Genomic DNA, 57,671 nt, shown 5'->3' with positions numbered 1-57,671 from the left:
ATTGTTTTTTGCCTGTTTTTAGCAATTACCGGATTTTATTTATTATGCGTAAAGGAAGGCTTTGATATCTCACCGGGAGATGTTTTATGTCTTTTTTGCGCCATTGGTTTTTCTTTTCATATTCTCATAGTGGACCATTATTCCTTAAAAAGTCTGGACGGGGTTTTAATGAGCTGTGTGCAGTTTTTAATAGCAGGTATTATTTCAGCCATATTGACATTTATTTTTGAAAATCCTTCTATTTCATCTATATGGGATGCCAAACTTACAATCCTTTATGCAGCAATACTTTCCAGCTGCTTAGGTTACACTTTCCAGATTATTGGCCAGGGCTTTACCCCACCTGCCATCGCTACTTTAATTATGAGTCTGGAATCAGTTTTTGCAGCCTTATTTGGTGCAATTTTCCTTAAGGAAAGCCTAAGTCCTAAGGAACTGGCAGGATGTGTTTTAGTATTCGTAGCAGTTATTCTGGCTCAGCTTCCTTTACCAAAGGCAAAAAAGATATTTTCTATTTTTAATAAAAAGGGCTGTTTAAAGATAAAAAATCGCTAAAAAAACGGGTAAGAAGCTTTTATACTTCTTTACCCGTTTTATTCTTCTACTTCATAAAGCATTTTTTCCTTGGAATCAAATCTGTAAATCTTCCTGGAAAGTACTTCATCTAGTTCTTCTTCATATCTGTTTTCAATTACTTTTTTTATTTCATCCAGTTTTTTGGGACCATCTACAGGATAGATTCTAAATTCATATTCATCAGCAAATACAACATAAAAATCACCACCTGCAAATTCCATGAGTTTTTCCTGAATCCCCGGATAGAAGAAGCTTATTGCCCCGTATTCCTGATTAACCGTGGTAAAACGATAATTTTCCTCTTTATCAAAAGTTATTTCCGAACCTATTGACATATAAGCTCCCTGATCATATCTTCGTGGACTGTCATCTATGCACATAAGATGATATTCGCTGTCGGTATACATCCTTGGAAGAGCATTCATATAGGTATTTAACAATGCCGCATGAAAAATCTCATCCTTTGACAGCTTCCAGAATTTCATATATTCCTCTGAAAGAGAATACTTCATGTCCATTTCCAGTTCAGGAAGGTATTCACACATATAAAGCACTATCGCCATGTCACCTATTCTTTTATATATAACATTTGACAGTTTGTTTTTATTATCATCATAATTCACCATTGAAAGCTTTAAATAATCCTTAATCCTGTCATAATCATAAGATTCTCTGATTAATTTTGGAACCTTTGACTCTTCGGTTTTGGCAAATCTTTCATCAATTAATTCTCCTACAACCTTCCAAACCAAATCCCAGCCGTCAATTTCATAGGCTTCAAATAAAAGTTCCAAATCAAATTTCAGCATTATTTTAACACTTTCACTTACTTCTCCAAGATCTACAAAAAAAATATCCCCTATCATGGTGTCAGAATCTGATTTATTACAGACAGAATTATGATTTCGAATCATTTTTCTTTCCTGTTCGTTTTGACCTTTATATCCGTCTGTAAATATTTTATATTCATAATGTCTTTGCTCATATATTGGCGATTCCTCAAACCAAAATGAAAACATATCCAAAAATTCTTCGTAATCCATATTTACACCTCTCCAAATAATAAGAAGCTAAAGGGTTTCTTAATAATATCCTACACTGTATTATTCGGATGCTTTGATTGTTTTTTGTAGAATTTTGGAATTATTTATAAGTCTTTAATATTTATGGTGAAATTAAGATTATTACTAAAAAAAATCTGTTTAAAAAAAACTTCCTATTCCCTTATCCAATAGATTTTTATATTCCTCAAAGGAGATATATTCTCCCCCCATACTTTCAAGGTGTTTTGTGTAAAACTGGCAATCTATCATCTGATAATCCAGCTTTTCAAGTTTTTTTGCCAGAAGAATAAGAGCAAGCTTTGACCCGTTTTCCATATCCGAATACATGCTTTCTCCAAAAAAACATCTTCCAATGGCCACGCCGTAAAGACCTCCTGCCGGCTTATTATCTATAAAGCTTTCTACGCTGGTGGCATATCCTGCTTTAAAAAGCTTATAGTAAGCATCTTCCATGTCATCACCTATCCAGGTACCTTCATTAAATTCTCTTTTTAACCTGCAACGGTGCATTGTTTCCTTAAAATCCCTGTTTATAACTATTTTAGTCTCATGTTTTTTCATGAATTTTTTCATGGAATGGGATATGTGTATTTTAGAAGGTCTTATAATAAACCGCCTGCCGGGACACCACCACATTATTTCATCGCCGGGATTGTACCATGGAAATATTCCGTTACAATAAGCAAGCAAAAGCCTGTCCAGACTCAAATCTCCCCCTATTGCTAAAAGTCCGCTTTCTTCTGCCATTTCCGGTAGGGGAAAGGTGATTTCTTTTTTTGGCAAACGATACACTGGCATACTCTCTATCTCCCCTTTTTATAATCAGTCATTTATTTTTTTACCACAAAGCAATTTTCTTTTACATCAAGAGTCAGGCTTCCTCCCTTTTTAAGGCTTCCAAACAATATGTCATTTACTAAAAGAGTTTTTATCTCATTTTGTATTATTCTATCCATATCTCTGGCACCATACTCCTTACTGGTACCTTTTTTTGAAAGAAGCTCTATGGCCTTTGGGGTATATTTTAACTCCACATTTCTTTTATCAAGAAGGACTGCCAATTCCGAAAGCTTCTTTTTAGCTACCATTTTTCCCATTTTTTCAGTCATGGAAGAAAATACAACAATTTTATTAAGTCTATTTCTAAATTCCGGAGTAAATACTCTTTTAACTTCTTCGGATATTACACTCATGGTTTTATCCTTACTTCCAAAGCCTATAGAGTGACCTCCAAGTTTGCTGGCTCCCGCATTTGAAGTCATTATTATAATAACATTTCTAAAATCTGCCTTTCTTCCCTGATTATCAGTAAGTGTGGCATAGTCCATTACCTGTAAAAGAATATTAAAAATATCAGGATGAGCCTTTTCTATTTCATCAAGCAATAAAACACAAGAGGGATTTTTCCTGATGGACTCCGTTAACAATCCTCCATCTTCATAGCCTACATATCCTGCCGGAGAACCTATAAGTTTGGAAACTGCATGTTTTTCTTCATATTCACTCATATCAAAACGCACAAGTTTTACTCCCAGTTCTTCTGCCAAAGTCTTAGCAATCTCGGTTTTTCCCACACCGGTAGGACCTGCAAATAAAAAGCTTGATAAAGGTTTATTATCTTCTAAAAGTCCGGCCTTGGAAAATTTAATGGCATTTACCACCTGAGTTATTGCTTCATCCTGTCCGAATACTTTTGATAGCATTCTCTTTTCTAAAGTAACTAATCGGTTTTTGTTTGTCTGTTGTGAAGTAGCCTCAATTGGAACACGGCATATTTTTGTGAGGATTTCATTAATAATGTCCTTGCCCACACTTTGAACCTTTTGTTCTAAAGGATGTATTTTTCTGTAGGCTCCTGCCTCGTCTATTAAATCAATGGCCTTATCAGGTAAAAACCTTTCATTGATATATTTTTTGCTCATTTCTACGGCATATTCAAGAACACCTTTTTTATATTTTACTTTGTGATAAGCCTCATATTTTGACTTTAATCCCTGTAAAATTTCTACTGTTTCTTCTACTGAAGGCTCTGTTATTTCAACATTTTGAAAGCGTCTTACAAGACTTTTGTTTTTTTCAAAATATCTCTTATATTCTTCAAAAGTGGTAGCTCCTATAAACCTGATACTGCCCTTTGCAAGATAGGGTTTTAGCATATTTGAGGTATCAAAAGAGCCTTCACCTACTGCTCCGGCTCCTGCAAGATTATGAATCTCATCTATGTAAATAATAGGATTTTCTTCTTTACTTATTTCATCAAGCATTTTCTTTAAACGCTTTTCCAAGTCACCCCGATACTGGGTTCCTGCCAGTAAGCTTCCTAAATCCAAGGCGTAGATTTTTGCACCTTTAAGGGATGAGGGTATCTTGTTTTCATTAATTAATTTTGCCAGACCGTAAGTAATGGCAGTTTTTCCCACTCCGGGTTCTCCAATGTGAATAACATTATTCTTATCTTTTCTGCAAAGAATCTGAATGGTTCTTTCTAACTCATTTTCTCGTCCGATAAGTGGATTAACATTGTCTAAAAGGTCATTAATACAAGGAGCATATTTTTCAAAGCTTCTTTCATTTGATTCTTCTTTTGAAACCTCTGGTGCAATTCCGGAATCATTTCCAGTGAATTCTATAAGTTCTCTTAAAATATCAAGCTCCAAAACCCCCTGCTTTTCCATAAGATAAACTGCATCTGATTCTTCTAATTTCCATATACCGCTTACTAAATGGTCTAAATCCACATAGCCCCTTGAACTTCCCCTTGCCGACTGCTCAGCCATAACAATGGCCTGTCCTGTTTCCAGTGAAAACCGGGATTCTTTGAAATTGTCCGCTACCAGATATTCATCTGCATATTCCTTTAAATCCCTTTCCAATTCATCAACATCACCGCCACAGTTTAAAAAAGCCTCAATAAAAGGTTCTTTTTTACATAAAGCAAGCAAAATTACCTCAGGTGTTATATATTCATATTTATTCTCTCTTGCTATACTAAATGCCAGCTCCAGCACTTCAGAGATTATTCTTGATACATTCATTTTACGCTTCCTCCATTGTTAATTTAAAAGGAAATCCCTCTTGTTTTGCCAGATTTGTGGCGTCATTTATTTTTGTTCTTGCTATATCCAAAGGATAAACTCCCACTACAGCACTTCCTTGTCTATGGACACACATCATAAGATTTTCTGCCTCCAGCTGATTTTTATGGAAAATCTCTATCAGTATCTCAACAACAAAATCCATGGTTGTAAAATCATCATTATGCATTATTACCTTATATCTTTTTGGCTTATGAACCATATCATTAGTTTTTTCTTTTGTCGCACCCTTCGTAGCCATTTATATAAATCTCCTATCATTTAATTATCACTTACTTGTTATAGTTAGTATAATCTACTTACCTTTTAATGGCAATGAGCCAATTAAAGCGGACATCCCACATGCCCGCTTTAAATTTAATCTTTTTATTTTTCTTCAGAAGCTTTAATTATCTTTAAGACTTTCTTACTAAGGCTTTCATTTTCCCCGAAAATGGATACATAGCCTTCTAAGGATTCCGCCTTCGTCTTTAAATTTCTTGATTTTTCCCAAATCAGAATCTTTGCCCTTCCTTTTCCGTTTTTTGCCTCCTGAATTAGATTTGCCCCAGCAGAATTGCCATCAAAAGCAGCTACAATGGAAGGTCTTCTTTCAAATATTTCATAATTAAAGCTTTTATAGATTCCCATTCCCTCCTGTTCCGGGGATACTCTTATAAATACCCCTGCTGCTTCTAATTTTTTCTTTTCCGCCTCTGTAATATGGGAAGGAACCACTGCATATATTTCAAATCTTCCCTTATTATTATCTATAAGATATTTTTCATATCCTGATAATTTATTTCCTATTACAAAAAACACTTCTTCCGGAGGTAAATTATCCATTAATTCTTTTAACAAAGCCAAACCTTCCTCTTTTACTCTTGTAACTCTTTTTTCAGTATTAAAACTTCCTCCCATTAAGATAAGAGGTATTCTGTCCCAGGGAAGTTGTCTGACCTGACTTCTAAGTTCTTTATAACTGTCATATTTTCTGCTTTGATTTATGGATATATCTTCTATTTTTCCTGATTCCTTATCCATTTCTTCCAACAAGGTTTCTTCTATGCTTCTTCCTGCACATAATGTCTGAAAATCCCATTTTTTATCGGAATAGGCCTTTTTAGAAAATTGAATAATTTTTTCTTCAGCATTTCTCATTGCCAGCAAATCCTCATGGGATAATTCCAAAAGTTTTTCCAAAGAAAGCTCCTCATCAATAGAATTTGTTCCATATAAAGCAGCTCCATCAGAACCTTGAACACAGCTGATACCCTGATGTAAATACTGTTTTAGTGGGTGATTTTCCAGTGAATTCAGATTATTTAATCTTACATTTGAGGTAAGCTGAAATTCTAAAACTATATTGTTTTCCTTTAATTCCTTTAAAACCGCCTTACCTTTTTTTGAGCGAAGACTGTAAGTATATAATCCGTGTCCCAGCCTCATTTGTGGCATTTTCTGTCCCGGTTCCAAAGAATCTTTGACGCATTTTATACTATGGGCAATATTATCCTTCTGGCTGTCATTTTCCCCTGCATGAACTCTTATTACAAAGCTTGGATCCTTCTTACAAATCTTTACAATTTCCTTAAATACAGGCTTTAAGGTGATTATGTCATTTATTTCTTCACCTACAAAATCACAACCTGCCACATAAGGATCCATTGCCACTGCCCTAAGTACCTGAACATTCTGGCTTAGGTAGTCGGCTGGGGTTTTCTGGTCTTTAATAATGGTTAGTGGTATTCTTCTCATGGCTGCCAGAAAACGAATCATTACTCCGGTTTCATAAAAAATCTCCGGCATAATGGCATGAACCTCTTCAAGCATCTGTACAGATTCGTATTTTTTTACCAGGGTGGTATCTGCTATTTCCACATAATAAACCCCCTGCTTTTTATAACCTCTGGCTATCCACAAAAGCATGTCCTGATAAATGCTGTTATTACAATAGGCTTTGTTTTCCTTGTCCTTTTGCATCTGATAGAGAGCATTTCTTACATCAATATCAGGAATTACATCTATATATTCCAGAGGAATTTTTTCTTCACTTTCCACTCCTTTGGTAAATACATATCTGTAGATATATACCTTTTCCAAATTGGTAAATACAGCCTGTCCATCCTTTAAAATCACCAGGGAATTTCTGATTTTTGCTATATTTTCTCTGGCATTATTAAGATTATTTAAAATTAAATCCGCAAAATTAATAAAGGTATTATCATCAATTTTCCTGTCAAGATATTTTCCTTTAAGTCCTGAGGAAACAAACTGCTTTTCCACCCTGTGTCTTTGGGAAAAAAGAGGGGCCAACTGTTCATCTGTAAGCTTTAAATTAAGCTTTTTTATGTAATAAAGAGGATATCTTATCTGATGATAAATACCCAGGGCAATTAATATATCTGCTTTTATATTTCCACTCATATGGGTATGAAGATCACTGTGAAACTTCACATCTTTTTTTACATAGGTTCGAAATACTGTTTTTGACAAATCAAGCTTATAATCTCTTGTCTGACTCATTAAGGTTTTTGCAATGGCGGGAATGGAAGCTTTTATATCAACCCTTCCATCTGGAAAAATCTCTGCGGTTTTTATGTTTTTCAATCTGAAAATATAAACTTCTTCATTGTTTCCATCAATAAAACAGGGAATTTCTCCTTTTATACAAAAAAGACCTTCTTCATCCTTAGAAAGTTCCAATCCACATACTCTTGCCAGATTTCTGATGAGATTTCCGCTATGATGATTAGGGGTTTTAAGCCTGAAATACATCCTGTCTTTTTCTTTATAAAGTTCTACAACTATGTCTTTTTCATTATCAAGATAAAAATAATTAAAAAATGTCATCCTTAAAACCTCCGAGGCAATTTTTTACAATCATTTTCTTTCTTTTTCAAGGTTGATATCGACAATTTTGGTTTTTTATGTATGTTTATAAAAATTCATCCCCTAGGGGGACTTACTATGGCTTTTTGCAACTGTTAGAATAAATATCGATTTAATTATTTCTCTATCTAAAACGGCTCCTTTAATTGAGCATTTTCCCTTCTTTCTTTTGCAAGCTCAATTATTTGTAGTGATCATACCGGGTTTAAGTAGATTCAAGCATTTTTATAAAGGAGTCGTTTTAATCTGTTAAGGCAGATTTATACATTTTATTTTACATCATTATTTTTTTTAATTTACGGGATATAGAGCAAAATGCTATATTAAAATTAATATATTATTTACTTTAAAGAGAAGGAAGGATAGAAAAAATGACAGATTACTGGAAAAAATGTGTAGATTTTCACGGACATGAATGTGGAGGCCTGACCATTGGATACAAGGCCGCATTATATGTTATTGATCTTTGGGATGTTAAATTTTCAAAAGATGAAGAACTAGTATGTATCTCTGAAAATGATGCCTGTGGTGTAGATGCAATACAGTCAATCCTTGGCTGTAGCGTAGGAAAGGGAAATCTTCTTTTTCACATGACAGGAAAACAGGCTTTTACCTTCTACGACAGAAATAAAAACAAGGGAATTCGTCTTGTTTTAAAAGAAAAACCTGAAGGTATGACGAGAGAGGAATCTTTCGAGTATTATCAAAAACTTGATCCAAAGGATATGTTTGATGTAAAAGAGCCAAAAATCAAGCTTCCTCAATCCGCCAGAATCTTTGATTCCTTTATTTGCGAAGAATGTGGCGAAAAAGCCGGCAGCAAATGGATAAGGATAGAAAATGGCAAAAAACTTTGTATTGATTGTGCAACAAAGTATGACAGATTTAATATTTAAACAAAGCACCTCCTATTTAATTACATATTTAAAGTCCTTGACAAATATAACACTTTGTCAAGGACTATTAAAAGTAAATCAGAAAACGTCTTTTTATTCAACATCAGCTAAAGCTGCTGCTCCTTCTTCTCCTGTACGAATCTTAACTACATTATCAAGACTGTAAACAAAGATTTTTCCATCTCCAATGTGACCTGTGTAAAGAGCTTTTTTAGCTGCTTCAATAACATCATCAACCGGAATTTTACTTATTACCACTTCAAGTTTAATCTTAGGAAGAAGTGTTGCATCCACTTCAACTCCACGATACATCTCTCCTGAGCCTTTCTGGATACCACAACCCATAACCTGTGTAACTGTCATTCCCGTAACACCAAGGTCATTCATTGCCTTTCTTAATTTATCGTATCTTGATAATTTGGCAATTATTACTACTTTATGAATATTTGAATTTGTGTAAACCGGAGCACTTACCACAGGAACTGCTGCTTTTCTTTGTACCTCAGAAGCAGCCTCATAATCTCCGATTCCCAAATCGGTATTTTCGTTTACTGTCATATTCAAGGTGTTTGATACATCCATGATAGAAAATCCTGAATAAGCAGATGCAAGACCATGTTCAGTAGAATCAAGACCAAGTATTTCTTCTTCTTCACTTACTCTAAGTCCCATTATTTTCTTAATTAATAAAAATGTGGCAGAAATTGCAAGAGCTGTCCAAAGGGCTGTAGAAGCCACTCCTATAAACTGAATGCCTAATAATTTAAATCCGCCGCCATATAAAAGTCCAAGCATTTCATTTCCTGAAGAATCAGCAATTGAATATCCCGGAGCGGTATTTGTTGCAAAAATACCTACTGCCAAAGTTCCCCAGATACCATTTAAACAATGAACTGCAACAGCTCCAACAGGGTCATCTATATGAAGCTTGTAATCTAAGAGCCATACTCCAAAGCATACAAGAAATCCTGCTACAATACCTATAACTATTGAACCAAATACATCTGTAACATCACAAGGTGCTGTTATGGCAACCAATCCTGCTAAAGAAGCATTTAAACACATTGAAATATCCGGTTTTCCGTATTTTACCCAGGTATAAATCATACATGTTACAGTTGCTAAAGCCGGTGCAATGGTAGTTGTTACAAATACTGAACCAAGCTGTTCAACAGATGTGCAGGCTGCACCGTTAAATCCGTACCATCCAAGCCATAAAATAAATACACCTAAAGCTGCTGCTACAAGATTATGTCCTGGAAAAGCATTTACCTTTATTACTTTTCCGTTTTTATCTCTTTCAAATTTACCAATACGAGGACCTAGAATAGCTGCTCCGATTAATGCTGAGATACCTCCAACCATGTGAATACAGTTAGATCCGGCAAAATCATGGAAGCCAATCTGAGAAAGCCATCCACCACCCCATGTCCAGTGAGCTTCAATAGGATATATTAATGCAGATATTACTGCTGAGTATACACAATAGGATAAAAATTTTGTTCTTTCAGCCATTGAGCCTGAAACAATTGTTGCTGTAGTAGCACAAAAAACAAGGTTAAAAACAAAATTGGAATAATCAAAATTTGCATAATTTGAAAACATATCAAATCCAGGTTGTCCGATTATTCCCATCATGTCCTCACCTAACAAAAGGCTAAAACCGATTACAATAAATACCACTGTTCCTATACAAAAATCCATAAGATTTTTCATTATAATATTTCCGGTATTTTTTGCTCTGGTGAAACCTGCTTCACACATTGCAAAACCCGCCTGCATCCAGAATACCAATGCAGCACCTATTAAAAACCACACTCCAAATACTTTTCCATCTATTAGTGCTAATAATTCTTCACTCATACGCTTTTCCTCTCTTTTTTATTAATAAAAAAAGATGCAGGAGAATATCTATGATATACATAGAATCAATGCCCCATTGCATCTTTTATAATGTGAATATATCCTGGCCATTAGATATATAAAAGAAAAAGCGCCTTAGAGTTTTTCTCTAAGACGCCCTTGTCTTCATCTGTTAGTCATTGTATATATATAAATTTAATTTGTCAAGAGTTTTTTTTGAAAATTTTCATAATCCTTCATTCTTATTTTTGACCGGTTTATTTTTCCATTGTTTGTGTGGGGAAGGGCATCTAAAAATTCTATTTTCCGAGGATATTTATACAGGGCAATTCTCTCCTTTGTAAAATCCTGTAAGGTGTTTTTTAGGGCATTATCCCCTTTATAGCCTTCATTTAAGACAACGCTTGCCTTTACTATAAAGCCTCTTGATTTTGAAGGATAAGCAGTAATGGCACATTCAAATACCGCCGGATGGGTCATTAAAATGTCCTCTACTTCAGATGGGCCTATGCGATAGCCACTGGATTTTATAACATCATCATTTCGTCCCAGAAAATAAAAATATCCTTCTTCATCTTTTTTTGCCCGGTCTTTTGTATGATAAATACCGTTTTCCCAGACACTTTTATATTCTGTATCATCACCTAAATATCCTTTAAAAATACCAAGTTTATCACTTTCTTTTTGGGGAATGATTACTATTTCTCCTTCCTCATTATCTAACACTTCTTGCCCCTCTTCATCCACTAATTTTATGTTATAAAGAGGATTGATTTTTCCTATGGAACCTTCCTTTCCTTCTTCTCCCACAGGAGTGCAAATTTGAAGAGCCGTCTCTGTTTGTCCAAAGCCTTCTCTTATCTTTAAGCCGGTTATTTCCTCAAATTTAAGGGAAATTTCCTTTGGCATAGCCTCCCCTGCGGTAGTAACCTGTCTTAGATTGCTTAAATCATACTTTTTTATATCTTCCAAAAGGAGATATTTATAAATAGTAGGGGGGGCACAAAATGTATTTATTTTTTCTTCTTCCAATAATTTAAGCATGTCTGTGGCATAAAACTGCTCATAATCATATACCATTATACTGGCTCCCAAAAACCACTGACCGTAAAGCTTTCCCCAGGCAGACTTTGCCCAGCCGGAATCTGCCACCGTAAGATGCAAATCGCCATCTTTCATACCATGCCAGTTTTTTGCTGTATAAATATGGGCAAGAGGGTAGGAATAATCATGAATAACAGCCTTTGGGTCTCCATTTGTTCCAGAGGTAAAATAATAAAGCATATCATCTTTTACATTTGTTAAAACCCTTGTAAAATTCTCATCTGCCTGATTAAATAATTCCTCATAAGAAAGCATACCCTGGTATTTTTCTCCCACAACTATAGGTTTTATATCAATACCTTTGGTTGCTTCTTCAACTTTCTTACAAATATGCTCGCTGTTTACGCAAATTATTGCCTTGGCCTTAGAAACCTTAATTCTTTCCGATATATCCTTGGCAGATACCATATGGGATGTAGGAATGGCAACAGCTCCTAATTTGTGAAGTGCCAGAATACAAATCCAAAACTCCACTCTTCTTTTAAGTAAAAGCAAAACAGAATCTTTTTTTTCTATTCCCAGTTTTTTTAGGACATTTGCCTCCTTGTCACTGTAGATTTTCAGGTCTTTAAATGTAAATCTTTTTTCTTCATTATCAGCACTTTTATGAATAAGGGCTGTTTTATCCGGAGATTCTTTTGCAAAACGATCTACTACATCATAGGCAAAATTGAAATTTTCTCCAAAATCTGTTTCAATTTTTACAATCTGCCCCTTATTATCTTTGATTTCTTTATAGTATTCTTCATATATTAAAGACATTTTTTTCACCTTTTTTGTGTTATTTAATAACCCACTTTACGAAAACGCTCATATCGGGCTTTTATTAATTCTTTTGAAGATAAACTCATTAACTGCTTATATTCTTCTCTTAAAGCCGATAATAATTCCTTAAGTCTCTTTTTTTTGCAGATTTTATCGATTAATCCCATATCAGACAATTTATTTGCCGTAAGGCAAAGGGCACTTGCCGCCACATCTGCTTTTTTAGGATCCTTCCATAAAATATTGGCACAGCTTTCCGGAGATACCACGCTAAAATAAGCATCCTCCATCATCCAGATTCTGTCACTGTGACAAAGAGCCAAAGCACCTCCACTTCCCCCTTCTCCAATTACTATGGATATAATAGGAACTTTTAAATCTGACATTTCTGCCAGATTCACGGCAATAGCTCTACCCTGACCTCTTTCTTCTGCATCAACTCCGCAATAAGCTCCGGCGGTATCCACAAAACAAAGCACAGGGCGATTGAATTTTTCTGCCTGTTTCATTAACCGAAGTGCTTTTCTGTAACCTTCAGGATGAGCACTTCCAAAATTATGTAAAATTCTTTCCTCTATGGTTTTTCCTTTTTCGATTCCAATTACTGTTAGGGGCATATCTAAAAGATAGCCGATTCCTCCAATTATAGCCTTGTCATCTCCATAGTATCTGTCTCCATGAAATTCCATAAAATCAGTAATCAGGGCATATATATAATCCTTTGCGGTAAATCTTTTTTCGCTTCTTGCAGATAAAACAATATCAAAATCGCTCTTATTTTTTATAATGCTCATTTTTAAAAGCCTCCATTATTTTCATGGATTTTTAGAATTTTTCCTATATATTCTTTTTGGTTTTTTCTGGATACAATTGCGTCAATAAATCCACACTCCAAAACCCTGTCTGCCAGCTGAAAATTCTCCGGCAAGGACTGATTTAAGCTTTTTTCAATAACTCTGGGGCCGGCAAAACCTACTCTTGCTTTTGGTTCAGCCAGGGTAATATCTCCAAGCATGGCAAAGCTTGCATCTACTCCTCCCGTAGTAGGATTTGTAAGAAGAACAATGTATAAATTCCCATCATTTCCATGAGCCTTAACTGCTCCTGAAACCTTGGACATTTGTAGTAAAGATATCATTCCCTCCTGCATTCTGGCTCCTCCTGATACTGTGATTCCCAGTACCGGCAAGTGTTTTCTGGTGGCATATTCAAATAATCTTGTGATTTTTTCTCCAACTATTGCCCCCATAGACCCCATCATAAAATTTCCATCCATGGAAAAAATGCAAAGTCTGTGACCGTTTATGGTAGCTACACCACAAATTACCCCTTCTTTTTCTCTGCTTTTTATTTTGGAAGCTTCAAGTTTTTCTTCATATTCCGGAAAGTTAAGGATGTTTATGGATTCCAAATCCTTATCCATTTCAACGAAGCTTTTTTTGTCAGTCAGCATCAAAATACGCCTTCTGGCCCTTATTGGGAAATAATGACCGCATTTTGGACATACATAATTTCCATCCCGTATTTTGGAAACTGATATTTTCTTTTGACATTTTTTACAGGTAATTGTCCTGCTTTTGACTTTTTTCTCACTGTTTTCCAGTTCATTATTTGCCTTTATAAAAAAATTCTTTAATTCCATTTTTACAAAACCTTTTTACAGATATCAGTATTATAATTTCCCAGGATAAATTCCTCGTTCTCCAATAATTTCATGTGGAGGCTTCTATTATGTAGCACTCCCACAAGAACAAGCTCTGACAGGGCACTTTTCATTTTTCTTATTGCTCCTTCTCTGGTGCTTGAACAAACCACCATTTTTCCAAGCATGGAGTCATAAAAAGGTGGTACTTCATAATCCTTAAAAACTGCAGTATCAAAGCGTACATCCATACCTCCCGGCATATGAAAAATATCAATTTTTCCACAGCTTGGTGTAAAATCCTCAGGGTTTTCCGCACAGATTCTACATTCTATGGCATGTCTGTTTTCCACCATTATATCTTCATTAAAGGGAAGTTTTACACCTGCCGCAGTTCTTATCTGCCATTTTACAATATCTACCTGACTTACCATTTCCGTAACAGCATGCTCAACCTGTAATCTTGTATTCATTTCCATAAAATAATATTCTTCATCTTTTACAAGAAATTCCACAGTTCCCACCGTTACATAACCTACTTTTTTAGCCAGTTTTTTTCCGGCATCATAGATTTTTTCTCTTAATTGTCTTGAAATGGAAGGCGCCGGGCATTCTTCTATAAGTTTTTGATTTTTTCTTTGAACCGAACAGTCCCTATCCCCCAAAACCACTACATTTGAGTAGGCATCAGCAAGAATCTGGACTTCCACATGTTTTCCATGTTCTATAAACTTTTCCATAAATACCCTGTCATCTCCAAAGGCATTTTGGGCTTCAAGTCTTACCTGGCAGAAATTTATTTCCATCTCGTTTTCATTTCTTACAACTCTTATTCCCTTGCCGCCGCCACCGGCTATTGCCTTTAAAATAACCGGATATCCAATGCTTTTTGCCATATTTAAAGCTTCTTCAAGGTCATTTAACAAATCACTTCCTAAAGCTTGTGGTATGCCACAAGAAATTGCTGTTTTTCTTGCAAGATCCTTTTGACCCATTTTTTCTATTACCTGCCAGGAAGGACCAATAAAAACAATCCCCTCTCTTTCACACTCTCTGGCAAACTCCGGATTTTCGGAAAGCATGCCGTAACCTGGATGTATTGCCTTGACATTGGTGTTTTTAGCCAGAGTAATAATTGCATTTATATTTAAATAACTTTCCTTTAAAACCGGGCCTCCTATGCAATAACTTTCATCAGCCAAATCCACATGAAGAGAGTTTTTATCTGCTGTAGAATAGATTGCTACAGTTTCTATCCCCATTTCCTTGCAGGCTCTTATTATTCTGACTGCTACCTCGCCACGATTGGCAATAAGAATTTTAGAAAACATGCTATTCTCCTTCCTGATTCTTAACAATGGCAAAGGAAAATTCGCCGCTCATACACACTTTTTTATCCACGCTTACCTCTCCGTGAAGTTTGTACATAGGATGACATTTTCTTAAAACTTTTGTATCTATCTGAATTAAATCTCCCGGTTTAATCATTGAGCGAAAGCGTACCTTGTCAAGGCCCGTATACACCGGTATTACCCCTTTTTCCTTCATTACATCCTTAAAAATAATACAGGCTGACTGAGCCATCATCTCACATTGTATAACCCCTGGAACAATAGGATTATCCGGAAAATGTCCCTGTAAAAAATACTCGTCTCCCTTTACTTTATAAAATCCTCTTGAACTGCCATCCTCATTAAGATAAACCTCATCTACTAAAAGCATAGGTTCTCTATGGGGCAGTATTTTCTTTATTTCTTCTTTATCCATGATAATTCCTCGTTTATTTAATTATAAAAAGAGGCTGGTCGAATTCTACAAGACTTCCGTCCTCCACTAAGACTTCAGCGATAATTCCGTCTTTTTTTGCCCTTACCTCATTCATCATTTTCATTGCTTCAATGCTGCATAAAACATCGCCTTTTGCCACAATGTCACCTACATTTTTAATGTTTCCCTTGCCGTCTCCCAAGTAAAAAATGCCTAAAAGTGGGGATTTTACAGCATTTTCTTCCTTAGTTTCCGACAGATTTTCCCGAATCACCGGTATTTTTTCAATATTTTCTTTTTCCTCATTTTTTTTAAAAGGTATCCCATCCCTTTTTAATGTTAATTTAAGGCCTTCTTCTTCTACCTGTAATTCAGTAAGATTCATTTTTTCAAATAAACTTGCATATTCCTGTAAAGTACTCATGTTTAATTCTCCCCTTTCCTTAAGGCAATGCATGCATTATGACCTCCAAATCCCAAAGAAGTACTTATGGCAAAGTCTATATCCGCCTTTTTTGCTGTATTTGGTGTATAATCCAAATCACATTCAGGGTCTTTTTCAAGATAATTAATGGTAGGAGGAATCATTCCCTCTTCCAAAGCCAATACAGAAGCTATAGCCTCAACTGCTCCTGTAGCCCCCATCATATGCCCTGTCATGGATTTTGTGGAACTGATGTGAAGGTCATAGGCTTTTTCCTTAAACACTGCCTTTAAAGCCTTTGTTTCCATTGCATCATTTAAATGTGTACCGGTTCCGTGAGCATTGACATAAACTTTTGATGCATCACTAATTCCTGCTTTACTTACAACATTTGAAATAGCCCTTATTGCTCCTAAAGCTTCCGGATCCGGTGCAGTAATATGATAAGCATCTGCTGTATTTTCATAAGCTACCACTTCAGCAAGAATTTTTGCCCCTCTTTTTTGAGCATGCTCATATTCTTCTAGCATTAATATACCGGCTCCCTCTCCCATTACAAAACCATTTCTTCTTTTATCAAAAGGTAAACTTCCTTCCTTTGGATTTTCGCTTAAGTTTAAAGCCTGACAATTAATAAATCCAGCCATTGCCAGCTCATTTATGGAAGCCTCACTTCCTCCTGCTAATATGGCATCTGCGTATCCGTGTTTTATTGCTCTATAGGCTTCACCTATGGCATGAGTAGAGGTGGCACAGGCTGTAACTATAGGAAGTGTAGGACCTTGTGCCTTAAATCTTATGGAGACCGCACCGCTTGCCATATTTCCAATCATCATAGGAACAAAAAAAGGAGAAACCATTTCCGGTCCCTTACTTTCTAGTCTTTTTGCCTGTTGTAATGTGGTATTTATTCCTCCGATTCCGGAACCTATATATACACCAAAACGTTTAAAATCAAGGTTTTCCTCCATTATTTTGCTATTTTCAACTGCCTGATAGGATGCTGCCATGGCATATTGCATAAAAAGGTCGGATCTTCTTATTTCCTGCATGGAGTCATAGTATTTTTTGGGCTCAAAATCCTTTACTTCAGCATCTAAATGAACTTTTATAGAAGAGGCATCAAAACGGCTTATTTTATCAATTCCGCATTTTCCCTTCATTATGCTGTCTTTAAAGCTTTCAATATCATTTCCCACAGGAGAAACAACTCCCATTCCTGTAACAACTACTCTATACATACATGCCTCCGTCTACTTTAATCACTTCACCGCTTATATATCCTGAATCATCACTTGCTAAAAAAACTGCCAGTTTTGCCACATCCTCCGGCTCTCCCAGTCTTTTTAAAATGATGGAATTTTCTATTTTTTTCTTTATGTCATCTGAAAGAACTTCTGTCATTTCAGTTTTAATATATCCCGGTGCAATGGCATTACAACGAATGTTTCTTTTTCCATATTCTTTTGCTATTGCTTTTGTTAGACCTGTTACACCGGCTTTTGAAGCTGCATAATTGCTTTGTCCCGCATTTCCCATAAGACCTACCACAGAGCTGATATTAATAATATTTCCCTGTTTTTGCTTCATAAATACCTTTAAAAATGCGGAACTTACATACATACAGCCCTTTAAATTAATATCTATCACATCATTAATTTCATCATCAGTCATTGCAATCAAAAGATTGTCTTTTGTTATTCCTGCATTATTTACCAGAATATCTATCCTTTTATGTTCATTAATAATGTCCTTTGAAACCTTCTCTACCATATCCCTTTTACTTACATCACAGGCATGAAAGGTCACTTTTTTTGAAATATCTGATAATTCCTTTACAAAATCCTTGGTATCCTGACTTTCCTTTGTAGCTATCAAAGCCAGATTTGCGCCTTTTTTTGCCATTTCAAGAGCAATGGCTTTTCCGATTCCTCTTGTTCCACCTGTAATTACCGCCACTTTATCATCTAACATTTTCTCTAATCTCCTTCACTGACTTTAGTAAACTTTCCATGTCAGAAACATTGTAAATCCGGGCATTTTTTACTGTTCTTTTCACAAAAGAGGATAAAGTTTTCCCCGGACCACATTCAATAAATGTATCCACTCCCTCTTTTTCCATATTTTTTAGGCTTTCCTCCCATAGGACGCTACTTGATATCTGAGAACTTAAAAGATTTATAATTTCACTTTTTTCCCCTGGATAAGGTTTTGCAGTTTTATTGGAATAAAGAGGAATCTGGCTTTTTGAAATTATATAGGAACCACTTTCTAATTCTTTTAAAAGCCCTTCCTTTGCATTATTCATATAAGGTGTATGAAAAGGACCTCCCACAGGAAGTAACATGGATCTTATACCGGATTCTTCAAGCTTTTCTTTAAAATTACTAATTCTTTCTTCTTTTCCTGATACCACAATCTGTCCGGGACAGTTAAAATTAACCGGGAAAACTTCAAATTGTTCACACATTTTTATCAGCTCATTCTTATCCATTTTTAAAACAGCCAGCATAACACCTTTATTTTTTTCTGCGGCCTCCTGCATAAGCTTGGCCCTTTTACAAACCAGGCTAAAGGCATCTTTTTTACTCATTATCCCGGCTACCACCAGACCTACTACCTCACCAAGAGAAAAACCTCCACAAGCCTGAGGCTTTATATTATTTTTTTCAAGGGCTATACAGGCACCTAAATCTGCTAAAAATAATGCAGGCTGGGTATTCTTTGTGATTTTAAGTTCCTCAGGGTCTCCTTCAAACATTATTTTTTTAATTCCCGGTTTAATTTTTTCAGCTACTTCATAAAAATCTCTGACTTCTTGGTATTCGTCATAGAAATCCTTTCCCATTCCCGGATACTGACTGCCCTGTCCAGGGCATAAAAATGCGATTTTTCCCATAATTTCTCCTTAATTTATTCCAAGCAAGGTATAAGCATCTTTACAAATACCCCTTACAATATCCTCACAACTGTCTTCACTTTTTACAAGTCCTGCAATCTGTCCACACATAAAAGAACCTTTTTTTACATCTCCTTCTTTAGCCGCAAGATATAAGGCTCTTTTTCCAAAGCCTTCCAGCTCTTCATTAGAAGTATTTAAATCCATTTCTTTTTGATAAAAGGTTCTTGTCATATTGTTTTTTAAGGCACGAACAGGATGTCCCAAACGTTTTCCCGTAACTATGGTGTCTCTATCCTTTGCTTTAAGCACCTTTTCTTTGTAATTTTCATGGACTCTACATTCTTTTGCAGTTAAAAAGCGTGTTCCCATCTGAACTGCTTTTGCCCCTAAGATAAAGGAAGCTGCCATTCCCCTTCCGTCAGCTATTCCTCCTGCTGCGATAACCGGAATATTTACTGCATCACAAACCTGGGGAAGAAGAGCCATTGTAGTGGTTTCTCCCACATGACCTCCGGATTCACAACCTTCTGCCACCAGGGCAACAGCTCCCATTTCCTCTGCCATTTTTGCAAAGGTAACACTTGCCACCACGCATATTACCTTTACTCCGGCATTTCTTAACTTTTCCATATACTTTGAAGGATTTCCGGCACCTGTCGTAACTACCTTTACTCCTTCTTCACAAACCACCCTAACGGCTTCTTCTATAAAGGGGCTCATTAACATTAAATTTACACCAAAGGGCTTATTGGTTAGTTTTTCAGCCTTTTTTATTTCTTCTCTTAAACTTTCGCCATCTAAATTCATGGCAGCTATTATGCCAAGTCCTCCGGAATTTGAAACGGCAGCTGCCAGATAAGCATCAGCCACCCATGCCATTCCTCCTTGAATAACGGGATATTTAATACCCAGTAAGTTGCATACCGGATTTTCCTGCATGGTTTTTCCTCCTTTTAATTCTGGCTTTCGATTAATTCTACAAGCTTTTCTACATTTGTTATTTCCTGAGAAAGCTCAAATTTACAGTCTAATTCATCCTGTATCTGCATTGCCAGTTCCATAATGTCTAAAGAATCTAATCCGTAATCATTAAAATTTGCTGAAGGTGATATTTCGCTTTCTTCTTTGTCAAGATATTCTGCTATAATCCTTACAATATTGTCCTTAATATTTTCTTTTACATTTGTCATAATTTTGTCCTTCTTTCTGAAAAATTTTTATCTATATGGCAAGGATATACCTGGGACTTACCCCCAAGTCAATAGTATTATTTTACTTTTTTCGATAAAATTTCTTGATTTTTATGGGATTCTTGTTAGAATGTTGGGTATGACTCCCATGTTTTTTAAGATAAAAAAAGACAGACACTTTTTTTCGTAACTGTCCAAATCTTATTTTTAGTTCATCCCTATCCATACAAGGAATATTTCATCTACAATATAATTATAATTTTTTCGAAAGCTCCTCAAGCCATTTTACATAGAGTTTTTTTTCATCAAGTTTTATGGCTTCCTTGGCAAATCTTAAAGAAAAATCCTTATAGTAAAGTGGCTTTAAGCAGGTGAAAGTATAATTTGAAAGCAGATAAGAAAAATAAGCTGCAACTTCTAGCTTTCCTTCTTCTTTATAGTGATAATAGTGAAATAATAGTATAAAATAAATATTTTGCTCATCAAATTTATTTGCGTTATCATGCAAATCCTTTAAAATATCCGGATTAAGATTAGAAATTTCTTCTTCCGGAATGATTATATCATTATACTGAAAATATTTTTCCATTTATAAGTACCTCATTAAAAATTAATTACCCTCGTAAACATAATCCAGCCACTCTTTATATTCTTTTTTATTAACCATCTCACAGGCTTCTTTGGCATGTTTTAAGGCGATTTCATAACAAAAAGGTGTAGTAAACAAAATAAAAAAATAATAAGAAATCAAATAGGATAAATATGCCGCTTCAACAATCAACTTCTGTTCTTTATACCAATAATAATTGTGAAACAAAGCAAAGGAAATATTTGCATCAGTTGAAAAATCCTCTTCATCGTACAAATCGGATAATTCCTCCACTGTAATATTCGTAACAAGTTCTCTGGGAATAATTGAGGTTTCAGATAAAAGATATTTTTTCATTTTATTCCATTTCCTTCTTTCATTATTATTTGCACCATGCTGTACTTATAGCTTTTACAAGTCCATTCGCATCTTTAATAAATCTTACCACAACTGTTTTACCTTTGTATATGTAAGTCCGTATGTATACGCTGTTTTTTTCATGAGTTTCTTTTCCTTTTTTCATTACAGTCAACAAAATCGGATATATATCATTCCATTTAGGATTCTTTTTGAATTTATTCCAATTATGTTTTGATGCCATTATGTGATGAATTTTATTTTGATTAACATTATCTAATGCTTTTTTTGAGGATTTTTCAAAAGCAAGTTTTATCTGCCAATGTTTTATCTTATTATAAAGCCATGTTCCAAATTTCACTATTACTTTACCAATTATTATTACACCCACAGTTGTAATAACAATTTTACCAATTCCTGGAATATACCATGTTCCAGCAGTCCATAAAGCTAGTTCAGAAGGACTAATAGCACCAGCAGCACCTCCAATATTCCCCTTACTTCCAACTATGCAATTACCGGAAGTACTTATTTCTTTTGAATTATCTAGCAAATTTGAAAATTCACTAATGGAATATATTTTTCCATTTACAGATATTCCAGTGTCTAAAATAATTATATCAGCGGTATTATTTAATGATTCTGCTAATAAATCAGATGCTGAGTTAAGATCAGATGCGTTGGCACCTAGTATTGAATTTGTTAATACTATAAAGCATAACATAAAAGAAATAATTTTTTTAAATTTTTTCATATAAAATCTCCTCGTAATTTTTTTCGCCAACACATTATAAAAAAAAATACTTTTGTCAATAGCACATATGAGAATTATTTTTCTTGATTTTTATGGGATTCTTGTTAGAATGTTGGGGAGTACCCCCATGTTTTTTGAACGCAGCGTAAGCAATCCCCCGCTTCAAAAGCGTAAGCTTTAAGCGGGGGTATAAGCTTACTAGTGTCAGAAGGGGTTAAAGCCCCTTCTGACAGGTGGCACAAAGTGCCACTGCGTTCATGAGGAAGTAGCGAAGCGGATTCCGAATGTCCGCTTTACGAAAGGATTAATGAAATGTCGGATAATTATTCCAATGAAAAATCAGAATATTCTCTTTTGGTTTCAGACTTTGCAAAATTATGTAATACCACAAGGGATACTCTTCGTTATTATTACAATCAGGGGCTTTTATTACCCTGGAAAAACCCTAAAAACGGTTATCATTATTACTCTGCCTCCCAGATTAGCTCATTTTTCTTTATTAATACCATGCGCCAGTCCGGGTGTTCCATTGCAGAGATTAAAAGCCTGATTTACGGATTACCAAGAAAAGAAATAGAAGTTTTGGCAGAGGAAAAAATTGCAAATATGGAAAAAGAGGCTCTTCTTATGAGAAAAAAGATAGCCTCCATGCGTCTTGGAATGTGGATTTTAAAAAGATACAACACCCATAAACCTAATGTGGCTTTTCTTGGGGAAATTCCCCAAATGGCCTATAGCATAACCCCCGTTTCCAATCCCAGATATGCCTACCATGCTGCCGATATAGCTAATGATATTTCTACCCACTTATCAAAAGCCCACAACGATATTGATTTGCCCCTTTTTCCTGCCGGTGTCAGCATTTCCTATGAGGATTTAATAAATAAAAACTATGTATACTCCAATGTGGTTTCCCTGTCACTTTTAGAGGCTAAAGAGGAAAAGACTTTTCCTGTTCCTTCAACTAAGGCTGTCCTTAGCTATACATACCAAAATACAGACAATATTGAAAAAACCTATAAAAAAATGCTTTCTTACATAAAAAAGAACAGGCTTAAACCTGTTTCCGATTTGTTTTCAATAAGTTTAATTAATCTTTATGATGAAAGAGAAAACCATACTTATTTCAAATATCTGTTTATATGTGTTGAATAGTATTTTTGATTAAAAGAAAAAAGCCGAAGTAAAACTCCGGCTTTAGATTTTTATTTTATTCTGTAAAAAGTGCTGTTGAATAATATCTATCACCGCTGTCAGGTAATAAAGCAACGATAACTTTTCCTTTATTTTCAGGCTTTTTAGCTAATTCTATAGCACCATGTAAAGCTGCTCCGGAAGAAATTCCCACTGAGATTCCTTCTTTTTTAGCTAAAAGTTTTGCAGTATCAAAGGCAGCCTGATTTGATGCCTTAAATACTTCGTCATATACTTTGGTATTAAGAACTGTCGGAACAAATCCTGCACCGATTCCCTGAATCTTATGACTTCCGCTTTTTCCTTCAGACAGTACCGGTGAATCTTCAGGCTCTAATGCCACAATCTTAATATCAGGATTTTTCTCTTTTAAGAACTCTCCTGTTCCGGTAACTGTTCCACCTGTTCCTACTCCTGCTATGAAAATATCAACATTTCCATCTGTATCATTCCAGATTTCAGGACCGGTTGTTGCCTTGTGAATAGCAGGGTTTGCAGGATTGTCAAACTGCGCAGGGATAAAGCTGTTTGGAATTTCTTTTGCAAGCTCCTCAGCCTTTGCAATAGCACCTTTCATTCCCTTTGCACCTTCAGTTAATACAATCTCAGCACCATATGATTTAATGATATTTCTTCTTTCAATACTCATTGTTTCAGGCATTGTAATAATAAGTCGATAGCCCTTAGCTGCTGCTATTGAAGCAAGTCCGATTCCTGTATTTCCTGAGGTAGGCTCAATAATAACCGAACCTTCCTTTAAAAGACCTTTTTCTTCTGCATCTTCAATCATTGACTTTGCTATACGGTCTTTTACACTTCCACCTGGATTAAAATACTCAAGTTTAACAAGAATTGTTGCCTCAAGTCCTAATTCTTTTTCAATATTTACCACTTCTACCAGTGGTGTGTTTCCGATTAATCCAAGTGTTCCTTTGTAAATTTTTGACATTATCTTATCCCCTTTCCAAATTTATAGTGCCTTAAATCCATTCTCTAAATCAGCGATTATGTCGTCAATATGTTCTGTTCCGATGGAAAGTCTGACAGTGTTTTCCTTAATTCCCTGATCTGTTAATTCCTCTGTTGAAAGCTGAGAATGTGTTGTTGAAGCCGGATGTATAACAAGGCTCTTAACATCAGCAACATTTGCTAAGAGGGAGAAAATCTTAAGGTTATCAATAAACTTCCATGCTTCTTCCTTTCCTCCTTTTATTTCGAAGGTAAAAATTGAAGCTCCTCCATTCGGAAAATATCTTTCATAAAGTGCATTATCAGGATGATCCTTTAAGGATGGATGATTAACTTTTTCAACCAATGGATGGTTCTTTAAATATTCTACCACTTTTTTTGTATTTTCGGCATGTCTTTCAAGACGAAGTGATAAAGTTTCAACACCCTGTAGTAATAAGAAAGCGTTAAATGGTGAAATAGTTGCTCCGGTATCTCTTAAAAGAATAGCTCTGATATAGGTCACAAAAGCTGCCGGACCTACCACATCATAGAAAGAAATTCCATGATAGCTTGGATTTGGAGCTGCTATATTAGGATATTTTCCACTTTCTTTCCAATTGAATTTTCCTGATTCAACAATGACTCCACCTAAAGTAGTACCATGTCCACCAATAAATTTTGTAGCGGAATGAACTACAATATCTGCTCCGTGCTCAAAAGGTCTTATAAGATATGGTGTACCAAAGGTATTGTCCACAACTACCGGTAAACCATGTTTATGAGCAATTTCTGATATTGCATCAATATCAGGGATATCGCTGTTTGGATTTCCTAAAGTTTCAAGATAAATAGCTCTTGTATTGTCCTTTATAGCATCCTCTACTTCTTTAAGATTATGAGCATCTACAAAAGTTGTGGTTATGCCATATTGTGGAAGAGTATGTGCTAAAAGGTTGTAACTTCCACCATAAATTGTTTTTTGGGCTACGATATGTCCCCCGTTTGCTGCAAGAGCTTCTATAGTATAAGTAATTGCCGCTGAACCGGATGCAAGTGCCAAAGCTGCACTTCCTCCTTCTAAAGCTGCAAGTCTTTTTTCCAAAACATCCTGTGTAGAATTTGTAAGTCTTCCGTATATATTTCCTGCATCTGCAAGACCAAATCTGTCTGCAGCATGTTTGCTGTTATGGAATACATAAGAGGTAGTCTGATAAATCGGTACTGCTCTTGAATCTGTAGCAGGATCTGCTTCCTCTTGTCCAACGTGTAATTGTAATGTTTCAAATCTGTAATCAGCCATATTATTAATCTCCTTTATTATCTTCTAAATTCTTTTTTCTTTATTATCTTATTAATTCTTATTCTTTATTATTTTCTAAATCTTTTTCTTTACAATTTTGTATAAAAATACCCGGGGGTTTTCCGGGTAAATGACATCAATATCAAACATTTTTAATGTAAAATACCGCAACAGGCAGATTTTAAAGCTTGCCCCATTATCATTTTCCCACTATTAAAGTAACACATTCGAAATTCAATTTCCTTCCTCATTTTATTATTCATCTGCGTTACCTCCTTCCTTATCATGTGTATATCCTAGCATTTTACTATGAATTTGAAAATTCTCAAAATCCTATCATTGGTGATAACCTTTATTTATCGCAAAACAAAATGTAATAAAAAAAGCTTCTCGTTGATTTTACTCAACAAAAAGCTTTAAAAAAATTAATCTATTTCCTTGAATTTTAACAGTTCTTCAAGATAATCTTTTCCATATTCTGATAAATCACTGTCTTTTCTTACTATGTAACCAATAGTCAAGGGATCCTCTTCCTTTAATTTTATGGAAACCATACCCTTTAAAATAGCCTCTTCCCCGGAAAGCATACCGGAACCAATGGAATAACCGTGAAGCTTTGAAATTAACTCCATTGTTGTGGCTCTGTCATCTGATTTTATCAGCTTTTTAAAATCATAGTCTGCCATGGCTTCCTCTGTAAGATAATAATTACTGTCATCACTTTGGTCAAAGGAAAGGCAGGGATAATCGGATAATTCTTCTATGGATATTTCATCCCTGTCAGCCAGTTCGTGATCCTCCCAGACATAAACATAGGTTTCCCTTCTCATCAAAGGTGTAAATTCCAGGCCGTATTCCTTTATAAGTTTCTTTATGACAGGCTCGTTTGAACCGGAAAATGATACAATTCCCACTTCACTTTTTAAAGTTCTTACATCTTCTAAAACATCTTTTGTCTTGGTTTCATGAAAGGAAAATACATATTTTTCCGGATCATTTTTCTTTATTACATTGGTAAATGCCTTAAGAGAAAAGTTATAATGCTGGGTTGAAACAGAAAAACGCTCTTTATCACTGTCTTTAGAAAGATATCTTTCCTCCATGATTTCATACTGGCTTAGAACCTTTTTGGCATAGGTTACAAACTCTCTTCCCTCATCTGTGATACAGACTCCCTTGTTACTTCTTTCAAAAATTAAAATTCCCAATTCCTCCTCTAATTCCCTGATACTGGCGGATAATGCAGGCTGTGAAATAAAGAGTTTTGTCGCTGCCTCCCTTATGGAAGAAGAGCCTGCTACTTCTAATATATATTTAAGTTGAGAAATATTCATTTTAATTTCCTCCAAAAATCCTTTTTAATAATTTTTCTCAAAAATTATCCTTAAGATAAATCATACTATATTAGTAGACAATACTCAATACGCTTTTTCACATTAATGTAAAACAGCCGGGAGCAGATTGATATGCTCCCGACCGTTTCTAGTGGTTTTTAAATTTAATATTGATGTAATCTTTTATTATTTCTACACAGTTTTCTCTACCGATTCTATCGCTGTTTAATACCAAATCGTAGTTTGTAGGATTAGTCCATTTTTTTCCTCCTGTGTAGTAACTATAGTAATTTGCCCTGTATTTATCAGTGCTTACTATAAGTTTTGCCGCCCTTTCCGGGGAAATGTGCATCTTAGAGGTAATTGATTCTATGCAGGCATGTCTTGGTGCTTCCACATAAACGCTTATTACATTTTTTCTATCCCTTAAAATATCATCTGCACATTTTCCAATAATTATACAACTTTGTGTAGCTGCCAAAGACCTTATTATATCAGCCTGAACATTAAAGACATTTACATCTGATACAAAAGCCTTGTCCCAGGGCTCTAAAACTCCGGTAACCGGAACTTTCCTAAGGAAATTGGCAATGTATTTTCCCCTTAATTTTTCATCATTTTCCACAAAAATGCTTTCATCTATTCCACTTTGGTCTGATGCCATTGTAAGTATCTGGCGGTCATAGCAGGGAATGCCCAGTTCCTTTGATAATCGCATCCCGATATCTTTTCCGCCGCTTCCGAAGCCTCTGGCTATGGTAATAATATAATTCATAGGCACTCCTTTTTATTATTTAAGCATCTGCTTTTAATACTGCATTTAACATTACACTTGCCCCTTCGGTACAGTGTTCCGGTGAAGAATACTCCGGTTCACAATGGCTTAAGCCGTCTTTTGACTGAACAAAAATCATTGTGGTTGGAAGCATGTAGGATACAAACTGGGCATCATGGCCTGCTCCTGAATGAATATACTGATAAGAAACTCCCAGTTCTTTGGCAGCCTCTTCTACATATGCCACAAGTTTTTTATCCCAGTAAACTGTATCACGATTCCATGCTTTTTCTACCTTGCAGCTACAACCTGCCCAGTCTTTTTCTTCACAGCTTTTAACAATTTCCAAAACTTTTTCCAGTACCTTCGGGTCTTCATGACGGGCATCAAAGGAAAAATCAAAGAAGTCCGGAACGCAGGTATGTACACATGGATGGCAAACCAACTCACCGGTTGTATAAACCAAGTCACTGTAACCTAATTTATCAATTTCTTCATGTAAATAGTTAAGAGCCTTTGCTGCTGCAAAAAAGGCATCTTTTCTTTTTGGCATTGGAAATGTTCCGGCATGGGTTGTCTGTCCATAAAATTTAAGTCTGTAATTAAACATTCCAAGTACACAATCCACAACTCCTATATCTTTTCCTGCATCCTCTAAAATCGGTCCCTGCTCAATATGAGTTTCAAACATATAAAGGTATTTTTCAGGAGACAATCTGTATTTTTTATCCCCCATAAATCCTGATGCCTTTAAGGCCTCCCCGAAGGTCTTTTCCTCATCTAAGATACTTTTTGAATTCATCATATCTTCGTATCTGAATTTTACCCTGATATCCTCCGGAAGATAATCATAGCAGACAATTCCTGAACACATCATTGCCGGCGGATATAATGAACCTTCCTCATTTGTCCAAATCATGGCTGTAAGGGGATGTTTGTGAGGAATATTGTGTTCATGAACAGTTTCAAGAACCTCCATTGCTGACATTACACCTAAAATACCGTCATAATTTCCACCGTTTTTTACTGAGTCACAATGAGATGCCATTACTATTCTTTTTGCATTTTCATCAGTTCCCGGTAATGTTGCATAAATATTAGCCACATCATCTATTTCAATAACAGCTCCTATGGCTTCCATTCTCTTTATAAATTCTTTTCTTGCCATAATTGCCTCTTCTGATAAGGAATAACGAGTTATTCCACCATGTCCGGCATCTCCGAATTTTGAAAAAGTATTAATCTTATTTGTCATTCTTTCTAAACTGCATGTATACATAATATTACCTTCTTTCTGTATTTTTATGATATCTTTTCTTCTTTTATTTTGTTTAGCAACCTCTTTTTTGAAGGGGTTATTGAGCCTGTAGGACAAACCAATACACATAATTGACAACCCACACATTTATTAGGATTCATTTTAGGTTTTCCGGTTTTTGTGCTTAAGCTAACAGCCTGATGTCCACCGTCAAAGCATGAAATATAACATCTTCCACAAACTACACAGGTTTCTTTGTGAAATCTTGGATATTCAATGCTGTCTCTTTCCAAGTCCTCCGGTGCAACTATATTTTCAAGTGCCAATCCCACCATTTCTTTTACACTTTTAAAATTATTCTTTGCCAGATAATCTGATAGTCCTTCTTTTAAATCATCAATTATTCTGTAGCCGTATTGCATTACTGCTGTTGTAATCTGAACTGTTTCACAACCCATTGCTATAAATTCTGCTGCATCCTTCCAGGTTTCTATTCCGCCCATGCCGGAAATTGGAATATTTTTCAATTCTTTTTCCTGCTTCATATCGTTTATAAAGCGTAAAGCTATTGGTTTTACGGCTTTTCCTGAGTATCCTCCCACAGAACATTTACCACCTACATTTGGAGCCGTGGAAAAATTATTAAGGTCAACATTCATAATGCTTTTAATGGTATTAATGGCAGCAAGTCCGTCTGCCTTTTCCCTAATGGCAGCTATAGCCGGCTCCTGCATTTTTGTAATATTTGGTGTCATCTTGGCTAACACAGGAATTTTTGTGCCTTTTTTGGTAGCAGCTGTATATTTTGCCACTAGTGATGGATTTGTTCCCACATCACTTCCAAGGCCTTCTTTTGCCATTTGTGGACAGGAAAAATTACATTCAATCATATCAGCCCCGGCTTCTTCCATTAACCTGGCAAGCTTTGTCCACTCTGCCTCGTTTTGTCCCATAATTGAAGCGATAATTATTTTATCCGGATATTCTCTTTTTAATCTTCTTAAAAATCCCAGATTTTCTTCTAAAGTATGGTCTGATATCTGCTCTATATTTTTAAAACCAATAAAAGGATTATCTTCTTTTTCAAGGGCACCAAATCTTGGAGATACCTCATCAGGCTTAAAAAGCCCTATTGTCTTAAAGGCCACTCCTGCCCAACCCATATCAAATGCTTTTGCCACCATTTCATAATTGCTTCCCACCACTGAAGAAGAAAGTATAAATGGATTTTCAAAATGTACTCCGCAAAAATCTATTTCCAGACTTATTTTTTTCTCTGGAATATTTCTCTTACAATTATCAAGTTCTTTGATAATCTGTGGAATATATACCGGTTCATCTATATCTCCTAATCTGCAACTTTCCATGCAGGATGCATTACAGTTAAGGCAGGTATTTTCTTCTTTTGTTTTTCTTACTGCTCCTGTTATATTTTCAAATCTTAAGGAGCGAATAATATCTGCCACCTTAAGACCTTTTTTACAGGCTTTTGTGCAGGGAGCATCATGACACAAAAGGCATCTTGCAACTTCTTTTTTTATTTTTATCTTTTCGTAGGTCATTTTTCCCCGCCTCCTTTACACTATTTTTTAGGACTTCTTTTTACATAATTTCCATCTCCCGGAGTTCCCACATATTCTCCATTGTCATATACAAGCTGACCTCTAAGATAGGTCTGAAGAAGATATCCATGAAGCTTCTTTCCTTCCCAGATGGTGTGATCATAATCTGAATGCATATTGTTTACGCTTATGGTAAAGTCCTTATCTTTGTCATAAATTACAATGTCTGCATCCTTTCCTACTGCGATTTCTCCTTTATTATCACAACCAAAAATCTTTGCAACATTTGTGGAACATACTTCAACAACCTTTTCAAAGGTAATTTTTCCTGCATTTGCCGCATCAAGCATATAAGGATAAAGGTTTTCCACTCCGGCACAGCCATTTGGAATTTTTGTAAAATCATCCTTTCCCCAGTCCTTTTCATAACTTTGGAATGGACAATGATCTGTTGCAACGGTATCAATAAAGCCTGATTTTAAAGCTTTCCATAAAGCATCCTGGCTTTCTTTTCCCTTCATTGGAGGAGAACAAACAAAGTTTCTTCCATCCTCTCTTTTATAAACATCACAGGTAAATTCTAAATATTGTGGACAGGTTTCCACATATAATTCATGTCCTTCTTCTTTTGCTTTAATACATTCTTCAAGACCTTCTTTATCTGCCATGTGAACAATATATACGGGAGCATCTAAATGACTTGACCAATGTACTACCCTCTTATCTGCTTCAGCTTCCACAAATTCCGGACGGCTCATATAGTGATACCAGGCATCTGTTTTTCCTTCTTTTAAATATTTGTCCACTCTTAAATCAATTAAATCAGGGTTTTCAGCGTGTACATTTATCATGGCACCTAATTCTTTTGCCCTTAAAAGTAAGGTTGCAAGCATGCCGTCATCTACCATCATTCCTTCTTTTTTATATACAAGAAAACATTTAAAACTGGTAATTCCCTTTTCTACTGCCTCTTCCATTTCATCAAGAATCTGTCCGTCATTAAAGTTTGTAATACAGCAATGAAATGCATAATCACAACACGCTTCTTTTTCCAATACTGATTTTTTTGAATTTATCAGGCCTAAAATTGTTTCTCCCTTATGCTGTACAGGATAGTCAAATATTGTAGTTACACCACCACAAACTGCTGCTCTTGTTCCTGCTAAATAGCTGTCAGCTGATATTGTTCCTCCAAAAGGCATTGCCATGTGGGTATGGGCATCCAAAGCTCCTGGTAATACAAGTTTTCCTTTGGCATCCACAACTTTTTTTGCTTCAAAGTCCAAATCTTTTCCAATGGCAACAATCTTTCCGTCTTTTACTGCCACATCTGCCTCAAAACTTGAAACTGCAGTTACTACTGTTCCGTTTTTTATTAATAAATCCATACTTAATCACCTCATTTTTTTAACCGGTGATGACAGATTAGTCTGCCACCACCTTTTTTTAATTAATAATTTTCAGGTTTATATACAAGTACCAGTCCTGATCTTTGGAAAATCTGTGCAATTTCTACCAGGTTCATTCCACTGGCATCTGCTGATGCAAGATTTGTTTCCCAGGTTACTCCAAAATCAACCGTATTATTATTTACTGCTGTTGTTTCAGCAATATCTCCACCACCTGATACTATGTTTACATCTTCAAATCCCACTTCTTTGTAATATCCCTTGTCAAGGGCAACATAATATCCCATAAACTGTGCATCCGGCAGCCATTTAAGCTGAATTGATACTTTCTTCTTTTCTACATTGAATTTTCCGTCAGATGCCTGTGCTTTTTCATAAAAACTTGTATCTCTGATATCATCAAGAGTTAAATTCTGGAATTTTTCGTTTGCATCTGCATCATCAAGACTTACATATTTCTTTGCAATATCAAGTGTCTGTTTCATGGCATCTTCATCCATATTTCCTATATCACTGACCTTTTCTCCCTTTGTATCAGTTGAAACAAGTTTTGCCACCTCATCTGCCATATATTCCTGATGTTCCTTTGAAACTGATGAACCGTATTCATAACAAATTTGGGCTGCTTCTTTTGGATTTTCCACTGCGTATTCCCAGCCTTTAAAGGATGCATATAAAAATGCTGCCACTGTTTCCGGGTTTTCTTTTGCAAAATCCTTACTGCAAAAGATATTGTCCTCAAGCATTGCCACTCCTTCATCATTCATGTCAATGTACTCAACTGTATCTTTGTATCCATATCCACCTTCATAATCATTTTTAACTAATCCCAGCTCGTTATAGGTCATAGCTGATGCCAAAGTAATTGAATCATCATCAAATCCGTCCATGGTAAAATCCTGACTTAAAAAGTCTGTTGGAAGGTCATATTTTGCAAGTAATGCCAAAACCTCATATTCATTTCCCAGACCCCAGTTACCTACTTTTCCATCTTTTGCAGCTTTTTCAATAATGTCTTTTGAAGTTAATTCTTCTTTTTTTTCATTTTCTGCTGTTGATGTGGTTTCTTTTTGGCTTTCACCACATCCTACAAATGCTCCCACTGCCAAAGATGCTGTTAAAAGCATACATAATATTCTTTTCATTCTTTTCTTCATATTCTTTTCTCCTTTCAAGGCTTTTATTTTTTATGTAAATTGTTTTAGTGATACCTTTTTAAAAATATACTTTGTAAAATCATTAAAATTGCATATGCAAATATTCCTATAAGACAGGCTGTTGCTATATATGCCCAAGCCGTGGAATATTGAGCTAAAACTATATTTTCTCTAATCTGCCTTCCCACTCCGGTTATATATTCCGCAAAATACTCACTGACTATGGCTGTCATAATACTTGCCGGAACTGAAACCTTTAAGGCTGAAAAAACATAGGGAATAGAGTTTGGTAAACGAAGTTTAAAAAAGATTTTTTTCCTTGAGGATGCATATATTGCCATAAGATCCAGGGCATAAGGCTTTAAATTCGTTAAACCCTTATAGGCATTTAATCCCATATCAGCGGCACATATAAGCATTACCACTATTGTTTTTGAAATCATGCTTCTAAAGCTTGCATCCCTTGAAATATCCTTGGTCCAGTTGTTAAAAACCGGTGCCATGGCAACTACGGGAATTGAAGCAAATGCTCCTATTACTGCAAGACCTCCCTGTCCGAATTTAGGAAAAAAACTGGCAAGCAGTGCCATAAGATATCCCAAAATACTTCCAATTACCAGTCCCATAAGGGAAACCTGTAATGTTGAAAAGGTATTTTCCAAAAGCTTTTCCTTGTTATCTGCCATAATGCTTCCGATTTTATCAAGAAGGGGAAGGGTAAAGGTATCAGTATGAAAAAGTCTGTGTAATACCTGTCCCTGCCATAATCCCACAAGAATAATTCCAAATATCAAAGGAAGAATTACCGTGGAAGCCTTTTGCCATTTTGGGTTTTCCCTTATTCTCTCCCTTAGTTTTTTTCTTCTGCCCATCTTTTTTAAAACTACTTTATCTTCCATGTCTAAGGCCTCCTTTTCCAGGGTGATACGGCTGTTTCAATAAGTCCGATTATTTTACTTATTATTATTCCTATAAAGGCACTGAAAAATACAATTAACCAGAAAGTATAAATACTCATTGCATGTTTTAATGACTGGGATAACAAACATCCAAGTCCTCCATCTCCTTGAAGGGTATCTACAAGTATTGAGGCCGTTACTGCCATAGGTGCTGCAATTTTTAATCCTATAAAGAAATAAGGCATTGCGGCAGGTATTAAAACTTTTTGGTAAATTTCATGTTTCTTTGCCGCATAAATATACATAAGGTCATATTTTTCCTTTTCTACTGATTTAAATCCGTAAAGAGTATTTGTTGCCACCGGATAAAAACTTAAAATTGCTGCAATTACCACACGGCTTACATTAATATCTCCCGTTATGGAAAGAATAATGGGTGCCAGTCCCAAAACCGGAATTAACTGGATTAACATCAGATAGGGAAAAAGCATTTTTCCCAAAAGATTTGACATTTTCATAAGTAGTGCAAAAACAAATCCTATTACTCCTCCAAGGATAAATCCTAAAAAACCTCTTAAAAGAGTCTGCCCGGCACTTGTAAGAACCGCCTGACTGGCACTTAGTTCTCCACTTACTTTCTCACCGGAAAAAGCAGCCATAATAATCTGATACAAATGAGGCAGTATGTTTTCAGGAATTCTTTTGGTATTTGCCACAACTATTGCAGATATTTCCCAGATAATTAATAAAAGCAATATCCAAAAAACTGCTGAAAACCACTTTTTGTTTCCTATATTTAACATCTTTTCTCTCATTAAACACTGCCCCCTTCAAAACTGTTTCTAACCTTTGTCACCAGCTCATTAAAATGGGTAGATTCTTTAACCTCCACAGGTCTTGGCCTTTCAATATCTATATCAACTATTGCTGATAAACGCCCCGGATGGGGAGATAATACGCAAACTCTGTCTGAAAGGAAAACTCCCTCCTGAATGTTATGGGTTACAAATAAAATAGTTTTGTTTGTTGCCTTCCAGATTCTTACTAAATCCTCATGAAGTTTTTCCTTTGTAAACTCGTCCAAAGCTGAAAAAGGTTCATCCATAAGTAATATATCCGGATCTAAGCCAAATGCCCTGGCAATATTGGCTCTTTGCTGCATTCCTCCTGACAGCTGATTTGGATAATGATTTGCAAAATCCTTAAGTCCTACCATTTCAAGCATTTCCATTGCCCTGTCTGATCTTTCCCCTTTGGAATATCCCATAATCTCCATTGGAAGCTCCACATTCTTTTTTACTGTTCGCCAGTCAAACAATACCGGCTGCTGAAAAACAAATCCGAATTTTTTCTGAAGCCTTACTTCCTTTGGTGTCATGCCCTGGATATGCACATCACCCTCACTTGGCTTTTGTAAATCTGCAATGCATCGAAGAAGGGTAGTTTTTCCACATCCTGACGGTCCTAAAAGTGTAATAAATTCACCTTTATAAATTTCTAAATTAACACCGGTCAGTGCAGCGACATCTTTTCCTTCATTATCCTTAAAAGTCACCCCTAATTGCCTTGTTTTGATTTCAATATTTCTTTCTTCACTCATAACCGGTTCCTCACTTCTTCCTTGATATATAAAAAAACACAGCTTCGGCTAACTTTTTTCAGCGCCTTTGCTGTGTTCTTTTGATAGTTAAAGTATATAGATTGTATTTAATTAATTCAATTTGTTCCGGCACAAAAGAATTTGTGCTTTAGCACATTACTTTGCTATCAGATTACAATATATTTTTTCACAATCCTCTTTTTTTACTTCTTTTCTGGTATTTGAAGGACTTCCCGAATCTAAAGCATCCTTTGTCATTTTGGGGATTAATTCAACAAATTTTTCTTTTTCAATACCACATTGTCTTAAAGTAGGTATTTCACATATTTCAAGAACTTCTTCTACTGCCTTGATAAATATTTCAGAAGCTTTCTTATCATCCTCTTTTTCACCAGCAAGTCCGCAGGCTCTTGCCAGGTTTCCAAATCTTTCATAAGTACCTTCCAGGGCAAAGTTTAAGCATTCTCCTAAAAGCATGGCATTACTTTTTCCATGGGGAATGTGAAAAAGTGCACCGATAGGTCTGCTCATTCCATGAACTATGGTTACACTGGAATTATTTATGCAAACTCCCGCTTCAAAAGCCCCTATTGCCATTTCTTTTCTTGCCTGGCCGTCATTACCGTTTTTATAGGCCTTTGGCAGGTATTTCATAATTCTTTTTACTGCTGATAAGCCATATACATCTGTAAGTTCCGTGGCTTTTTTTGAGGTATATGCCTCAATAGCATGGGTAAGGGCATCAAGACCTGTAGCTGCCGTTACACTTTTTGGCATATCCATTGTATTTTCATAATCAATAATTGCCAGATGGGGAATAAGACAATTTCCCTTTAAAAGCATCTTAATATCCTTTTTTGTATCAGTAATTACAGAAAACTTTGTAGCTTCAGAACCTGTACCGGAAGTAGTGGGAATTGCCACAATTTTTGGAATATCACAAACAATTTCCTTTCCGCAAAAATCTGCTATGCCAACTCCTTCTTTTTGTACAGCCATCAGGGCTATTGCCTTGGCAAGATCTAAGGGGCTTCCCCCTCCAATACCGATAATAAAACGGCTATTGCTTTTTTTATAGGCCTCTACACCTTTAACAACCATTTCATCTGTAGGTTCCCCGCTTGTTTCATCAAAAACATAATAAGCTATTTCAAATTCCTCCAAAGCCTTTTTTAAAGCCATAACCATAGGAGATTTTCCCACATGAGGGCCTGTTACAATAAGGGCTCTGTCACCATAGCTTTTTAAATATCCGTATGCCTCTTTAAACCCGTTACTTCCAAGAATAACATGGGGAGGGATTAAAAATTCTGCCATATTACACCTCTTTTTCTAGATGAATTTCTCATCTACAATAGTAAGCACCTCGTCTAGTTTCTCTAATTCTTCTTCTAACTGCTCTTTGGTTATTATAAGAGGCGGACAGATAAATATCATATTCTCATGGGAATAGGTCATAAATTTTCTCTCTTTTAAAAGACCAATTACTTTTCCCATTATGCCATTTGGATCTTTTCCATAAGCTACCAAAGGTTCTTTTGTTTTCTTGTCTTTTACCAGTTCTACGCAAGAAAATAGTCCAATGTATCTAACATCTCCAAGACATGGATGTTTTTCCTTTAATTCTTCTAATTTTTCTCCTAAAACCTTTCCCTGTTTTTCCACATTTCCTAAAATATCAGCCTTCTTATAATAATTTACGCAGGCAACTCCTGCTGCACAGGCCAAAGGATGACCGCTGTAGGTTAGTCCGCAAGATAAAAGATTTTTGTCAAAATATTCTGCAATTTTCTTTGATACAGCCACACCTCCAAGCTGTACATAGCCACAGGTTACTCCCTTTGCGAAGGTTACAATATCAGGAATAACATCAAAATTTTCAAAGGCAAACATTTTTCCTGTTCTGCACCAGCCTGCCATAACCTCATCGCAAATCATTAAGATTCCAAATTCATCACAGATTTTTCTTACTCCCGGCAAATAGCCCTTTGGAGGAATAATTATTCCATTTGAACCAGTAATGGTTTCCATAACTATTGCCGCAACATTATCAGCTCCTTCATAAATAAGCTGTTCTCTAAGTTTTGTAAGATAAAACTTACATGCTTCTTCTTCTGATTTAAATTCAATGGCCTCTCTGTAGATATATGGGTCAAAAAATTTAACAAATCCCGGAATTCCCGGCTCTAAAGGATAGCGTCTTGGCTCACCTGTTAAATTTCCTGCTCCAAAGGAGGAACCATGATAGCTTCTGTAACGACTGAATATTTTCTTTCTGCCGGTAAACATTCTGGCTATTTTTATGGCATTTTCATTGGCATCAGCTCCGGCATTTGTAAAAAATACCTTTCCAAAACTATCAGGAAGTAAATCTATAATCATTTTTGCAAGTTCCCCGCGAGGTTTTGATGCCACAGAAGGACCAATATAGCAATATTCCTCTGCCTGTTTTTTTATGGCTTCAATAATATCTTTATTTCCATATCCCAGATTTAAATTAACAAGCTGAGATGCCATGTCCGTATAACGGTTTCCGTCATAATCATAGTAGTAAATTCCCTCTGCCTCTTTTATAGGAATTGGATTTAATCCTTCCTGCTTACTCCAGGACTGTAAAACATATTTTTTTTGCATTTCTTTTATTTCATTTCCGTTCATTTCCATAATATATTCCTTTCCGGGACTTTTTTGCCCTTAACAATTTTCTTTTCTTAACTTAATAATTATTATATTTTTTTAGTAAATCTATTCAATGAGTTAAAACACAAATCAGAATGTGCCCTGGCACAAGGAAAGAAAAAAACTAAAAAAGACACCTTTGTTTAAAAGTGTCTTATGAAAAATATTACATTATATCCATTAATTTAAATGCCAGTATTAACTCTGCCCTGGCTGTTAAAGATGACATTTCTATATCCAGTAATTCTTCGATTTTATTTAATTTATAATTAACCGTGTTTCTGTGAACGAATAAATCATCAGCGGTTTCCTTTACGCTTCCGTTATGGGAAAGATAACTTCTAAGGGTCTGACATAAATTTGAATTATTAACATTATCATACTCTATAAGTTTTCTTAAAGTATGATTATAATAATCAATCATTATTTCCCTGTCTTCTATTCCCATTAAAAGACGGTAAATTCCAAGTTTGGTATAAAAAAAGTTGTCCTCGTCTATTTTTTTCTTTTCCTGAAGTCTTTGAATTGACCTGGCCTGATTATAGCTTTTATAAAGACATCTTACACTTTTTGTAAGCCTTCCCACTCCCATGGAAAGCCTTTCATCAGGGGTTAAAAGGGCTTTTATACTTACCTTTATATCTTTGACTTCATTTAATAATTCACCTTCCGTCAGATTTGCAAATACAATTATTATCTCCAGATCATTTATAAAAACAGCAAAATTTTTATTTTTATGCCGGATTTTACTTTCTAAAACCACGCATAAACTTTCCAGTCTTTCCTCAACGCTGTCTGCCCTGCTTTCAATTTTCATTACCGTAACGCTATATCTCCAGTTAACCCTGAAAGACCTTTGAGATAAAGGTACGACATATAATTCTTCCTGCTTTGGAAAGCATATGGCATTTTTAAAAGCTGCTGAAGTTTCCATTATTCTTTGTTCATCCTTTGTAATGGCAAAACAGCAGATACGCATAATTTCTGTTAAATGAACCTTCCAGGGTACTACATACAAGGGAAAGCCCTTTTCGTCACAAAAGTCCTTAGCCTCCTTTGAGATTTCTTCAATAAAGGGACCGATATTTATAATTATCCCTGACACCTTCTTTTCATAAAGAGCCCTTATTAAATCTACCAGATCTTGTCTTGAGCTTAAACCTATTCCTGTTGTAAATGCCAGTTGTCCATTGTCTAAAAAATCAGAAGCTTCTACAGTTTCCACCATGTGAACCCAGCTTACATAATTTGAAATTCCCCTTTCTCCGGCAACCAGGCTTATATCCAAATGTTTCACTTTTTCTATTAATCTTGATAACTCTATTGCCATTCTTAATCCCTTCCGGCCAAAATAAAAATATGCCCTAAAATCCCACAATAAAAAAAGCGCCTGGTACCTATGTACCAAACGCCTTCGTTCGTCAATGTCAATAAGATACTAAAGATTAGCTTTTATGTCAAGTGTAGTAATTTGTAATGTATCATCCTTTTGAAGTGTAAGAGAATAATCTTTTTCTACATAACCCAGTGATTTCAGTGGATTTTTGTTATTCCAAATCATAATTGTAAATATAATTCCAAGTATTATAAGAATTCCCATTATAAAGGATATTACAGATTTTCCTGAAAAAACCATGGCAATTCTTTCTCCAAAACTGATATTGTTATCTGTATTTATAATAACATTACTTCTATTAAAATCCTTATTTGATGCCTCACCCAAAAGAACCCTTGATATTAAAATATCATCATTAAACAATTCCTTAAAGTTTTCAGCCTGTAAATTAAGACCGGTTTTAAGGAGATAGAAAAATACCAATAATCCGTAAGAGTGCTTTCTGATATTGTTTTTCTTTTCTGCTTCACAGACATTTTTTTCGATTTTTCTTCTTCCAAGATAAAGAATACTTTTTATATCTGACTCTGAAAGAGCATATAATTTTGCCAGTTCTTCAAGAGACATTTCTTTTAAATAATATAGTGAAATACATTCTTTTTCCCTTGTGGATAAATCGGCTATTACTTCCTCTAAAAGACCCTGTATTTCAGATTCCTCCACATAAAAATCCGGCTGATTGTAAAATGGATTTCCAACATATTTTATATAGTCATTTCCATAGCTTAAATCATAATCAGCTGCTTTTGATATTATGCTTTCAGTAGATTTTTTATTATTTTCTTTTATGTAATCAAGCAGACAATCACTTACTATTGTATTAAGATATTCTCCAAAATCTTTAATGTCTTTACCTTTTTTAATATCTCCAAATGCCTTTTGAAATGTTTCCTCAACCAAATCTTTTCTCTTCGTTTCATCATAAACGATTAAAGCAATATCCATATAAACAGTTTTTGCATAGGATTCATAGAGATAGGAAAATGCTTCTTCTCTCCCGGACTTTGCATATTTTAAGGCATCTGCAACTATTTCCTTATTATATTCCATATATTTTTCCTCATAATATAATCATTTTTATCCCCCTTAGGGGGATATATTTAATAAAAACAATGGGAGATTGCTCTAATTGCAATTACAGCAACTCTCCCGTATAGTTAGTCTCGTGTTACTATATCATAAAAATATTATTTCATGCAAGCAAAACAAGCCCAATAAATCTTATTATCTATCACTTATTGGAATATCCCTATTCCATATAAGATTGATAAATATTCTGACACTTCCTAATAATTTCGCCTCTTTCAAAGTATTTATCAGCTAATTTATTTACAGGCATAATTCCCATTAATGAATTGGTTACAAAACATTCTTCCATATCATAAACATCTTTTGGATATAGTTTTTCTTCTTTTACATCAAATTTTTCTATTATAAAACGCCTTAAAATCCCTGGTAATAAGCCACATTCCTTTTGGGGAGTATATATTTTTTTATCTCTTACAAAAAAGATATTGGTGGTAGAACCTTCGCTTATCTGACCTTTTGAATTTAAAAAGATTACTTCATCTGTAGCTGTGTTTTTTAATCTTCTTTTTTCAAGAATGTTATCTCCATAATTAAAACTTTTATGATAAACAAGACTCGAACTTTCATTTCTTAATACGTTGCTGTATTCCAAATTAAAGCCCCTGTCAGTTTTTTCTTTGTCATAAGGATTATCCCTTAAAAGAAAAATTTTATTAGAAGCTGAAGCCATGATTTTAAAGGCTTTTTTACCAGAAGAATCCTTTGAAATATCTTCTTTGTTTTCTTCCAGCCATTTTTCTACTTCTTTTTTGCTTATTCTTTGGTAAATATTAAAATACTCCAAAGAGTTGTTAATTCTTTCAAGATGCCAATCCAACAAAAGTGCCCTGCCCTCTTTTAAACAAATGGTTTCAAAGACCCCCAGTCCAAAAGAAAAGCCATCATCTAACACTATATTCATATTTTTCTCCATCTTTACTTTCCACTTTTAATACATCTACAAGGGCTCTGGCCTTTTGCCAGGTTTCTTCAAATTCAAACGCCAAATCAGAATCGTAGGTTATACCCCCGCCTACTCCCAAATGGTAAACACCGTCCTTATGGATGGCTGTACGAATCACTATATTTAAATCGCAATCCCCATTTAAAGAAATATAACCAATGGAACCGGTGTAAAGATTTCTTCTTGCCCTTTCTTCCTTATCAATTAACTCCATTGCCCTAAGTTTCGGAGTTCCTGTAATGGAGCCTCCCGGAAAGGCAGCTTTAATTAAATCAATGGCATTACAGCCTTCTTTTAACCTTCCTTCTACATTGGAAACCAGATGAAAAACTGTTGCATAACTTTCAACTTTAAATAGTTCCGTAACCTTTACCGAGCCGGGAATACAAACCTTGTTTAAATCATTTCGCTCTAAATCAACAATCATCAATAATTCGCTTTGCTCTTTTTTTGAATTTTGCAAATCATTTTTTAATTCCAGGTCTTCTTTAGGAGTTTTTCCCCGTTTTCTTGTGCCTTTTATAGGTCTTGTAATAACTTTTCCATCCTTTATATTCATAAATCTTTCAGGAGAGGCACAGACAATCTGAAAATCACCGTAGTCCATATATCCCCCAAAAGGCGAAGGATTTTTTTCTCTTAAAATGCGAAACATATCATAAGGATTACAATCACTTTCTATCTGAAGCTGTTGTGTCATATTCACAACATAGATATCCCCATCTATTATGTAATGAATCATATTATCCACAGCATCCATATAAGCCTTCTGACTAAAAAAGCTATAGGCTTTAGAATTAAAATCCTGTGAAAATTCTTTTGATTCCACCTCATTTTTAAGAATATCTCTTATTAAAGAGATAGATTTATCAGCATCAGCGGTATATCCGTTGGCAACAATAAACAATTCTTTCTTATAAAGATCTTCTATTACAAAAATATCATAGAAATAAAGCAAGGCATCGGGAATTTCCAGCTCCTCATTATGACGGCTTTCCACCCCTTCTTTTTTCCTTCCAAAATCATAGGAAAAGTACCCCACAGCTCCGGAAAGCAAAGGCAAATCACTGTCATTTTCCTCTTTATGTTCTGATAAATATTCTTTTACATATTCCAAAAACGATTCTTTGCTTTCTTTTCCATTTATGGTGAATTTCCCACGAGAATTAACCAGTTTCAAATAGGGTCTTAAGGCAATTATGGAAAATTTCCCTAATTCACTTTTTTGAGAGGAATCAAGAAAAACTGCCTCTTCCTTATTTCTTAAAAGATGAAATATGTCAGCCATATCCGGATAATTATCAAGCTTAAATATCTTTCTCATTATACTGCCCTTCTTTCTTCTTTTTTCCATTCTTTGCAGATATTATGAAAATTATATAAAAGCTCATGTCCATATTCTGTTAAAACAGCCTCAGGATGAAACTGTATGCCATAAACCGGGTATTTTACATGACTTATCCCCATAATAACTCCATCCTCCGTTTTGGCAGTAACCTTAAGAAAAGAAGGAAGTTTTTCATCTGAAACTACAAGAGAATGGTATCTGGTTACATCATATGTTTCAGGTAATCCTGTAAAAACTCCTGTGTTATTATGGTGAATTTTGCTGATTTTTCCGTGTACCGGGACTTTTCCGTGACAGACTTTTGCGCCATAATAATGGCCAATAATCTGATGACCAAGACAAACTCCAAGAATAGGAACAAGGTTTTGATATCTGTCTAAAATCTGATTGGATATAATAGCATCCTCAGGTCTTTTAGGCCCAGGTGATATTATAATCCCCTCTAAATCCATTGAATCGATTTCTTCAAATCTGACTTCATCCGCTCTGCGAACCAAAACCTCCTGACCGTTTTCCTCCATATAGGCACGAAGGTTATAAACAAAAGAATCATAATTGTCAATCATATAATACATAAAAATAGCTCCTCCCAAGATTATCAACAGTAAATTTACAGTCGTTATCCTGAAAAAAGCTCAAGTCCGTAACCTGTATTTAAGAAAATTATAATATAAAATCTAATTATTGGCAACAATGTATTTTATTGACTTTCCATATCCCGTTTAAGGGTATTTTGACAAAATATTTATCCTCTAATCCAAAATTAAATTATTTTATAACAGTTATTTTCTATTTTTTTATGGTAATTTACTGAAAAATTTAAGAGATTTTCCGATATTAGAAGTATCGTGTGAAATTCAAAAACAATTTATTATCATAATATGGAGGATATAGATGAAAAAAAGAAATAGTAAAATGAAATCTAGTGTAAAAACAAGACTTATTGTATCTATTATTTTGATAGCCGCCATACCTTTAATAGTGGCTACGGGAGTATGTTTCTATTCTTCTGCCCTGCAATCTTCAAAGGCTGCAAAATCAAATCTTGAATGGGCTACCCACTACCTGCAGGCTACTTTTAACAATCTTTATACCAAGACCCAGACTGCGCTGGTAGCTATTGCTGATTCTCAGGAAACCAGAAATTTTATAAAAACAGGTGAGGGAGAAAAGACTTTAAAAGCCTATATGTTAAAGATTAACGATGAGTTTAATGACGATAACCAGATAGTTCTTTCAAACGATCAGGGAATGATGATACTTCGTAGTGATGATAAAGCTCTTACCGATATCTCAGATAGAGACTACTGGCAAGGAGCTTCTAAAGGTGAGGTTACCGCTTCCGGTGTTTTAGTAAGTAAATCCTCAGGCGAAAGAAGTATAAGTCTTGGTGTTCCTGTTTTTGATGAAGACGGAAAAACAGTTATTGGAGTTTTACATAGAAGTTATAACTTAAATCAGATTCATGAGATGTTGGCAGAAGAAGGGGGCGAAAGCTTTATTGTTGACAAATATGGAATTTTAGCTGCCCATTCACAATATGAAATAAGTGGTGATGATGAGCCTATGGACTTTAGTCAGTCACCTTATATGACTTCAGGAAAAGAGACTGATACATATGAAAGTACAGCTACAGGGGTTAGGTCCTATGTTTGCTATGCAAAAGAGCCGATTACCGGTTGTACGGTATGTATGGCACTTACTGTAAGTGAAGTTATGAGTAGCGCTACCAGATCAGCAATTACAATCATTATATTAGGTATTATTCTTTTAGTTATAGGAGCTGTTGTTTCCTACTTCTTGGCAACAAGCTTTACAAAACCTGTTATTGCAGTAAGTGGTGCATTATCAACCATTTCACAAGGAGAATTTGTCAATATTAATAAATATACACATAGAACTGATGAATTTGGTCTGATTGTAAACAGCACTAATTCCCTTGTAGATTCATTATCATCTATTGTGGGAAGCATTAAAGATTCCTCTTCCACTGTAGGTTCTTCCTCCGAAGAATTATCACAGATGGCAAATGATATAGCAACCACTACGGAAAGTGTTGCAGAGGCAGTTGCTCAAATTGCCGCCGGAGCTGCTCAACAGGCAGAAGATATACAATCAGCGGCTGAAAATACCAGTCAGATTGTAGATGCCGTAGAAAGTGTACAACAATCTACGGTTACCATGACCGAGCTTGCAGGCAGAATGAAAAATGCATCAAAAACCTCAAGTTCATCTCTTGCGAACCTGCAAAAAGCAACTGTTGAAATGACTGACAAAATTGAAGAAATTTCATCTAGAATTTCATCAACTCAACAGGCTGTCAGCATAATAAACGAGCGTGTTGAAGGAATTTCAGGTATTGCCTCTCAGACAAATCTTCTTTCCCTAAATGCCTCCATAGAGGCTGCCAGAGCCGGAGAAGCAGGAAGAGGTTTCGCAGTAGTTGCAGAAGAAATCAGAAAACTTGCTGATGAATCAGAAAGCCTTGCTTCTGATATTCGTGTAAACATGGATAATCTTCTTAGCGAGTCAAAACAGGCCGTTGAGGCTGCCGCCCAGGTAATGGAGGAAAACGAATCACAAAAGAATGCTTTAGGGGAAACCTTAGAAGCTGTTAATTCCATGTTAGATGACATTGAAGAAACTGTTAAGAGAGTTGCTTTAATTTCTGATGAAGCCGACACCTGTGTTTCATCAAATGTTGTTGTTACAAATGTAATGACTTCCCTTTCAGCTATTTCAGAAGAAAATGCTTCTTCAACAGAGACTACCGGAGCATCAGTTGAACAGCTTTCTGCAACGGTTACAACTCTTGCCCAGTCAGCTTCAAATCTTAAAGATATTGCTGAACAGCTAAATGAAGAAATGAAATTCTTCAAATAAATTTGTTTATATTGAAATCCACCATATATTAAAAAAGCCTTATATCCTGTTTTTGGGACTAAGGCTTTTTTCTTTTTTAACATTCTTTAAAGGAAGCAAAATTATACCGACCTGCTACAGTCAAATTATAAATCTTAACCATTAAAGTCGCTACCTTTATTTCTAATCCTACATTTAAAATAACATCACATCGTTTTTTACCATTGCAATTTTAAGTAGTCGGAAATGTAAAGCGGACATTCGGAATCCGCTTCGCTACTTCCTCATGAACGCAGTGGCACTTTGTGCCACCTGTCAGAAGGGGCTTTAACCCCTTCTGACACTAGTAAGCTTATACCCCCGCTTAAAGCTTACGCTTTTGAAGCGGGGGATTGCTTACACTGCGTTCAATATTATTATATATAATAGCGTCAATACAATTTGTAATAGCTAATTAGTCAGATATTTCTACGTATTTATTTTAATTTATATATACAAGTGTTATAATTATATAGTTAATTAAATAAAATGGAGGTCTAGACATGAAAAAATTAAAAGTTAAAAAAGACGCCGAATGCATGGCATGTTTTCAATGTGTTATTGCCTGTTCAGAAGCTTATTACAAGGCATTTGACCCTGGTAAATCAGTTATCCAGATAGTAGAAAAAAAGGGGAAAATCAAACCTATGGTCTGTCCACAGTGTGGTAAATGCGCTGAGGCTTGCGAACAACAGGCTATAAAACAAAATGCAAAAGGTGTTTACACCGTAGATAAGAAATTGTGCAACGGCTGTGGAAAATGCGTTGAAGCCTGTCCATTTGGACTTATGGTTAAGGCTGAAGAAAAGCCTACTTCATCTAAATGTATTGCCTGTGGTATCTGCGTAAAGAGCTGTCCAATGGAAGTTTTAGAAATTGTAACCGACTAAAGTTTAAATAACACACTATTAAAGGGAGTAGAAAAATCCACTCCCTTTAAATTATTTATAAAGTTATTGCTGATAAAAGTTTCTTTGTATAGGAGCCTTTGGGATCATTAAACAATTCCTCTGTATCTCCTGTTTCAACTAATTTTCCCATATACATAACCCCCACACGATTACTGATATATCTAACAACAGATAAATCATGTGCCACAAAAAGACAAGAGAAATTCTCTTCTTCCTGTAAATCCTTTAACAGGTTTATTATCTGGGCCTGTATGGAAATATCCAGTGATGCAATGGGCTCGTCAGCTATTATCAGCTTTGGCTCAACAATAAGGCTTCTTGCTATGGCAACCCTCTGACGCTGACCACCGGATAACTCTCCCGGTGTCTTAGTAAGAAAATCTGCCGTAAGGCCGGTCTTTTCAAGCATTTCCACAACCTTTTGTCTATCATCTGATTTGTTTGTTAATTTCTTTCTGATAAGTAAAGGCTCAAGTACAATATCTTCTACTGTCATTTTGGGATTAAGAGCAGCAGCAGAATCCTGGAAAACAATCTGCATCTCTTCCTGCCTTTGTTTTACATATAAAGCCTCTTTGTTTTTACCACTTACCGGATGGTTTTTATAATAAACTTCGCCGCTATCAGGTTTATAGATTCCACTTAATATCCTGGCAATAGTTGATTTTCCGCAGCCGGTCTCTCCTACAAGTCCGAATACTTCACCTTTTGCAATCCCAAAAGACACATCATCTACAGCCTTGACAATAAAATCTCTCACCTTAAAATGCTGCTTAATATTTTTTGCTTCTATTAAATAATCCATTATTTCTGCCTAACACTCCCTGTTTAATACTATAGGTCTCTCAACCTTTGGTGCCCTTTTATCTAAAAGCCAGGTAGCCGCAAAATGAGTAGGTGAGACCTTAAACATCGGTGGCACTTCTTCATAATCTATTGCCAAAGCATATTTATTTCTTACTGCAAAAGCATCGCCTTTTGGCGGATTTAAAAGAGATGGGGGCATTCCCGGGATACTTTGCAATCTTCCGGTCTTTAATGCCAGGGAAGGAAGGGCTCCCAACAGTCCCCAGGTATAAGGATGAAGGGGAGTATTAAATACCTCTTCTTTTGTGCCTATCTCAATTATTTTTCCTGCATACATAACTGCAATTTTGTCTGCAATACGGGATGCAGCACCAAAATCATGGGTTACAAATACAATGGCAACACCTGTTTTTTCTCTGATTTCCTTTAAAAGATCTAAAACCATTGCCTTGACTGTAACATCCAAAGCCGTAGTGACTTCATCTGCAAAAAGAATATCCGGTTCAGATGCCAGAGCAGTGGCAAGGACACATCGCTGCCTCATTCCTCCGGAGAAGAAATGAGGTTGCAACTTGTATCTTTCTTCAGCATTCCTGATGCCCACCAGTTCCATTAATTCAATGGCTCTTTTTTTGGCATCTGATTTAGAAATCTTTTTATGCTTTAAAATAGCCTCTGTAATCTGTTTACCAATTGGAATTGTGGGATTTAGAGTAGTCAAAGGATCCTGAAAGACCATTGACATCCTCTTTCCCCTCATGGTACGCATCTGTTTTTCATTATAATTTGTTATATCAACATTGCAGGCTTTTATACTGCCTTGTTTTATTTTCCCATAAGAAGGTAATAAATGCATTATTGACTGGCACATTACGGTTTTTCCACAACCGGATTCACCAACTATGCATAAAATTTCACCTTTTTCCAGAGTTAAATTCACCCCACGAACGGCTTCAATTTCACCTTTTTTAGTATAAAAGCTTACGGACAAATCCTTTAATTCTAAAACATAATCGTTCAAAATAAACCTCTTATCTTGTGATTGTCCACTCTTCAATATTCCACATTACACCAACTGCATGATGTCCTAAAACACGAGTTGTATCAAGACCTTCTACTCCTTTGGAACCTACATAGTTTCCATCAAGGTAAGCAACAAGTAAAACTCCCGGAGTTTTAGCATATTCCTTTTCAAAGTTAGCATATGCTTCTTTACGCTCTTCTTCTGTCTTTCCACGACGACCTGCTTCAAGATATTCATCAACTTTTGCGTTTGAATAGCTCATTGTATTACTACTTCCATCTGTAACGAACTGTTTATAAGCCATATCAGGGTCAAACTGTGTAGCAAATCCTGCAAGGAATCCATCATAACCAGCTTCCCAATCGAATTTTGTAACAAGTTTAACTTCCATTTCAACACCTGCTTTTTCAAGCATGCTTGACATAAGGTTTGCAATATCTACACGTTCTTCTTCGTAATCACGAGTCTGGATTGTAAAGTGGAATTTCTGTCCGTTTCTTTCATAAATTCCATCACTGTTCTTTTCCCATCCAAGTTTTTTCATTTCTTCATCAAATTTATCTAAATCGTATGAATAAATATCAGCTTCTTTATCTGTTCCTAAAGGATTTAACTGAATTGGGCTGTATGCAGCACATCCCTGGCTATTTAATACACTCTTAATGATTGCATCTTTATCAAGTGCATAGTTTAATACTCCGATAGAGTCGCTGTTTGCTTTCCAGAAATCAGATTTCATATCCATGGAAGCACCTCTATAATCAGCTGTCTTGAAGTCCCAGGTATTGTAATCATCATTTCCTTCAAATTTAGCAGCATAGTTTGCATTAAGCCATGCAAGATCAGCCTCACCTGACTGAATCATAGTTGCCTTTGTACTTTCAACTGCTACTGTTTTGTAAACAAGTCTGTCAATGTTTGGAACTTTTCCATAGTAGTCTTCGTTTTTCTCAAGTGTAAGCATTCCACCTGTTGTATCCCACTCTACAAATTTATATCTTCCTGTTCCTACAGGATTCTGGTTAAACTCATCTGTTGCAATATCTTTTCCTTCAAGTAAATGCTTAGGAATAATTCCGATTGTAAAATATCCAAGCATATTTGCATTATAGTTTTTAAGTTTAAATTCAACTGTATTTTCATCTACAATTGTAATAGTTTCGATATCTTCATAATCAGTTGTTACAGATGAAGATAATGTATCATCCTCTGTAAGAGTTTTATAGGTGAATTCAACATCATCAGCTGTGAAATCTTCACCATCATGCCATTTAACACCTTTTCTTAATGTAAACTTATATGTAAGATTTTCTTCATCAAATTCATAATCTTCAGCAAGGTCAGCTACAGGTTTTCCTGAACCGTCAAATTTCATTAATCCTGAGAAAATAATATCTGTCAACTCATCATGATTTGTTAAAACAGGATTAATGCTGTCCTCGTTTTCTCCTGCATATACAAGAGTATTTGACATATCACTGTCATCACTTTTTTGTGTTGTATCACTGCTTTCATTTTCTTTTGTTACAGCTGAAGTTTTGTCTTCTTTCGAGTTTTCACCACATGCTGCAAGACCTGTACACATAGCAACTGCCATAAGCACTGCTAATACCTTCTTTACTTTCAGATTTTTCATTTCCTAACTTTCCTCCTTAAGTTTTGTTCTTTATTTATAAATTGCTTGGTCGTCTGTTAACTTCTTTCCTCAAATAATTTCCTATGTCTGTTATGCATAAAAGTGTTATCACAAGAAACAATCCCGGGATAACAATTACCCACCAGGTATTCATTATCAGGGCTTTATTTGCCAGTGACAGCATACTTCCCCAAGATAAAATATCAAGGGGCAGTCCAAGACCCAAAAAGCTAAGGGTGGACTCTGTGGTTATACATGCTCCCACAGAAGAAACCACAACAAACATTATTGAAGAAATAAAATTGGGAATAAGATGCCTTTTCATTACATAGAAAAAGTTTCCCCCGACACACCTTGCATATAAAACGTATTCGCTGTTTCTTATCTGCCTTACTTCACTTCTTACAATTCTGGCAAGGGCAAACCAACTGGTTATACCTACAATTATTGACATACTAAATACGTTTTTTGCCGGAAAAATTGCCGTTAATATAAGTATCAGAAGAATAGATGGAATACTTCCACATAATTCCATGGCTCTCATCATTAAAGAATCCACTTTATCTCCTGATGTTCCACTGATACATCCATAGATTGTACCTATAACTGTAACTATAGCTGCTCCTAAAACTCCTATCATAAGAGATGTTCTGCCACCGTAAAACATTATGGAAAACAAATCCCTTCCAAGAGAGTCAGTTCCAAATATATATTCCCTACCAGGAGGGGTATTTAGCGCGTCCAAATAATATTCAGAAGGATCGTGATTTGCTATTACCGGTGCAAAAATACAGGCAAGTACTATAAAAGTTAAAACAATCGCAGAAATCACCGGTTTTCCCTCAAGACGCTGTCTTATTCCTTCTTTCCGGGTTTTTTCTTCTTTTTTTATTTCTTTAATTCCAACAATTTTAAAGCGTTCATCAAAATCATAATTTTTTGCTACCACTTTATCGCCGACCTCTCTTTCATTCTCGGGTCTATTTCCTCATTTATGGATTGGGCTATTAATCCTGCTGCAAATACTGCTGCACCTGTAATTAAAACTATAACAATCAAAAGATTATAGTCATGGTATTTTGCACTTTCTACAGCCAGTCCTCCGATTCCCGGATAGTTAAAAACAGATTCTACAACTACTGTTCCTCCTGTAACATGAGGAATTGATATCGCCATAATGCTTACTATTGTAGGTGCCACATTTCTAAGGCAGTGTTTCCAGACAATTTCCCTTTTTGAACAGCCTTTAACTTTTGCCAAAAGCACATAATCTTTTCTTACCTCATCAAGAAGTTTATTTCTAATCATATATGCGTAATACCATAAATGGCTGGCAATCATTACTGTAAGTGGTAAAATCATATGACTGATTCTATTGGCAATATCATTTGCCTTTCCCACATCATAAGCTCCGGAACTTGGAAACAATCCAAGATTTATGCTAAATATAAGTACCAGAACCACTCCCAGCCAAAATCCCGGAGTGTAATAAAGGATAGTTCCTATCTTACAAATCAACCGGTCGATGAAGTGTTCCTCATGAAGAACACAAAATACCGCCAATACCGTTGCCAGTAAAAATATAACCACATAAGCAGTAATTCCAAGTAAAAGTGAGTTTCCTATAAGGGGATTTACCACTTTTGTTACAGGCATTTTATATTTAAAAGAAATACCGAAATTACCCTTTGCTGCGTTATTTATCCATTTGACATATTGAACTACCACATTATCCCCAAGACCAAGGCGTTCTCTTGCCATTTCTTTTTCTTCATCTGTCATTGTATCTAACTGGTCTCCGTAAAATGACTGTAACGGGTCTCCCGGAGCAAGTCTTGCAAGACCAAAGGAAATAACTGACAAAAGAAACATAGCTACTAAAAATGTGCCGATTCTTTTTAATATTTTTTTGAATAATCTTTTATACTTTAATACTACTTTCATGGAATTTATTTTTCTCCCACAAACACAGTCCATGAAGGCATATCAGACACAGACATCTCTTCAGGAAGCTCCCAGGTCTGAATATTCTTCAATCCTGCCTTTTTATATACTTCTACATATTTATCTCTGCTACCGTCAATAAGTGGCAGTTCTATATTATTTTCATAAACCGAATGCCCCTGTCCACCACTAGCGGACATCATTCTCATAAAAGAAATAACTTTTCCCCCGGATTTTAGAATTCTTTTCCATTCATTTACCGCCTCATCAGGTTTGGTAAGTGTCCACATAAGCCTGCAGTTGACTACAGCGTCAAACTCACCATCATCAAAAGGGGTTTTCTCACAGGGACTGTTTATAAATGAAACCGGCTGATTCCTTTCCAAAGCCTTAGCTCGTCCGATTTCCATCATTTTTTCGGATATATCTATGCCTACTGCCCCATATCCAAGTTCATTCAGCATAAAAGCCAAAAATCCTGTTCCGGTTCCCACATCAAGAACCTTTCCATTTCCATTTAATCCAATAACCTTTTCCAAGTATTCTTTCCAAAGTCCTAAGTCCTCTGTGGCATGTTCCTTATCGAAGGTTACAGATGCATCATCCCAATGTTTTGATATTGTTTGAATGCTCTTTTCGAAATCCATCTCATACTCCTTTCCACTAATTGTCTGTAAAGCCAAAACCCACAATCCTTTGTAAATAATTCTGATAAGCCTAAGCTTACATATTCCCTATAATTTTTTTACTTTTTCACAAAGCCTTTAACTCAAGTCGGATTCATTCCACGAATTCGGTAATTTTTGCTATTTCTTCACATTAACTGAAGTTTATAGATAGAGAACTCCTCCGACTTAAGACTAAGACTTTTTAAAATTTTTTCATGATGAAACTCAAAAAAAGCATAAAAAATAGACCTTACATTACAGGTAAATTAATGTAAGCGCCACTACTGACTATCCACATGGTCAGTTGAATCTCATCAATCCGGACGTATTATAACATCAGTGTTTTTTACCAACAACCCCTTGGCAGGGATGGTCTGATGAAATTTTTGCCCCACATTTATTCTGAATATTTCAAAAATAAAGAAGAATTATTTTATAATTAAATATTTTATTTTAATTATTCTGTAATATCCTTTTTACTTTTTCGTTATTTTTACATTTTTTGAGTATTTTGAACCGTATTAATGGATATATGTCTAATTATTTTGAATATCTGTATATCTAATTGGAATAGTAAATATGAACTTTTAGAGGGGAGATTCGAAGTTTGCTTCACCACTTCCTTATAAACCCATTGGTATTTTGTCCCACTTGTCAAAAGAGGCCTTAACCCCTTCTGACAACCGGGAAAGTTTCATCTTTTAAAAAATAGATATGACTTATTATTTTCTTATACACTTGGTATAAAAATAATATTTGGTTTTTTAGTAACCGGATTTTGCGTTATCTTTGTGTCAACACCAAAAAGATGTTTTATTTTTTCAGGAACAAACATCTCCTGGGGTGTTCCTGCACCCACTATCTGTCCTGACTTCATAAAAACAACCCGGTCACAGTAACATGAAGCAATATTTAAGTCATGGATTGAAGAAAAAACAGTCAGATTTTGTTTTTTCAGAATATTCATTATCTGGTATTGATATCCAATATCCAGATGGTTTGTAGGCTCATCCAGTATTATCAAAGAAGCCTTTTGCACAAGTGCTCTGGCTACTAAAGTTCTTTGTTTTTCACCTCCTGAAAGGGAAAGAAAACTTCTATCTTCATAACCTTCAAGCCCCACTTCTTTAATGGCAGAAATAACAATTTCTCTTTCTGCTATTTTATCTGTTTTAAACATATGCTGATGAGCAAAACGCCCTATCATAACCATATCATATACAGTCATATCAAATTCAACATTATTTTCCTGCTGCATTACAGACATTCTTTTGGCTGTTTCCCTACTGTTCATTTTAGCCAGCTCCTCACCGTCTATAAATACAGCTCCTGAGTCCGGCTTGTAAACCTTGTAGATGTTTTTTAGCAGGGTGGATTTACCACATCCATTAGGTCCCACCAGTCCTACAAAAGAACCTTCTTCTATTCCAAGGCTGACACCATTAACTATTAGTTTTGATTCAATAGAATACTTAATGTCCTTTACATCTAATTTCATATGTCAACCCCCCAATTGTTTGTGAGACTTCCTTATCAGGTACAGGAAAAACGGTGCTCCAAAAAATGCAGAAACTACACCTATGGGAAGCTCCTCCGGTGCTGCAATTGTTCTGGAAATAATATCTGCAATCACCAGGAATGTACCCCCTACCAAAACGGAAGCAGGGATAAGTCTGCTGTGTTTCGTCCCCACAACTGACCTTGTAATATGAGGTATTATAAGACCTACGAAACCTATTGTTCCACTCATTGAAACAATTACACCCGTAAGTAAGGTCGCCACAATAATAATTCCAAGTTTTAGCCTGTCTGTGTTTACACCAACGGTAACTGCCACATCATCTCCCAGCATCAAAACATCCAGACTCTTAGATAGTGTAAGAATCGGAATCAGGCACACTATAAAGGCAATGCATCCGTAGATAAGCTTTTCCCAGGAAGAGCCGCTAAGGGAACCCATAAGCCAGTATGTAGCAGTTTTTACCTTATCAGAACCTGTACGGGTATGATAAATCATGTAGTTGGTTATGGCACTAAAAAGTGCTGAAACCGCAATACCCGCCAGTACAAGTTGCGTTGCAGTAACCTTGTTTCTGATTGTAGCTATCTTTAGTGCCAAAATAATTGAAACTACCGCTCCGATAAAAGCCCCCACCATAGTGCTGTAACCATTAAAAATTGAAAGAACTCCATACATGATTACCAATACAGCTCCGGCTGAAGCACCCTGTGAAATACCAAGTATGTAAGGGTCAGCCAAAGGATTTTTTGTAAGTGCCTGCATTAAAATTCCACAAAGGGTAAGTCCGGCACCCACAACAAAAGCCGTGAATATACGGGGGATTCGTATGGACCAGATGATAGATTCTATTCCCTCTGTCCAGTCCACTCTGTAATAATTTCTTCCCGTGATTTTATTTACAATGACTTTTCCTATAGTTTCAAAATTAAGGTCGACGCTTCCAAGCCTTATGGCTAGGATAAATGAAATAAACGTTACAACCACCATTATCATGCAAAACATAATAAATGGAAATCTTTTCTGGATAGGAAATAATCTGACCTTTAATTTAGCCATTTTTTTCTCCTTCTAAAAATCGACTTTAGTTAAAACTTGTCAGGATAGAACTGTTTAGCCATAATTTCAACTGTATTTGCAGAACCTGCAGAACCCTGCATATCAGAACAGCAGGCAGAATAGATTTTTCCTTCTTTTACTGCTCTTAAATTCTTTGTATTATCATTTGTCTTTAAGAATTCAGTCTTCTTGTCAGTATCATTGTCATAATCAAGAATGAGTATAACATCCGGATCTCTTTCAACAACTTCTTCCCAGGTAGGTGTTGCCCAACCCTTATCAATATCATCAAAAATGGAAATTCCACCTGCTCTCTTTATCATATCTCCCGGTACACCCTGGCATGCTGTAAACGGAGCATCTTCTCCAGAGTCATAAACGAAAACTTTAATAGGATTTTCATAAACCTCGTCACCGAGAGTTGTCTTTACTTCTTCAAGTTTTTCTTTCATAGCCTCAACCTTTTCATTGGCAAGGTCTTCTACTCCAAATATATGTCCTAATACATCATAGTCTTTATAAATATCTTCCATTGTAGCTGAATCAGAACAGCAATATGGGAAATACGGAATAATATTGTGCTCCAGGCAAAAGCTAACTGAAAATGCATTCTCTGAAAACAAAGAATCCCATCCCATCATAAAGTCACAGCCTGTTGCAAGAATATCTTCTTTTGACGCTTTTGCAAGATTTACGCCATCCTCAGTAATTTTCTTAACCTTGTCCCTTGCAGGATAATCACTTACTGTGGACCAGCAGGCACCTCTTGTATATCCGGCCATATGATCTTCAAGTCCCAGGTCAAAAAAGAAATCCGCCATCTGGTCACCGTCTGCTATTGCTTTTTTAGGTGCTGAAGTGAATGTTTCTTCCATATTCTGACCTATGCCTGAACGCTCTAAATTAAGTGTTATGGTATAAGGCTCATATTCACTTTCAGACTGATCGGTTCCTACTTTCTTTGCTTCTTTTGAAACAGTGTACTGATCGCCTTTCGATCCTGTTACCGTTGAAGTTGATGAAGAATCATTATTTGTACCGCATGAACATATAATCATTGCAGATACACAAATAAGTGCCAATAATTTCTTTTTCATTGATATTCTCCTTTCATAAACAAAAAAACTTTTGCTCACAAGCAAAAGGAAAATAACAAAAAATCCGGAAACTCACCCCAGACCCTTCACATTTACCAGTTGCTCGTGGCATATGTGCATATCCTATACCAGGCAGGTCTCCTGACTACGCAGTATAACTGATATTCTTAAATCTGCTCACAGTGACGAGTTCGTACAGGACTTTCACCTGTTTCCCTATTCTCCGGAACAATTACTTTCCCGCATTCCGGCACCTGATATACTAATTTCACTTACTAACATGATAAATCGGAAATTTTATTAAAAAGTTAACCTTTTATGCTTATTTTGTATATTTTAAAGGTAATATTTCCAAATAATTCTAAAAATATAACTCCTAAAGCTTCAATCTGGTAAAGCGGACATTCGGAATCCGCTTCGCTACTTCCTCATGAACGCAGTGGCACTTTGTGCCACCTGTCAGAAGGGGCTTTAACCCCTTCTGACACTAGTAAGCTTATACCCCCGCTTAAAGCTTACGCTTTTGAAGCGGGGGATTGCTTACACTGCGTTCAATTAAATACCCGTTAGATAACTTTAATCATCTAACGGGTATTTGCGTGAAATTAAGCATCTTCAATCATAGAATTTAAAATATCTTGAAGCTTTTGAATTTCTTCGTTGTCAGTACTTTTCTTAAGAGCATTTTCAATGTACCCCGAAATAAGCCTTATAAAACCTTGAAATTGCTTATCTGTAATTCCCATTTCTTCAACCATACTTATCACCTCCGATCTGCTCCTTTCTTTTTGAAATTTTTCTAAAAATTATTCGTTTCTTTCAAAAGCAACCTAGGGCTGAGTATTTTTATTTTGCATCTATCTTAACACTATCACAAAATATTTCATATTGGTATTCCTTTCCGTTTCACATCACTTTTATGCTCATGTGAACTACCCACCACCTAAAGGAAGTGGGCTTCAAAAAAAAATTTTTTAAGACAAATATAATATTGTGTGTATATAGCACTCTTATATTTGATAAATGCTTCAAAAAAATCTCTTACTGACAAGCTCATTTTATTGCTTACAACTAGCAGAATAGCTAACTGATACATCAGAAATTTTACATTATTTATTCTAATTAAAAATCTGCCGAAACTCTGATAAATACTCTATTCTTAAATCTACTCCGCTACTTTTCTAAAAACAAATAACATAAAAATCACTTTAAAATTTAAAATCATTTATATTACAAAAACAATTCTAATCACATGCACCGGTAAAATTTAGCTTTCTTTCAACAACCATCAGTTATCCCAGTGTCTATAAAACCATTTCTATCATAAAAATGATTCTAATTGCATTCTCCAA

General features: G+C 35.5%; 53 protein-coding genes and 1 riboswitch (1 of these 54 running past the window's edge). Of the genes, 5 read left to right on the top strand and 48 right to left on the bottom strand.

Translation table 11 applies throughout. The features are described from left to right. Positions 1-555, top strand: the 3' portion of a protein-coding gene (locus BM153_RS10580; RefSeq protein ID WP_092873518.1) for a DMT family transporter. 399 nt of this gene lie to the left of the window's left edge; only the last 555 of its 954 coding nucleotides appear in the window; its start codon lies off the left edge, out of view; its stop codon occupies positions 553-555. A 38-nt stretch (positions 556-593) separates the two neighbouring features. Here BM153_RS10580 and BM153_RS10575 read toward each other — a convergent pair whose 3' ends face one another. The 5 genes from BM153_RS10575 to BM153_RS10555 form a co-directional block, all read right to left on the bottom strand. After that, on the bottom strand, positions 594-1,619 hold the full coding sequence (locus BM153_RS10575; RefSeq protein ID WP_092873516.1) for a DUF5688 family protein: 1,026 nt from the start codon (positions 1,617-1,619) through the stop codon (positions 594-596). 159 nt (positions 1,620-1,778) lie between these two features. Then, on the bottom strand, positions 1,779-2,438 hold the full coding sequence (gene aat, locus BM153_RS10570; RefSeq protein ID WP_092873514.1) for a leucyl/phenylalanyl-tRNA--protein transferase: 660 nt from the start codon (positions 2,436-2,438) through the stop codon (positions 1,779-1,781). Positions 2,439-2,470: 32 nt separating this feature from the next. Beyond that, the gene (locus BM153_RS10565) at positions 2,471-4,675 is read right to left on the bottom strand and encodes an AAA family ATPase (protein ID WP_092873512.1); all 2,205 of its coding nucleotides are present in this window, start codon (positions 4,673-4,675) and stop codon (positions 2,471-2,473) included. A 1-nt stretch (position 4,676) separates the two neighbouring features. Next, entirely contained in the window at positions 4,677-4,976 is a 300-nt protein-coding gene (locus BM153_RS10560) for an ATP-dependent Clp protease adaptor ClpS (RefSeq protein WP_092873510.1), read from the bottom strand. 125 nt (positions 4,977-5,101) lie between these two features. Then, positions 5,102-7,567: an amidohydrolase family protein gene (locus tag BM153_RS10555; protein WP_092873508.1), complete on the bottom strand. Its 2,466-nt coding sequence runs from the start codon at positions 7,565-7,567 to the stop codon at positions 5,102-5,104. Between the two features lie 410 nt (positions 7,568-7,977). On the opposite strand from BM153_RS10555, the gene BM153_RS10550 reads away from it, so the two are divergent. After that, positions 7,978-8,502 (top strand): FmdE family protein, encoded by a 525-nt coding sequence (locus tag BM153_RS10550; RefSeq protein WP_092873506.1) that lies wholly within the window; start codon positions 7,978-7,980, stop codon positions 8,500-8,502. Positions 8,503-8,595: 93 nt separating this feature from the next. Here BM153_RS10550 and BM153_RS10545 read toward each other — a convergent pair whose 3' ends face one another. The 15 genes from BM153_RS10545 to BM153_RS10475 all read right to left on the bottom strand — a co-directional run bounded on the left by BM153_RS10545 (position 8,596) and on the right by BM153_RS10475 (position 21,859). Beyond that, the gene (locus BM153_RS10545; protein ID WP_092873504.1) at positions 8,596-10,365 is read right to left on the bottom strand and encodes an ammonium transporter; all 1,770 of its coding nucleotides are present in this window, start codon (positions 10,363-10,365) and stop codon (positions 8,596-8,598) included. Between the two features lie 195 nt (positions 10,366-10,560). Further along, positions 10,561-12,231: an AMP-binding protein gene (locus BM153_RS10540; RefSeq protein WP_092873502.1), complete on the bottom strand. Its 1,671-nt coding sequence runs from the start codon at positions 12,229-12,231 to the stop codon at positions 10,561-10,563. A 23-nt stretch (positions 12,232-12,254) separates the two neighbouring features. After that, positions 12,255-13,028: an acetyl-CoA carboxylase carboxyl transferase subunit alpha gene (gene accA / locus BM153_RS10535; protein WP_092873500.1), complete on the bottom strand. Its 774-nt coding sequence runs from the start codon at positions 13,026-13,028 to the stop codon at positions 12,255-12,257. Positions 13,029-13,030: 2 nt separating this feature from the next. Further along, positions 13,031-13,876 (bottom strand): acetyl-CoA carboxylase carboxyltransferase subunit beta, encoded by an 846-nt coding sequence (locus BM153_RS10530; protein ID WP_092873498.1) that lies wholly within the window; start codon positions 13,874-13,876, stop codon positions 13,031-13,033. Between the two features lie 2 nt (positions 13,877-13,878). Then, positions 13,879-15,207, bottom strand: a complete 1,329-nt coding sequence (locus BM153_RS10525) for an acetyl-CoA carboxylase biotin carboxylase subunit (protein WP_092873496.1) — start codon at positions 15,205-15,207, stop codon at positions 13,879-13,881. 1 nt (position 15,208) lies between these two features. After that, entirely contained in the window at positions 15,209-15,643 is a 435-nt protein-coding gene (fabZ, locus tag BM153_RS10520; RefSeq protein WP_092873494.1) for a 3-hydroxyacyl-ACP dehydratase FabZ, read from the bottom strand. A gap of 13 nt (positions 15,644-15,656) precedes the next feature. Further along, positions 15,657-16,067: an acetyl-CoA carboxylase biotin carboxyl carrier protein gene (locus tag BM153_RS10515; protein ID WP_177205642.1), complete on the bottom strand. Its 411-nt coding sequence runs from the start codon at positions 16,065-16,067 to the stop codon at positions 15,657-15,659. Between the two features lie 2 nt (positions 16,068-16,069). Next, positions 16,070-17,308: a beta-ketoacyl-ACP synthase II gene (gene fabF / locus BM153_RS10510; protein WP_092873488.1), complete on the bottom strand. Its 1,239-nt coding sequence runs from the start codon at positions 17,306-17,308 to the stop codon at positions 16,070-16,072. Beyond that, on the bottom strand, positions 17,301-18,041 hold the full coding sequence (gene fabG, locus BM153_RS10505; RefSeq protein ID WP_092873485.1) for a 3-oxoacyl-[acyl-carrier-protein] reductase: 741 nt from the start codon (positions 18,039-18,041) through the stop codon (positions 17,301-17,303). The genes fabF and fabG overlap by 8 nt, the downstream gene beginning before the upstream one ends. Continuing rightward, the gene (locus BM153_RS10500) at positions 18,031-18,966 is read right to left on the bottom strand and encodes an ACP S-malonyltransferase (RefSeq protein ID WP_092873482.1); all 936 of its coding nucleotides are present in this window, start codon (positions 18,964-18,966) and stop codon (positions 18,031-18,033) included. Before BM153_RS10500 ends, fabG begins: the two co-directional genes overlap by 11 nt. 9 nt (positions 18,967-18,975) lie before the next feature. Continuing rightward, positions 18,976-19,908, bottom strand: a complete 933-nt coding sequence (gene fabK, locus BM153_RS10495; RefSeq protein WP_092873479.1) for an enoyl-[acyl-carrier-protein] reductase FabK — start codon at positions 19,906-19,908, stop codon at positions 18,976-18,978. 14 nt (positions 19,909-19,922) lie between these two features. Continuing rightward, entirely contained in the window at positions 19,923-20,159 is a 237-nt protein-coding gene (locus BM153_RS10490) for an acyl carrier protein (protein WP_092873477.1), read from the bottom strand. 253 nt (positions 20,160-20,412) lie between these two features. Further along, positions 20,413-20,748: a hypothetical protein gene (locus BM153_RS10485; RefSeq protein ID WP_092873475.1), complete on the bottom strand. Its 336-nt coding sequence runs from the start codon at positions 20,746-20,748 to the stop codon at positions 20,413-20,415. A 21-nt stretch (positions 20,749-20,769) separates the two neighbouring features. Then, a complete protein-coding gene (locus tag BM153_RS10480) occupies positions 20,770-21,105 on the bottom strand; it encodes a hypothetical protein (protein WP_092873473.1) in 336 nt (111 codons plus the stop codon). 25 nt (positions 21,106-21,130) lie between these two features. Further along, a complete protein-coding gene (locus tag BM153_RS10475) occupies positions 21,131-21,859 on the bottom strand; it encodes a polymorphic toxin type 35 domain-containing protein (protein ID WP_092873471.1) in 729 nt (242 codons plus the stop codon). Positions 21,860-22,171: 312 nt separating this feature from the next. Between BM153_RS10475 and BM153_RS10470 the strand changes: the two genes are divergently transcribed. Beyond that, the gene (locus tag BM153_RS10470; RefSeq protein WP_092873469.1) at positions 22,172-23,014 is read left to right on the top strand and encodes a MerR family transcriptional regulator; all 843 of its coding nucleotides are present in this window, start codon (positions 22,172-22,174) and stop codon (positions 23,012-23,014) included. A gap of 55 nt (positions 23,015-23,069) precedes the next feature. Here the strand turns inward: BM153_RS10470 and cysK are convergent, their stop codons facing one another. The 18 genes from cysK to BM153_RS10380 all read right to left on the bottom strand — a co-directional run bounded on the left by cysK (position 23,070) and on the right by BM153_RS10380 (position 43,328). Beyond that, positions 23,070-24,002 carry a cysteine synthase A gene (cysK, locus tag BM153_RS10465; RefSeq protein ID WP_092873467.1) on the bottom strand — a complete coding sequence of 311 codons (933 nt, stop codon included), beginning with the start codon at positions 24,000-24,002 and terminating at the stop codon, positions 23,070-23,072. Between the two features lie 21 nt (positions 24,003-24,023). Then, positions 24,024-25,304 carry an O-acetylhomoserine aminocarboxypropyltransferase/cysteine synthase family protein gene (locus tag BM153_RS10460; RefSeq protein WP_092873465.1) on the bottom strand — a complete coding sequence of 427 codons (1,281 nt, stop codon included), beginning with the start codon at positions 25,302-25,304 and terminating at the stop codon, positions 24,024-24,026. 425 nt (positions 25,305-25,729) lie between these two features. Next, the gene (locus BM153_RS10455) at positions 25,730-26,638 is read right to left on the bottom strand and encodes a LysR family transcriptional regulator (protein ID WP_092873463.1); all 909 of its coding nucleotides are present in this window, start codon (positions 26,636-26,638) and stop codon (positions 25,730-25,732) included. 148 nt (positions 26,639-26,786) lie between these two features. After that, entirely contained in the window at positions 26,787-27,413 is a 627-nt protein-coding gene (locus BM153_RS10450; protein ID WP_092873461.1) for a cytidylate kinase-like family protein, read from the bottom strand. A 19-nt stretch (positions 27,414-27,432) separates the two neighbouring features. Next, a complete protein-coding gene (locus BM153_RS10445; protein ID WP_092873459.1) occupies positions 27,433-28,692 on the bottom strand; it encodes a Zn-dependent hydrolase in 1,260 nt (419 codons plus the stop codon). Positions 28,693-28,715: 23 nt separating this feature from the next. Continuing rightward, positions 28,716-30,233, bottom strand: a complete 1,518-nt coding sequence (gene preA / locus BM153_RS10440) for an NAD-dependent dihydropyrimidine dehydrogenase subunit PreA (protein WP_092873457.1) — start codon at positions 30,231-30,233, stop codon at positions 28,716-28,718. A 20-nt stretch (positions 30,234-30,253) separates the two neighbouring features. Beyond that, on the bottom strand, positions 30,254-31,621 hold the full coding sequence (gene hydA / locus BM153_RS10435; RefSeq protein ID WP_092873455.1) for a dihydropyrimidinase: 1,368 nt from the start codon (positions 31,619-31,621) through the stop codon (positions 30,254-30,256). Positions 31,622-31,683: 62 nt separating this feature from the next. Continuing rightward, positions 31,684-32,799 (bottom strand): ABC transporter substrate-binding protein, encoded by a 1,116-nt coding sequence (locus BM153_RS10430; RefSeq protein ID WP_092873453.1) that lies wholly within the window; start codon positions 32,797-32,799, stop codon positions 31,684-31,686. 44 nt (positions 32,800-32,843) lie between these two features. Further along, positions 32,844-33,698 carry an ABC transporter permease gene (locus tag BM153_RS10425; RefSeq protein ID WP_242949131.1) on the bottom strand — a complete coding sequence of 285 codons (855 nt, stop codon included), beginning with the start codon at positions 33,696-33,698 and terminating at the stop codon, positions 32,844-32,846. A 2-nt stretch (positions 33,699-33,700) separates the two neighbouring features. Further along, positions 33,701-34,513, bottom strand: coding sequence for an ABC transporter permease (locus tag BM153_RS10420; protein WP_242949130.1), 813 nt, complete (start codon positions 34,511-34,513; stop codon positions 33,701-33,703). Continuing rightward, the gene (locus BM153_RS10415; protein ID WP_092873451.1) at positions 34,513-35,298 is read right to left on the bottom strand and encodes an ABC transporter ATP-binding protein; all 786 of its coding nucleotides are present in this window, start codon (positions 35,296-35,298) and stop codon (positions 34,513-34,515) included. Before BM153_RS10415 ends, BM153_RS10420 begins: the two co-directional genes overlap by 1 nt. Before the next feature lie 156 nt (positions 35,299-35,454). Next, the gene (locus BM153_RS10410; protein WP_092873449.1) at positions 35,455-36,615 is read right to left on the bottom strand and encodes an iron-containing alcohol dehydrogenase; all 1,161 of its coding nucleotides are present in this window, start codon (positions 36,613-36,615) and stop codon (positions 35,455-35,457) included. Between the two features lie 15 nt (positions 36,616-36,630). Then, positions 36,631-37,962 (bottom strand): aminotransferase class III-fold pyridoxal phosphate-dependent enzyme, encoded by a 1,332-nt coding sequence (locus BM153_RS10405; RefSeq protein WP_330392089.1) that lies wholly within the window; start codon positions 37,960-37,962, stop codon positions 36,631-36,633. 181 nt (positions 37,963-38,143) lie between these two features. Beyond that, positions 38,144-39,307, bottom strand: a complete 1,164-nt coding sequence (locus BM153_RS10400; RefSeq protein ID WP_092873447.1) for a PucR family transcriptional regulator — start codon at positions 39,305-39,307, stop codon at positions 38,144-38,146. A 108-nt stretch (positions 39,308-39,415) separates the two neighbouring features. Further along, on the bottom strand, positions 39,416-40,423 hold the full coding sequence (locus tag BM153_RS10395) for an RNA polymerase sigma factor (protein WP_092873445.1): 1,008 nt from the start codon (positions 40,421-40,423) through the stop codon (positions 39,416-39,418). A 199-nt stretch (positions 40,424-40,622) separates the two neighbouring features. Continuing rightward, positions 40,623-41,363 carry an aminotransferase class IV gene (locus tag BM153_RS10390; protein ID WP_177205641.1) on the bottom strand — a complete coding sequence of 247 codons (741 nt, stop codon included), beginning with the start codon at positions 41,361-41,363 and terminating at the stop codon, positions 40,623-40,625. Then, positions 41,344-42,729, bottom strand: a complete 1,386-nt coding sequence (pabB, locus tag BM153_RS10385; protein WP_242949129.1) for an aminodeoxychorismate synthase component I — start codon at positions 42,727-42,729, stop codon at positions 41,344-41,346. The genes BM153_RS10390 and pabB overlap by 20 nt, the downstream gene beginning before the upstream one ends. Continuing rightward, positions 42,729-43,328: an anthranilate synthase component II gene (locus BM153_RS10380; protein ID WP_092873441.1), complete on the bottom strand. Its 600-nt coding sequence runs from the start codon at positions 43,326-43,328 to the stop codon at positions 42,729-42,731. Before BM153_RS10380 ends, pabB begins: the two co-directional genes overlap by 1 nt. A gap of 319 nt (positions 43,329-43,647) precedes the next feature. On the opposite strand from BM153_RS10380, the gene BM153_RS10375 reads away from it, so the two are divergent. Beyond that, positions 43,648-45,636: a methyl-accepting chemotaxis protein gene (locus tag BM153_RS10375; protein WP_092873439.1), complete on the top strand. Its 1,989-nt coding sequence runs from the start codon at positions 43,648-43,650 to the stop codon at positions 45,634-45,636. A gap of 521 nt (positions 45,637-46,157) precedes the next feature. After that, a complete protein-coding gene (locus tag BM153_RS10370) occupies positions 46,158-46,544 on the top strand; it encodes a 4Fe-4S binding protein (RefSeq protein ID WP_092873437.1) in 387 nt (128 codons plus the stop codon). A 55-nt stretch (positions 46,545-46,599) separates the two neighbouring features. On the opposite strand, the gene BM153_RS10365 is transcribed toward BM153_RS10370, so the two are convergent. From BM153_RS10365 to BM153_RS13735, 10 genes are all read right to left on the bottom strand, one after another. After that, positions 46,600-47,370: an ATP-binding cassette domain-containing protein gene (locus BM153_RS10365; RefSeq protein ID WP_092873435.1), complete on the bottom strand. Its 771-nt coding sequence runs from the start codon at positions 47,368-47,370 to the stop codon at positions 46,600-46,602. Positions 47,371-47,379: 9 nt separating this feature from the next. Next, positions 47,380-48,393, bottom strand: coding sequence for an ABC transporter ATP-binding protein (locus tag BM153_RS10360; protein WP_092873433.1), 1,014 nt, complete (start codon positions 48,391-48,393; stop codon positions 47,380-47,382). Positions 48,394-48,403: 10 nt separating this feature from the next. Next, complete coding sequence (locus tag BM153_RS10355) at positions 48,404-50,032, bottom strand: ABC transporter substrate-binding protein (RefSeq protein WP_207649035.1); 1,629 nt, start codon at positions 50,030-50,032, stop codon at positions 48,404-48,406. Positions 50,033-50,066: 34 nt separating this feature from the next. Next, on the bottom strand, positions 50,067-50,981 hold the full coding sequence (locus tag BM153_RS10350) for an ABC transporter permease (protein ID WP_092873431.1): 915 nt from the start codon (positions 50,979-50,981) through the stop codon (positions 50,067-50,069). After that, positions 50,975-51,976, bottom strand: a complete 1,002-nt coding sequence (locus tag BM153_RS10345) for an ABC transporter permease (protein ID WP_092873429.1) — start codon at positions 51,974-51,976, stop codon at positions 50,975-50,977. Before BM153_RS10345 ends, BM153_RS10350 begins: the two co-directional genes overlap by 7 nt. A gap of 5 nt (positions 51,977-51,981) precedes the next feature. After that, a complete protein-coding gene (locus BM153_RS10340) occupies positions 51,982-52,659 on the bottom strand; it encodes a class I SAM-dependent methyltransferase (RefSeq protein WP_143088301.1) in 678 nt (225 codons plus the stop codon). 715 nt (positions 52,660-53,374) lie between these two features. Then, positions 53,375-54,142 (bottom strand): ABC transporter ATP-binding protein, encoded by a 768-nt coding sequence (locus BM153_RS10335; protein WP_092873425.1) that lies wholly within the window; start codon positions 54,140-54,142, stop codon positions 53,375-53,377. A gap of 3 nt (positions 54,143-54,145) precedes the next feature. Then, entirely contained in the window at positions 54,146-55,222 is a 1,077-nt protein-coding gene (locus tag BM153_RS10330) for a FecCD family ABC transporter permease (RefSeq protein ID WP_092873423.1), read from the bottom strand. Between the two features lie 29 nt (positions 55,223-55,251). Continuing rightward, entirely contained in the window at positions 55,252-56,319 is a 1,068-nt protein-coding gene (locus tag BM153_RS10325; protein WP_092873421.1) for an ABC transporter substrate-binding protein, read from the bottom strand. A gap of 114 nt (positions 56,320-56,433) precedes the next feature. Continuing rightward, positions 56,434-56,592: riboswitch (cobalamin riboswitch) on the bottom strand. Between the two features lie 332 nt (positions 56,593-56,924). Further along, complete coding sequence (locus BM153_RS13735; protein ID WP_177205640.1) at positions 56,925-57,077, bottom strand: hypothetical protein; 153 nt, start codon at positions 57,075-57,077, stop codon at positions 56,925-56,927. Between the last annotated feature and the right edge of the window lie 594 nt (positions 57,078-57,671).

Origin of the sequence: Acetitomaculum ruminis DSM 5522, from assembly GCF_900112085.1 — a bacterium.
In the GTDB taxonomy this organism is placed as follows: Bacteria; Bacillota; Clostridia; order Lachnospirales; family Lachnospiraceae; genus Acetitomaculum; species Acetitomaculum ruminis.
This window is presented reverse-complemented; position numbering and strand designations above follow the sequence as displayed.

Excerpts from the sequence above, each read along its gene's own strand:
- pabB (WP_242949129.1), bottom strand. The coding sequence starts at position 42,729 with ATGAGAAAGATATTTAAGCTTGATAATTATCCGGATATGGCTGACATA.
- BM153_RS10540 (WP_092873502.1), bottom strand. The coding sequence starts at position 12,231 with ATGTCTTTAATATATGAAGAATACTATAAAGAAATCAAAGATAATAAG.
- BM153_RS10425 (WP_242949131.1), bottom strand. The coding sequence starts at position 33,698 with ATGGAAGATAAAGTAGTTTTAAAAAAGATGGGCAGAAGAAAAAAACTA.
- BM153_RS10335 (WP_092873425.1), bottom strand. The coding sequence starts at position 54,142 with ATGAAATTAGATGTAAAGGACATTAAGTATTCTATTGAATCAAAACTA.
- BM153_RS10400 (WP_092873447.1), bottom strand. The coding sequence starts at position 39,307 with ATGGCAATAGAGTTATCAAGATTAATAGAAAAAGTGAAACATTTGGAT.
- BM153_RS10490 (WP_092873477.1), bottom strand. The coding sequence starts at position 20,159 with ATGACAAATGTAAAAGAAAATATTAAGGACAATATTGTAAGGATTATA.
- BM153_RS10500 (WP_092873482.1), bottom strand. The coding sequence starts at position 18,966 with ATGGGAAAAATCGCATTTTTATGCCCTGGACAGGGCAGTCAGTATCCG.
- BM153_RS10475 (WP_092873471.1), bottom strand. The coding sequence starts at position 21,859 with ATGAAAAAATTTAAAAAAATTATTTCTTTTATGTTATGCTTTATAGTA.
- BM153_RS10445 (WP_092873459.1), bottom strand. The coding sequence starts at position 28,692 with ATGTATACATGCAGTTTAGAAAGAATGACAAATAAGATTAATACTTTT.
- hydA (WP_092873455.1), bottom strand. The coding sequence starts at position 31,621 with ATGGATTTATTAATAAAAAACGGAACAGTAGTAACTGCAGTTTCAAGT.
- BM153_RS10380 (WP_092873441.1), bottom strand. The coding sequence starts at position 43,328 with ATGTATTATATGATTGACAATTATGATTCTTTTGTTTATAACCTTCGT.
- accA (WP_092873500.1), bottom strand. The coding sequence starts at position 13,028 with ATGAGCATTATAAAAAATAAGAGCGATTTTGATATTGTTTTATCTGCA.
- BM153_RS10550 (WP_092873506.1), top strand. The coding sequence starts at position 7,978 with ATGACAGATTACTGGAAAAAATGTGTAGATTTTCACGGACATGAATGT.
- cysK (WP_092873467.1), bottom strand. The coding sequence starts at position 24,002 with ATGTCAAAAATTTACAAAGGAACACTTGGATTAATCGGAAACACACCA.
- BM153_RS10485 (WP_092873475.1), bottom strand. The coding sequence starts at position 20,748 with ATGGAAAAATATTTTCAGTATAATGATATAATCATTCCGGAAGAAGAA.
- BM153_RS10530 (WP_092873498.1), bottom strand. The coding sequence starts at position 13,876 with ATGGAATTAAAGAATTTTTTTATAAAGGCAAATAATGAACTGGAAAAC.
- fabK (WP_092873479.1), bottom strand. The coding sequence starts at position 19,908 with ATGCAGGAAAATCCGGTATGCAACTTACTGGGTATTAAATATCCCGTT.
- BM153_RS10565 (WP_092873512.1), bottom strand. The coding sequence starts at position 4,675 with ATGAATGTATCAAGAATAATCTCTGAAGTGCTGGAGCTGGCATTTAGT.
- BM153_RS10395 (WP_092873445.1), bottom strand. The coding sequence starts at position 40,423 with ATGGAATATAATAAGGAAATAGTTGCAGATGCCTTAAAATATGCAAAG.
- BM153_RS10365 (WP_092873435.1), bottom strand. The coding sequence starts at position 47,370 with ATGGATTATTTAATAGAAGCAAAAAATATTAAGCAGCATTTTAAGGTG.
- BM153_RS10470 (WP_092873469.1), top strand. The coding sequence starts at position 22,172 with ATGTCGGATAATTATTCCAATGAAAAATCAGAATATTCTCTTTTGGTT.
- BM153_RS10575 (WP_092873516.1), bottom strand. The coding sequence starts at position 1,619 with ATGGATTACGAAGAATTTTTGGATATGTTTTCATTTTGGTTTGAGGAA.
- BM153_RS10515 (WP_177205642.1), bottom strand. The coding sequence starts at position 16,067 with ATGAGTACTTTACAGGAATATGCAAGTTTATTTGAAAAAATGAATCTT.
- BM153_RS10480 (WP_092873473.1), bottom strand. The coding sequence starts at position 21,105 with ATGAAAAAATATCTTTTATCTGAAACCTCAATTATTCCCAGAGAACTT.
- BM153_RS10545 (WP_092873504.1), bottom strand. The coding sequence starts at position 10,365 with ATGAGTGAAGAATTATTAGCACTAATAGATGGAAAAGTATTTGGAGTG.
- aat (WP_092873514.1), bottom strand. The coding sequence starts at position 2,438 with ATGCCAGTGTATCGTTTGCCAAAAAAAGAAATCACCTTTCCCCTACCG.
- BM153_RS10390 (WP_177205641.1), bottom strand. The coding sequence starts at position 41,363 with ATGAATATAGTGTTAGATGATGGCTTTTCTTTTGGACTGGGGGTCTTT.
- BM153_RS10410 (WP_092873449.1), bottom strand. The coding sequence starts at position 36,615 with ATGGCAGAATTTTTAATCCCTCCCCATGTTATTCTTGGAAGTAACGGG.
- fabG (WP_092873485.1), bottom strand. The coding sequence starts at position 18,041 with ATGTTAGATGATAAAGTGGCGGTAATTACAGGTGGAACAAGAGGAATC.
- BM153_RS10525 (WP_092873496.1), bottom strand. The coding sequence starts at position 15,207 with ATGTTTTCTAAAATTCTTATTGCCAATCGTGGCGAGGTAGCAGTCAGA.
- BM153_RS10375 (WP_092873439.1), top strand. The coding sequence starts at position 43,648 with ATGAAAAAAAGAAATAGTAAAATGAAATCTAGTGTAAAAACAAGACTT.
- BM153_RS10420 (WP_242949130.1), bottom strand. The coding sequence starts at position 34,513 with ATGAGAGAAAAGATGTTAAATATAGGAAACAAAAAGTGGTTTTCAGCA.
- preA (WP_092873457.1), bottom strand. The coding sequence starts at position 30,233 with ATGACCTACGAAAAGATAAAAATAAAAAAAGAAGTTGCAAGATGCCTT.
- BM153_RS10560 (WP_092873510.1), bottom strand. The coding sequence starts at position 4,976 with ATGGCTACGAAGGGTGCGACAAAAGAAAAAACTAATGATATGGTTCAT.
- BM153_RS10330 (WP_092873423.1), bottom strand. The coding sequence starts at position 55,222 with ATGGCTAAATTAAAGGTCAGATTATTTCCTATCCAGAAAAGATTTCCA.
- BM153_RS10430 (WP_092873453.1), bottom strand. The coding sequence starts at position 32,799 with ATGAAGAAAAGAATGAAAAGAATATTATGTATGCTTTTAACAGCATCT.
- BM153_RS10555 (WP_092873508.1), bottom strand. The coding sequence starts at position 7,567 with ATGACATTTTTTAATTATTTTTATCTTGATAATGAAAAAGACATAGTT.
- BM153_RS13735 (WP_177205640.1), bottom strand. The coding sequence starts at position 57,077 with ATGGTTGAAGAAATGGGAATTACAGATAAGCAATTTCAAGGTTTTATA.
- BM153_RS10415 (WP_092873451.1), bottom strand. The coding sequence starts at position 35,298 with ATGAGTGAAGAAAGAAATATTGAAATCAAAACAAGGCAATTAGGGGTG.
- fabZ (WP_092873494.1), bottom strand. The coding sequence starts at position 15,643 with ATGGATAAAGAAGAAATAAAGAAAATACTGCCCCATAGAGAACCTATG.
- BM153_RS10450 (WP_092873461.1), bottom strand. The coding sequence starts at position 27,413 with ATGAATTATATTATTACCATAGCCAGAGGCTTCGGAAGCGGCGGAAAA.
- BM153_RS10370 (WP_092873437.1), top strand. The coding sequence starts at position 46,158 with ATGAAAAAATTAAAAGTTAAAAAAGACGCCGAATGCATGGCATGTTTT.
- BM153_RS10455 (WP_092873463.1), bottom strand. The coding sequence starts at position 26,638 with ATGAATATTTCTCAACTTAAATATATATTAGAAGTAGCAGGCTCTTCT.
- BM153_RS10355 (WP_207649035.1), bottom strand. The coding sequence starts at position 50,032 with ATGAAAAATCTGAAAGTAAAGAAGGTATTAGCAGTGCTTATGGCAGTT.
- BM153_RS10325 (WP_092873421.1), bottom strand. The coding sequence starts at position 56,319 with ATGAAAAAGAAATTATTGGCACTTATTTGTGTATCTGCAATGATTATA.
- BM153_RS10345 (WP_092873429.1), bottom strand. The coding sequence starts at position 51,976 with ATGAAAGTAGTATTAAAGTATAAAAGATTATTCAAAAAAATATTAAAA.
- BM153_RS10460 (WP_092873465.1), bottom strand. The coding sequence starts at position 25,304 with ATGGCTGATTACAGATTTGAAACATTACAATTACACGTTGGACAAGAG.
- BM153_RS10405 (WP_330392089.1), bottom strand. The coding sequence starts at position 37,962 with ATGGAAATGAACGGAAATGAAATAAAAGAAATGCAAAAAAAATATGTT.
- fabF (WP_092873488.1), bottom strand. The coding sequence starts at position 17,308 with ATGTATAGAGTAGTTGTTACAGGAATGGGAGTTGTTTCTCCTGTGGGA.